This window comes from Cryobacterium shii (genome assembly GCF_004402595.1).
GTDB classification, from domain to species: domain Bacteria; phylum Actinomycetota; class Actinomycetes; order Actinomycetales; family Microbacteriaceae; genus Cryobacterium; species Cryobacterium shii.
In genome coordinates, this window is the sequence record NZ_SOFY01000071.1 from 1 (window position 1) to 40,826 (window position 40,826).

A 40,826-nucleotide genomic window follows, 5' to 3' on the forward strand; every position below is an offset into this window, starting at 1 on the left:
GCGCCCGCAGAGCCGGCGCCCGCAGACCCGGCGCCCGCAGACCCGGCGCCCGCAGAGCCGGCGCCCGCAGACCCGGCGCCCGCAGAGCCGGCGCCCGCAGACCCGGCGCAGGAGCATACGGTGCACGGCCAGACCGTCGATGACCAGACGCGCTGCGCGCACTACCGCACCGAGCGGGACGTCGTGGCCATCAAGTTCGTCTGCTGCGAGCGTTTCTACCCGTGCTATCAGTGCCACGCGGCCGCCGAGACGCATCCGGCCCGGCAGTGGCCGGCCGATCGCTGGGCGGAACACGCCATCCTCTGCGGCGCCTGCGGCGACACCCTGTCGATCGCCGACTACCGCGAGACCGACCGGTGCCCCCGGTGCGACGCGGCCTTCAACGACGGATGCCGCACCCACGCCCACCTGTACTTCGACGTCCCCGAGGCGCTCGCCTGACGTTCTCGCCAGGATCCGCGCGGGGCTCATCGCCCGGGCTCATCGCAGGCCCCGCGAGCACCGCACTCGCCACGGTCCTCGCGCCGGCCCCCGGCGGAAGCGCGTGACAGCGCGCGGCAGCAAGCTACATCGCGCCGGCGTACTGCATCAGCCAGGCGTACGGGTCGGTGGGGGTGACCCCGTCGAGCAGGATCTCGAAGTGCAGGTGGGGGCCGGTGCTCTGCCCGGTGCTGCCCACATTGCCGAGGTGCTGCCCGACGGTGATGGACTGGCCGGGAGACACCTGCAGCGAGCCGGCCTGGAAGTGCGCGTAGACGCTGCTCACGAGTCGCCCGTCCACCGTGTGGTCGATCACAACGTGAACGCCGAGGCCGCCGTCATCGGAGGCCGAGGCGGACCGAACCACGCCGTCCGCGACCGCGCCGACCGCAGCGCCCTCGCCGGGGAGCATGTCAAGTCCCTTGTGGAAGGTGGAGCATCCGTCGCAGGGCGCTTCCCTCGGGCCGAAGGTGTCGGACAGGCGCACGGCCGAGGGGAACGGCCAGCGGATGGCAGGCTGCACCGGGGCGGGGGCGGCGGGAGCCGGGGCTGCTGCTGCGCTCGCGGCCGGGGCTGCGACGGGGGCCGGAGCGGCGGCCTCCGTGACGGAGAACCCGTCGCGCTGGATTAGATCCGTGGTCGCCGTGCTGGCGGGCAGGCTCTGTGCCGGCCCGATGGCGACGGCGGGCGGCACGCCGTTGGGCAGGCCCGACGCGTGGTCGAGTTCCGAGGCCTGCGCCGGAATGGCGAGGGTCGCGGTGAGGAGTCCGGCCAGGAGCATGGCGACGGCGGCCGCCGGCGGCAGGGCCCGGAACGGCCGCCGCGCTCGGGTGTCCGTCGCTGCAGGGGCGGGGGCGGGCCCCTTCCGCCGGAGGGCGGTGGGCAGGCGGAATGTGCGAATGGGCATGGTAAAACAACTCTCGTCAGCGCGGCTACGCGGGTCAGGTGAGGATGGATCCTCACTCAGACGGAACAGGCGTTCGCGGCGCGGATCGAGGCCCACGGGAACGACGCTCCCCCAGGGGAAGTGTCCAGGGCGCGTCCGGACGTCGGGGGCCGGGCACGCAAGACTTGAGAATACCTCGCTATCCTGAGAATGCAAGGTCTGGCGTCAAATTAAAAAGTGTGCTCCGGGCTGTTTTATTTCGCCCGGACAACGGGTTCAGAGACCGGCGAGTAACCCCGCCAGCGAGTCGAGAGCCCCGGGAACAAGGCGGTAATACGCCCAGGTGCCGCGCTTGTCGCGGGTCAGGATTCCGGCATCCACCAGCACCTTGAGGTGGTGCGACACGGTGGGCTGGCTGAGTCCGAGCGGTTCGGTCAGGTCGCAGACGCAGGCTTCCTCGTCGGCGTGCGCCGCCACGAGCGACACCAGGCGCAGCCGGGCCGGGTCGGCGACGGCCTTTAGCGACCGGGCGAGCTTCTCGGCATCCGCTGCCCCGATCGCCTCACGGCTGGCCGGCGCGCAGCAGGCGGCGGTGTCCGTGTCGACGGGCGTCGAGTCCGGCGCGGGAGGGGCAACGGTGAACGACATGTGAACAGTATCCCCCATAAATTGACATCCATCGATGCGTTGGTCAGACTCCCTATCGACGCACGTCGATTTTATGCCACGGATGCTGATGGAGCCAGATGCCTTCCCCCGAACCACCCGCCGTTTCCGCACGGCCCTCCCTTCAGCACGACGCCCAGCCGGGCGCACAGCCCGACGCCCCGGCGCAGCTCGGCGCCACCGACCGGCTCCTGCCGGTCTGGATCCTCGCCGCCATGGCCGCGGGACTGCTCCTGGCGGTGTTCGCGCCGGGTGTCGGCGACCTGCTCAGCGCGTTCACGATCGGCTCGGTCAGCGTGCCGATCGCTGTCGGCTTGCTCGTGATGATGTATCCGGTGCTGGCGAAGGTGCGCTACTCGGATGCCCGCGCCGTCGCCGGCGACCGGCGGCTCCTGATCTCGTCGCTGGTGCTGAACTGGCTCGTCGGCCCGGCGCTGATGTTCGCCCTCGCCTGGATCTTCCTGCCGGACCTGCCCGAATACCGCACCGGCCTGATCGTCGTGGGCCTCGCCCGCTGCATCGCCATGGTGCTGATCTGGAACGACCTGGCCTGCGGCGACCGAGAGGCGGCCGCGTTCCTGGTGGCGCTCAACTCCGTCTTCCAGGTGCTGGCCTTCGCCGCCCTGGGCTGGTTCTACCTCCAGGTGCTCCCGGCCTGGCTCGGCCTGTCGACCACGAGCGCGGACTTCTCGATCGGGGCGATCACGGTCAGCGTGCTCGTTTTCCTCGGCATCCCGCTGCTGGCCGGCTATCTGTCCCGCCGGGTCGGCGAGGCCACCCGCGGGCGCGCCTGGTACGAGTCCCGGTTCCTGCCGAAGGTGGGCCCGTTCGCCCTCTACGGCCTGCTGTTCACGATCGTGCTCCTGTTCGCACTGCAGGGCAGCCAGGTGATCGAGCGGCCCTTCGACGTGGCCCGCATCGCCTTGCCGCTGCTGGCCTACTTCGCCATCATGTTCGCCGCCGGATTCGTGACCGGAAAAATCGCCGGCCTCGCCTACGCGCGCACCACGACCCTCGCATTCACGGCGGCCGGCAACAACTTCGAACTGGCGATCGCCGTTGCCATCGGCACCTTCGGCGCCACCAGCGGCCAGGCCCTGGCCGGCATCGTCGGCCCGCTGATCGAGGTCCCGGCCCTGGTCGCCCTCGTCTACGTGGCCCTCTGGCTGCGGCCCCGCCTGTTCCCCAGTGACACCCGGCATCCGTCTGGCGACACCGGACACCCCTCCCCCACAACCGAATTGGAACCGCGATCATGACCGACAAGCCCACCGTTCTCTTCGTCTGCGTGCACAACGCGGGCCGCTCCCAGATGGCCGCCGGCTACATGACGGCTCTCTCCGCGGGCCGCGTCGAGGTGCTCTCCGCCGGCTCGGCGCCCAAGGACCAGATCAACCCGGTCGCGATCGAGGCCATGGCCGAGGAGGGCATCGACATCGCCCACAACGTGCCGAAGATCCTCACCACCGAGGCCGTCAAGGAATCGGATGTCGTGATCACCATGGGCTGCGGCGACACCTGCCCGATCTTCCNGACCCCCACGCCACAGTGTGGGCCCCGGCGAAGAAGCCGCTCTACTTGAGCACCAGCTTCGTCACGGTGAAGCCGCCAGCGAGAACGGTCACGGCACCCGTCTTCGACGCCTTCTTGTCGGCCTTCATGTCGGCGCGGGTGGGCGCGATCGGCTTGCCGGTGTTGTCGAAGGCCTGCTGCTCCAGCCGGTGTCCGCGCGGCACGAGCACCGTGCGCACGGTCGGCGCGTTCGCCGCGCTGACGTAGACGGTGGAGTCCCCAGCCGGCCCGGTCACCGAGATCGACGAGATGAGCGGCTGAATCAGCAGCGCGTCAACGGATGCCGCCCCGTCGGCAGCCCCGACGACCGCGGTGTCCGCGGCCGGGAGCGCCTGCTGCAGCGAGAGCGGGAACAGGCGTCCCGGGGCATCCGTGATGCCCTGTGCCCCCGCGCCGCCGTTATCCGTGCTGCCCAGTGTCGCCGTGGCGGAGGACCAGGCCGTTGCGCCGGAAGCCGCCTCGGTCTGGTTCACGATCGGGTACACATTGCGGGTCTGGTCGGCGGCAGGGACGGGGATGCGGAGCGAGTCCCCCGCGGCCAGGGCCACGTAGGCGCCGCCGGAGATGTTGGCCTCGCCGGTCCAGGAGGACGGCGGCCGCACCACGGTTCCGCTGCCGGAGATGGTGCCGGACTCGGCCTCGACGACGCTCAGCCCGACGGTCGCGACGGTCTTGTCGATGCCGAGGGCCTTCGCCTTCAGCACCGGGTTCGCGTCCAGGGTGAGCATGGTCATCAGGGCGTGGATGGTGGATTCAGCGCCCGAGTTGGGGTTGAGACGGCCGTCCTGCTCGATGCCGTCGATGGAGGTTCCCGTGGCCGGGTTGTAGGCCGGGGCGCCGTTGGGGTTGGCGCCGAAGAACCAGCCGGCGGTCACGGCCGCCAGGTCGATCAGACCGGGGGCGTTCGCGGCCTTCGCGGTCGCGACGAGTCCCTGCACGCGGGAGTCCACGCCGTAGGCGATCTGCGCTTCGCCGGGAGTGGGGCTCCAGGCGTTGTCCGGTCCACCCGCGGCGAGCAGCTGCGGGGTGAACTGGGCGGTGTCCTTGACGGCGGCGGCGAGCAGGTCGGAGCGGCCGAGCACGGTAGAGGCGGTGGCGACGGATGCCGGGGTGAGCCCACCCCACGCGTGCCAGAGGGTCTGCGACTTGTTCCAGGGCATGATCGCGCCGAAGGGCCACTGGCTGGCGGAGCCGGAGGACATCGCGGCGACACCTTCCGTGAGCTGGGTGAGGGCGGTGCGCGCGGATTCGTCGGCCGGGGCGGCCACGACGTAGGCGGAGAGGCCGAGGGCGGCCTCGGCGGAGGCATCCGCCCCGCCCGCGATCAGCCAGGCCGGCACCTTCACGCCGTCGGCGATGTCAAAGGTGTCGTGCTTGCCGAGCGACTGGCGCTCGAGGGAGTCGAGTGAGAGGTGCAGCCGCTCCTGCAGGAACGCGGCGAACTCGGGGTCGGCGTCCTTGAACGCCGCGTAGCCCTCGCCGAGGGCCCAGACGGTGCGGGCCACCCAGTAGGACTCGGCCGAGTCGCTCGGGTCGGGCAGTTCCACCGGGGTGGCGCTGGGCGTCAGGGTGCCGTCGGCCTGCTGCCAGAGCACGACGTTGCCGGCGTTCGGCCCGCTCGCGGTCTGCAGGTAGGTCAGGGAGCGCAGCGTCTGCAGCGCGTGTTCCCGGCTGGCGGCGTCGCCGGTCAGCTGCCAGTGGCGCAGGTAGACGACCGCCGTGCGGGCGATGTCGTCGGCGTTGAACGCACCCTGGCTCCAGTGCCCGGTCGCGGGGTCGAGCGACCCGCCGCCGACCCGGTCGTAGGTTCCGTCCGCCAACTTGTTCGAGTAGGTCCACGGCGCCTGCGCGGTAGGCTGCTCGGCGAGACGGTAGGTCGTGTGCTCCGGCAGGGCGGTCAACGGCACGGTGTCGAGCAAGAAGTCGAGGTGGGACAGGTTGGTCAGCGGCGGGGTCGACGGTTGGGGCGACGGCTGGGTCGACGGCTGGGTCGACGGCGCGGAGGCCGCCGGGGCGGAACGGATGCTGCCGGGCGGCGATGCGGCCGCGGCGGCGGTCCCGGCTCCCATCAGGATCATCGAAACCGCGGCGGCGAGGGCCACGGTCTTCCTGGTCGATCGAGATCGTGTCGTGTGTGAGCGAACAGCGTTGTACGTCATGTCTTCTCTCCTGGTTCGAGCGTTGAACCGGTTCAGTAGTCCCAACTAAACCGGTTAAGGTGCGGCCTGTCAAGAGAATCGGTCGATTACGTCCCCCATTCGGGGTCCGACCGGACGCGACCGTGAAAGTGCCCGTTCCGGTCGAGAGTGACTCGCACAGCGGGCACTCTCGACCGGAACGGGCACTGTCGGGCGGGTTCCAGGGGAGAACCTGCGGAACAGATCCGCTCCGCTCAACCCGACCGGACGCATCCGTGTGGCTCAGCTTCGGATGACCGGAACCTTTTTGCTCGACTCCGCCTGCTCGGGCACCGGCACTCGCACCTCGAGCATGCCGTCCCGATAGGAGGCCGTCACTTCCTCTTCCTTGCACCCCCGCGGCAGCGCGATGTCCCGCAGGAACGACCCGTACCGGAATTCGGACCGGTAGCCGTCCTTGCCCTTGTACTCGGATTTTTCCTCCCGCTGCGCCTGGATGTGCAGCACTCCCTCGCTCACGGAGATGTCGACATCCTTCTCCGGGTCGATGCCGGGCATTTCCGCCTTGATCACGAGACTGTTGCCGTCGCGGAACTCCTCCACCCGCATGGTCGGGGTGTCCCAGTCCCCCTCGAAGAAGCGCCGGACGGGCTCCGGCATTTCGAAACGTTCTCGTTTTGCAATGGCAGCCATGATGATGTCTCCTCCATGTTCCTGTGTTGCTCCGGATGCCGCATACAGTACCCCGCGGCACGGCGGCGCGCTCGGCCGTGCCGGTGCGCCTCAGCGCACGATCTTGAAGTTCAGCAAGGGGGTGCCGAGGGCTCCCCACAGCCTCAGCCAGATCGGCAGCAACATTTCCGAGGTCCGCGCGGTCGTGATGTCGCCGAGGTCGATCACATCCGTGTGCCCCAGATCGGTCAGCAGAGCGGTCACCGTCTTCTTCGCCTCGGCGTCGTTGCCCGACACGAAGACGCTGTGCTCGCCCCCGGCCACCAGGCCCGGGTTCATCATCAGAGCGGCGCTCATCGTGTTGAGCGACTTGACCACCTTCGCCGCGGGATAGGCCCGATGGATCTGCTCGCCCAGTGAATCCCGGTTGCAGACCGTGAGCGACGGCGGCATCCCGTGCGAGAAGTCCAGCGGATTGGCGATGTCCAGCAGCACCTTGCCGGCCAGGTTGCCGGTCCCGGTGCGGGCCGGCACGGTGAGCGAGGCCGCGCCGTTGGTGGCGTTCACCACCAGTTCGGTGGCTTCGGCCGCGCGGGCGAAGCGGGCCAGGCCGATCCCGGGATGCGCCGTGAACCACTCCGAGATCGGCGGGCTCTCCATCGCGTCCGCGCCCACCCAGGCCAGTGGGCCGGCCGGGTCCCGGGTGCCGAGCGTGACCTCGTGGCCCTGCCCGGCCAGCGCCGCTCCCAGCATCCGCCCCACGGTTCCCGTACCCAGAAGGGCAATCTTCATGATCGGTACTCCTTCATGTCGTGCAGGTGAGGTTGGGCCGGCTCAGTCCGAGTGATTCTCTCGTGCATTATGACCGCGTTCGCGCCACTGGGGCGAGATGACGCCAACGGATGTGACGCAGCCGGTTCACAGGCACCCGACCTAGCCTGAACGCATGTCCGACACCCTCCAGCGCGAGATCGACCAAGGCAGCGGTTCGCACCATCCCATCCGGCGGTTGCTGCGCCGGTGCCGGGCCTGGGTGGAGCGGTATCCGCGCATCCGCTGGCTGTACCGGCTGGCCGTCGGCCTGCTCGGCGCGTTCGTGGTCACCCTCGGTCTCCTGCTTGTGCCCCTGCCCGGGCCCGGCTGGCTGGTCGTGTTCCTCGGGATCGCCATCCTGGGCACGGAGTTCCCCGCCGCGCACCGCGTCGGCGTGCTGCTCCGGCGCATCCTCACCAGCGTCTGGGGCTGGTGGAAGACCCGGCGAGCCGCGGCCAGGGCCCGGCGCGCCGACCGCTCACCGCGCGCCTACGGAATCGAATCCGCCTAGGCCCGGCACGCCGGGCTCTCTCCGTCGGCGACGAGCGCCACGGCCGAAGCGGGCGCCCCGCTATGCCCGGCCCGGCCCCGCTCCCCTAACGAATTCGACGGAGATTTTGACCAGAACCGGCCGAAACGGGCCCGACACTCCGGCGACAGAGCCCTTTTCCGAAAAATCTCCGTCGAATTGGTTCAGCGCCTCGACGCGTCAGTGCCTCGACGCGTCAGCGCCCCGACGCCCCGACGACAGAGGTGCCGATGGGCGGAACTACGGTCAGCTGGTCGGACGCACGACCAGCACGGGGCACTTCGCGTGCCGCACGCACTGCTCACTGACCGAGCCGAGCAGCATGCCGGCCAGGCCGCCGCGACCTCGGGGGCCCACCACGAGCATCCGTGCACCCTTGGCGATCTCGGTCAGGCACTTCACCGGGCTCGCGTAGACGGCGCGGTAGTCGACCTCGACATCCGGATGCTTCGCCACCTCGGCGCGCACATCGCGGGCAAGTTCGTCGCGCACCGCCTCGGCATACTCCTCGAGGGAGGAGACGTAGCCGAATTCCCAGTTGGCCGGCCGCGAGGCCGTGTCAATGGACCAGGCGCGCACCACCACGACGGGCGCGTGCAACTGCCCGGCGATCTCGAGGGCGGCGCTCAGGGCATGGGTGGCGTAGTCCGACCCATCGTGGCCGACCACGATGCTGTTCGGAGGGAGCGGGGGCTGTTCTGGCTGTAGGTCCGACATGACCCCACGCTACTCCTGGCCGGGCCTTCCCAGCACTCTCCCGCCGCGTGGCGGTAAGGTCTCCCCCATGACGTACCTGCGGACGCCACGTCGCAAACTGCTCGCGCTGGTCACGCTCGTCACGCTGGTCGTGGTGGGCGTGGGGCTGTTCTGGGGCGGAACCGTGCGCAAGATCGAGACCCTCGCCGGCCCCGCGGTCTTCGACCCGGGCGCCATCATCAGCGACTACAACTTCTTCAACCCCGACGCGATGACCGCGAACGAGATCCAGGACTTCCTGGAGGAGCGGCACTGCACCGCATCCGACGGAGTCCCCTGCCTGTGGGAGTACCGCGAGAGCACCGTGACCCAGCCCGCTCAGGGCGCCGGGCACTGCGCCGCCTACCCGGGCGCCGCCGCGGAACCGGCCAGCCGCATCATCGCGAAGGTCGCGGAGGCCTGCACCATCAGCCCGCGCGTGCTGCTGGCGCTGCTGCAGAAGGAGCAGTCCCTGCTGACCCGGCCCACGGCATCCGGTTATCTGCGCGCCACCGGCTACGGCTGCCCCGACACCGCCGACTGCGACGCGCAGTACTTCGGGTTCTTCAACCAGGTCTACCGCGCGGCCTGGCAGTTCCGGCAGTACACCCAGGAGCCCGACCGCACCTACCAGGTGGGCAGCGTCGACGTGAGCTACAACCCGGATGCCGCCTGCGGGGCGTCACCGGTCGAGATCCGCAACCAGGCCACCGCGAACCTCTACAACTACACGCCATACCAGCCGAACCCCGCGGCGCTCGCCCAGCCGGGCTCCGACGGTGACGGATGCTCCACGCACGGCAACCTGAACTTCTGGGTGTTCTACAACAAGTGGTTCGGGTCGTCGGATGCGCTCGGGTACCCGGCGGCGTTCGCGTCCTGCCTCAACCTGGTCGGCGGCCAGCCCTGCCGCGAACAGGGACTGCTGCCCGGGTCCTGAGCGTCGCGCGTTCTCCGCGCAGAGCTTAATCGCCCTGAGCGCCTCGGCTCCACAGGACCCGGGCGCCCGGCCCGGCAAGATCCGGGCCGCGACGAGCTCGATCCCCGGTCAGGTTGCATTTTCTTCAGAGACGCCCTCACACCGGCCAGCACAACTTGCGGTGACACGCCCGCCGGGCGGCGGAGGCCATCCGCCCGGATTCCCAGCCGGCACGGACCGGCCGCCCACTCCGCCTGCCTAGACTCCTGGCGATGACTACGAGCGGTCGATCGGGTTTTTCGCCGACCGGCTGCCGCAATCGAAAGGAATCACCTTGAACAAGCACACGATCAACCCGGCATCCGCCACCTCCCGCACCAAGCGCATCGCCCTCGGGGCAGCCTCCGTGCTGACCGCCGGCGCTCTCCTCGGGGTCGGCGCCCAGGGCGCCACCGCCGCTCCCCGCAGCCCCGGCGCCGAGCACAGCGCGAGCACCAGCGGGGACGCCGCCGCCACATCGAATGGCGCATTCCTCGCGTCACTCGCGATGGAGCTCCGCGGCGACCTCTCCCACGGGCAGAGCGGGAACGTTAAGGCCCAGAAGGTGGCTGCCACCATTTCCACGCACGCCGAGCTCTTCGACAGCCTGCCGGCGAACCTGCAGACCGACCTGACCACCCTCAAGGACGCCTCCGGCGCAACCGACCGGGCGGCCGCCGTGGACACCGTGCGCACCACCGCCCTGGCGGGAGGATACGGCGAGGAGATCACGAAGATCGCCGAGGCCGTGCGGGACAACCCGAAGCACCCGCTGACCGCCGCCCTGCGCGCCGCCCTGAGCGGTGACCTCGGGACCAGGTCGGGCACCGCGACGGGCACAACGTCGGCCACCGCATCGGGCACCACGTCGGGCACCGCATCGGGCACCGATCAGGAGGCGGCCGAGGCTGCCGGCCCCTCGGCGACGGAGCTGGCCCTCAAGCTCGCCGACAACCCGGCGCTGCTCTCGAAGTTGCCGGCTGACCTGCAGGCCGACCTGGCCGCGTTGAAGAACGCGCCCGCCGACCAGCAGGAGGCCGCCGCGCAGGCGATCGAAACCGCCGCCCGGAACGGCGACTACGGCACCGTGATCCAGAAGATCGTCGAGCGGGTCCAGGCGCACGCCGCAGCCGGGCCTGACACCGACACCGGTGCCGACGCCGACGCCGACGTTCACGCCGGAAACTAACACCGCAGAACAACGGATGGCCGGAAGCGCACCGCGCTTCCGGCCATCCGTTTCTCCGTGTACTGACCGCCGCCCTACTGCCCGGGGGCCCGGTAGGACGGCCTCTTCTTCGCAGCCTGGTCGAGATCCTCCGGCGTCATGAGCGGCTTCAGCTTCACGGTCACGTTGCCGGTGCCGTTGATCATGAGAGAGAGTGCGGCGACGCTGGCATCGTCCGGCACGTCCAGGACGTCCAGCACATCGGTGTCACCGAAGGCGTAGTAGAAGCATTCCAACGAGCCGCCCACCGATTTGAGGGCGTCGACGAGGGCCTCCCGGCGCTTCGTTCCGCCTTCGCGCATGAGGCCCTTGATGCCCCTGGCCCACGTAGTTCGCTTCGAAAAGAAATTTGGCCATGATCTTTCCTGTCCCGTGACGTTGAGGAGGCGGGCGTGCGACTGTGCCCGACCCCGATGGAGGGAAGGTCCCTGAGGCGGCCCCGGAACGGGACCGCCTCACATCGTAGGTCTGGCCCCACGCTCTGACATCGGTGAGAAGGCCGGGAACCCCTCGGGGTTCCCGGCCTTCTTGTGGGCCGGCTGCTGGTGTGGCTTGTGCTTAGAAGTCCCAGTCCGCGTCTTCGGTGTTGACGGCCTTGCCGATGACGTACGAGGAGCCCGACCCGGAGAAGAAGTCGTGGTTCTCGTCCGCGTTCGGCGAGAGCGCCGACAGGATGGCCGGGTTCACGTCGGTGACGCTCTTGGGGAACATGGCCTCGTAGCCGAGGTTCATCAGCGCCTTGTTGGCGTTGTAGTGCAGGAACTTCTTGACGTCTTCGGTCAGACCGACCTCATCGTAGAGGTCCTGCGTGTACTGCACCTCGTTTTCGTAGAGCTCGTAGACGAGGTTGAAGGTGTAGTCCTTCATCTCGTCGCGACGCTCCTGCGAGGCGGTCTCGAGCCCCTTCTGGTACTTGTAGCCGATGTAATAGCCGTGCACGGCTTCATCCCGGATGATCAGACGGATGAGGTCGGCCGTGTTGGTGAGCTTGGCGCGGCTGGACCAGTACATCGGCAGGTAGAAGCCCGAGTAGAAGAGGAACGACTCAAGCAGGGTCGAGGCGACCTTGCGCTTGAGCGGGTCGTCGCCCTGGTAGTAGTCCATGACGATCGCGGCCTTCTTCTGAAGGTTCACGTTCTCGGTCGACCAGCGGAACGCCTCGTCGATCTCCTTCGTCGAGCACAGGGTCGAGAAGATCGACGAGTAGCTCTTGGCGTGCACGGACTCCATGAACGCGATGTTCGTGTAGACGGCCTCTTCGTGGGGCGTGATCGCATCCGGGATCAGCGAGACGGCGCCGACGGTGCCCTGAATCGTGTCGAGCAGGGTGAGGCCCGTGAACACGCGCATGGTGAGCTGCTGCTCGACCGGAGTGAGCGTGGCCCAGGACTGCACGTCGTTCGAGAGCGGGATCTTCTCGGGCAGCCAGAAGTTGTTGACGAGGCGGTTCCACACCTCGACGTCTTTTTCGTCTTCGATCTTGTTCCAGTTGATCGCGTCAACGTGGGAGACGAGCTTGAGCTTGTCAATCATTGGTTGTTCCTTAGGTGGCAGTTCAGAGTCGATTCAGCAGTCAGGACGCTCACAGCAAACTCACTCAAAGCATGCATGAAACGCAGCCATCAACCTCGGTACCTTCGAGGGCGAGCTGGCGCAGACGGATGTAGTAAATCGTCTTGATACCCTTGCGCCACGCGTAGATCTGCGCCTTGTTGATGTCGCGGGTGGTGGCGGTGTCCTTGAAGAACAGCGTCAGCGAGAGGCCCTGGTCGACGTGCTGGGTGGCCGCCGCGTAGGTGTCGATGATCTTCTCGGCGCCGATTTCGTAGGCGTCCTGGTAGAAGTCCAGGTTGTCGTTGGTCAGGAACGGCGCCGGGTAGTACACGCGGCCGAGCTTGCCTTCCTTGCGGATCTCGATCTTCGAGGCGATCGGGTGGATCGACGAGGTCGAGTTGTTGATGTACGAGATCGACCCGGTCGGCGGCACGGCCTGCAGGTTCTGGTTGTAGATGCCGTGCGCCATGACGGATGCCCTCAGCTCGGCCCAGTCCGCCTGGGTCGGGATGCTGACACTCGAGGCCTCGAACAGCTCGACGACCCGGGTCGTCGCCGGCGCCCACACCTGGTCGGTGTACTTGTCGAAGAAGGCACCGGAGGCGTAGGTCGAGTCTTCGAATCCGTCGAAGGCGTGGCCGCGTTCGACGGCCAGCTTGTTCGAGGCGCGGAGGGCGTGGAACAGCACCGTGTAGAAGTAGATGTTGGTGAAGTCGATCCCCTCTTCGCTGCCGTAGTACACCCGCTCGCGGGCAAGGTAGCCGTGCAGGTTCATCTGGCCCAGGCCGATGGCGTGCGACTTGTCGTTGCCGTCTTCGATCGACCGCACCGAGGAGATGTGGCTCTGCTCGGAGACCGCGTTGAGGCCACGGATGGCGGTCTCGACGGTCTTACCGAAGTCGGGCGAGTCCATCGACAGGGCGATGTTCATCGACCCGAGGTTGCAGGAGATGTCCTTGCCGATCTTGTCGTACGACAGGTCCTCGTTGTACGTGGTTGGGGTGTTGACCTGGAGGATCTCCGAGCACAGGTTCGACATGTTGATGCGACCCTTGATCGGGTTCGCCGCGTTGACGGTGTCCTCGAACATGATGTACGGGTAGCCGGACTCGAACTGGATCTCGGCGAGCGTCTGGAAGAAGTCGCGGGCCTTCATCTTCGACTTCTTGATGCGCGGGTCGTCGACCATCTCGTGGTACTTCTCGCTGACGGAGATGTCGGCGAACGGCACCCCGTAGACGCGCTCGACGTCGTAGGGCGAGAACAGGTACATGTCCTCGTCCTTCTTCGCCAGCTCGAACGTGATGTCGGGCACGACGACGCCGAGGGACAGCGTCTTGATCCGCACCTTCTCGTCCGCGTTCTCGCGCTTGGTGTCGAGGAAGCGCATGATGTCGGGGTGGTGCGCGTGCAGGTACACGGCGCCGGCTCCCTGGCGTGCGCCGAGCTGATTGGCGTAGCTGAAGGAGTCTTCGAGCAGCTTCATCACGGGGATGATGCCGCTGGACTGGTTCTCGATCTGCTTGATCGGAGCCCCGGACTCACGGATGTTGCTGAGCAGCAACGCGACGCCGCCGCCACGCTTCGACAACTGCAGCGACGAGTTGATGCCGCGCGAGATCGACTCCATGTTGTCTTCGATCCGGAGCAGGAAGCAGGAGACGAGCTCGCCGCGCTGCGCCTTGCCGGAGTTCAGGAAGGTGGGGGTGGCCGGCTGGAAGCGGCCGGCGATGATCTCCTCGACGAGGGAGATCGCGAGCTGCTCGTCGCCCTGGGCCAGGCCCAGCGCGGTCATCACGACGCGGTCTTCGAAACGCTCGAGGTAACGCTTCCCATCGAAGGTCTTCAGCGTGTAGGAGGTGTAGTACTTGAACGCGCCGAGGAAGGTCTGGAAACGGAACTTCTTCGAGTACGCCAGCTGGTTGAGGCTGGTGATGAAGTCGAACGAGTACTGGTCGAGCACGGCCTGCTCGTAGTACTCCTTCTCGACCAGGTAGTCGAGACGCTCACGCAGGGTGTGGAAGAACACCGTGTTCTGGTTGACGTGCTGCAGGAAGAACTCGCGGGCGGCCTCACGGTCCTTCTCGAACTGGATCTCCCCGTTCGGGCCGTACAGGTTGAGCATGGCGTTGAGCGAGTGGTAATCCATCGCCAGGCCGGCTGCCGGGTGAGTCATCGTCTTCACGGCTGTTGCTTCCAAAATTCTTCCAATCCGTCGTGGACGATGCGCACATCATCCGGAGTTCCGAGTACTTCAAATCGATACATGTGCGGGACCTTGCACTTCGCGGCGATGATGTCGCCCGCGACGCAGAAGGCCTCGCCGAAATTCGTGTTGCCCGCGCCGATGACGCCGCGGATGAGCGAGCGGTTGTGCTCGTCGTTGAGGAACCGGATCACCTGCTTGGGCACGGCTCCCTTGGTCTCACCGCCGCCATACGTCGGCACGACCAGGACATAGGGCTCGTCGACCACCAGCGGTTCGTCTCGCGCGTACAGCGGGATGCGCGCGGCGGGGCGCCCGAGCTTCTCGACGAAGCGTTGCGTATTTCCCGATGTGCTCGAGAAGTAGACGATATCGGTCATAGAACACCCCCTGTGTGTGAATCTGAGAAGCTGGCGCGCACACCACCCGGTGCGGAAATCCCTGCGAAAACGACGAGTGGGCCGGCGGCCGGGGCGGTGCTGCTACGCGAGGCGCTGCGCGAGTTCGTTGATCTTGTCGGGGCGGAAGCCCGACCAGTGGTCCTCGTCGGTGATGACGACGGGGGCCTGCAGGTAGCCGAGGGCCTTGACGGCTTCCAGGGCGTTTTCGTCGACCGAGAGGTCGAGGATTTCGTATTCAATTCCCTTGTTGTCCAGAGCGCGATAGGTCGCGGTGCACTGCACGCAGGAGGGCTTGGTGTAGACCGTGATAGCCATGGGAGTGCCTTTCTCGTCGTTCAGGGATCAGTATTCAAACTCAGTATCAAACTCAGTGTCGAACTCAGTGCTTAAAATCGGTTTTCATTGTGAAATCTGAACTTCAAGGCGTGCTGTGTTGAAGTTCAATACTACATCTAGTGATGCGAAATGGGAACGGCCACTACATGCAGTAGTTACAAGTATGTAGTTATCCACCGACATTCCACCGGTTGTACACAGCCCGACGGATGCGAGTGGCCCCACATTACGCGGAGAACGCCGAAGTTATCCACAGGCGGCGGGCCCCCCGAACTGGAGCCTGTGGAAACTCCGGCGGCGTGTCGGAGCGCGTCGGCCGAAGGCCCCGGCCCGCGCGTCGGGGCCCGCGCGGCGGACCGAGCCTCGCGGCGCACCCTGTGGCCGCCGGAGCAGGTTCGAACCTGCGCCGGCGAACCGAACCTGCGCCGCGAGCGGGACGGCTGCCGCAAACGTCAGGCTCTCGGCATCCCCCGCTCCGTGAGGAACCGGTGGAAGCGTTGCGGCGACAGCACCGTCGCCCAGTCCCAGCGGTCGAAACTCCGCACGTGGAAGCGCAGCGCATCCTCACGGCGTTTCTCGGCCCATACGACGTGGCCGGGGTCCCGATCCCCCAGGACCGCGCCGCGCGTATATTTCAGCTTGCCGTCGAACTCGCCGATTTTGCGGATGCGCCGCCAGTAGAAGTCGACCCAGTAGTCGTGTCCCTGCACGTTGGCGAAGCAGGCCTGAAGTTCAGGGACCTCGAACCCCAGCTGGAACATCCGCACCCGGCTGAGCGATTCTCCGGCGTTGGCCGCGAGGCCGTTGCCGAATCTGATGGCCTGCCCCGCCTGGCGGGCCCCGCACCGCGGGTTCACCGCGGCCAGCTCGTCGAACAGGTCCGTCTTGTTCAGGGCGGGCTGCCCACGGATGCCGCGGAGCGCCTCATCCGCGACCCGCTCCTGCTCCACCCGCAGCGCGTGGTCGATCATCGTGACACCCGCCAGGAAGCTCGTGCCGGCCGCGACGTCGACCAGAGTGCGCGCCAGCGAGGTCACCGCGATGCCGTCCCTCACCACCGTGTCCGGGATCGGGGCACCGCGGTGGCTGGTGGTGAACCGGGCCGTGCTGCCTCCCGTGGCGCCCGGATCCATCGTGTGCACCGTGCGGGGCCACGCTCCGATGATCGGCAGCCCGTGCACGACCGCCGCGGACAGGTGGGAGAGCACGAGCGGCCGTTCCGCGGTCGCGGCCGCCGAGAGCACGAACAGGCGGTACCGCTGGTCGGGATCCGCCGTTCGCCACACCTCACCGCGCACATAGATGCCGCGGCGCGTGCGCACCAACTCCCCCGCGCGGGTGAGCGCACCCACCGCACGTGAGGTGAAGCCGGCTTCCCGGAGGGCGGAGTAGGGGATGAGCTCGGCGTGGCCGGCGGTGACGATGTCCAGAAGTCGGGTCATGCCTCACTCTGGGAGCCGCCGGCTGCCGCGCAGGGTCACGGCGCAGCATCCGTGGATAACCCACGGGAATGGCGCCTGTGGATGAATGACCCCCTGGCGGTGCCGGTGCCCGCGCCCGTGGACGGCGGCGCAACCTGTGCTCGCCGGCGCAGGTTCGAACGTGCGCCGGCGACCCGAACCTGCGCCGCGGGATCTTGCGCGCCGCTCGCACCCGGCCACGGACGGCGAAAGGGCCGGCCCCCTGCATGGGAGCCGGCCCTTCCGGGTCTGACTGTTCGTGCTCGCGGTATTGCGGGTGGGTCAGCGACCGCCGGAGCGGCGCTTGTTGTAGACGTCGAATGCGACTGCGGCCAGGAGCACCAGGCCCTTGATCAGCTGCTGGTACTCGGTTCCCACGCCGAGGATGGACATGCCGTTGTTCAGGAGCCCGATGATCAGACCACCGATGATGGCCCCCGTCACGGTGCCGATGCCTCCCGTGACCGCGGCGCCGCCGATGAAGACGGCCGCGATGGCGTCGAGCTCGAAACCGTCACCGGCCTTCGGGTTGGCGAGGTTGAGCTGAGCGGTGAAGATGAGTCCGGCGAGGGCCGCGATCATGCCCATGTTGACGAACAGCAGGAACGTGACCCGCTTGGTCTTGACGCCCGACAACGCGGCGGCGTTGAGGTTGCCGCCGATGGCGTAGACGTGGCGGCCGAAGACGCTGTTCGCCATGACTGCCGCATACACGACGGTCAGGATGCCCAGCACGACGAGCACGATCGGGGTGCCCCGGTAGCTGGCCAGCAGGTACGTGATGTAAAGGATGATCGCGGCGGTGAAGACCAGCTTGACCAGGAACCAGGCGAACGGCTCGTCCTCGACGTCGTACTTCTTGCGGGCGATGCGCGAGCGCACGCCCTGGAGCACGAGCAGCGCCGTCGCCAGCACGCCGATGGCGACCGTCAGCGGTTCGAGCACGCTCGTTCCGCCGCCCAGGTCGGGCAGAAACCCGCTGCCGAGCGCACGGAACTCATCCGGGAAGGGCGAGATCTGCTGGTTCTGCAGTGCGATCTGGGTCAGACCGCGGAACGTGAGCATGCCGGCCAGGGTGACGATGAAGGCCGGTATGCCGAAGTACGCGATCCAGAATCCCTGCCACATGCCGACCGCCGCTCCCAGCACGAGGCACAGGATGATGGCGGCCCACCACGGCACGTTCCACTGGGTGATCATCACTCCCGCCATGGCCCCGGTGAAGGCAACCACGGATCCGACCGACAGGTCGATGTGGCCGGCGATGATGATCATCACCATGCCGACGGCCAGGATCAGGATGTAGCTGTTCTGGACGATCAGGTTGGAGACGTTGATGGGCTTGAGAGTGATGCCGCTGGTCGCCACCTGGAAGAAGATGGTGATCGCGATCAGCGCAATGATCAAGCCAATTTGCCGTAGCTGGCCGCCGAGGTAGTTTAGTGCGGTTTTGAACGCGCTCATCGGTTGTCCTTCGCCCTTTCCTGAGTCATGTGTTGCATAAGGTATTCGGCCGTGGCCTGGCCACGAGGAACGTCGGCCGTGATGCGGCCCTCGAAGATCGTGTAGATGCGATCGCAGATCCCGATCAGTTCGGGCAACTCGGACGAGATGACGATCACGCCCTTGCCTTCATCGGCGAGTTTGTTGATGATGCCGTAGATCTCGTACTTGGCTCCCACGTCGATGCCGCGGGTGGGCTCGTCGAGGATGAGGACATCCGGGTCGGAGAACATCCACTTGGACAGCACGACCTTCTGCTGGTTGCCGCCGGAGAGTTTTCCGGTCAGGGCTTCCACGTTGGGGGCCTTGATGTTCATGCTCTTGCGGTAGCCCTCGGCGATGACCGCCTCCTTGTTGGAGTCCACCCAGCCGTTACGGGCGATCTTCTTCAGGGAGACGAGGGAGATATTGCGCTTGATGTCCTCGATCAGGTTGAGGCCGTAGCGTTTGCGGTCTTCGGTCGCGTAGGCGAGACCGTTGTCGATCGCGGCCGTCACCGTGCTGGTGTTGACCTCGACGCCGTTCTTGAAGACCCTGCCCGAGATGTTGTGACCGTAGCTGTGGCCGAAAACGCTCATCGCCAGTTCGGTGCGCCCGGCGCCCATCAGCCCGGCGATTCCGACGATTTCGCCGGCCCTGACCGTGATGTTGGCACTCTTGACGACCTGGCGCTGGTGGTCGAGGGGGTGGTAGACGTTCCAGTCCGCGACTCGCAGCAGTTCTTCGCCGATGCGGGGCACGTGGTCCGGGTAGCGGCTGCCGAGGTCGCGGCCGACCATGCCCTTGATGATCCGCTCTTCCGAAATGTCATCGGTGTGCATGTCGAGGGTTTCGATCAGCTTGCCGTCACGGATGATCGTGACCTCGTCTGCGACCGCCTTGATCTCGTTCAGCTTGTGGCTGATCATGATCGAGGTGATGCCCTGGCCCTTGAGGTGCTTCATCAGGTCGAGCAGGTTGGCCGAGTCCTCGTCGTTGAGGGCGGCGGTGGGCTCGTCCAGAATGAGGAGCTTGACCTCCTTCGACAGCGCCTTGGCGATTTCCACGAGTTGCTGCTTGCCGACGCCGATGTCGCGCACCTTGGTGATGGGATTGTCCTTGAGACCGACCCGGGCCAGCAGCTTCGCCGCCTCGAGGTTGGTCTTGTTCCAGTCGATCCAGCCGTTGGTCTGCTGCTCATTGCCGAGAAAGATGTTCTCGGCGATGGACAGGTACGGGCTGAGCGCGAGTTCCTGGTGGATGATGACGACTCCGGTGGCTTCGGATTCGTTGATGGATTTGAAGGCGACCGTCTCGTTTTCGAAGACGATCTCGCCGTCGTAGGTGCCGGCCGGGTAGACACCCGACAGCACCTTCATCAGGGTGGATTTTCCTGCGCCATTCTCACCGCAGATTGCGTGAATGTGTCCTCGCTGCACCTCGAGCGACACATCCTGGAGGGCTTTGACTCCGGGGAAGGTCTTCGTGATGCTGCGCATCTCAAGAATATTTGTGGTCACCGTTACTTCTTCTTCCGTGCGGTGAGGAGGAAAGAGGGGGGAGGCAGTGGCGGCGTCTCCGCCGCCACTGCCGGGAGAGAGACCTGCTTACTTGAGGTCTGCCTCGGTGTAGTAACCCGTGTCGACGAGGAGTTCCTTGTAGTTGTCCTTCGTGACGACCTGCGGCGCGAAGAGGAAGGTCGGGACGACCTTCACCTTGTTGTCGTAGCTCGTGGTGTCGTTGACCTCGGGGGTGCGACCGTTGAGCAGGTCGTCAGCCATCTTCACGGCCTCGTCGCCCAGCTGGCGCGTGTCCTTGTAGATGGTGGAGTACTGCTGGCCGGCGATCATGGACTTGACCGATGCAGCCTCGGCGTCCTGACCGGTGACGATCGGCAGGGCGTCGGTGGCGTATCCCGAGCTGGTCAGAGCCGAGATGATGCCGATGGAGAGCCCGTCGTACGGGGACAGGACAGCGTCAACCTTGCTGCCGTCGGAGTACGTGCTGGCGATGAGGTTCTGCATCCGCTTCTGGGCCGTCGCCGGGTCCCAACGCAGCGTGGCAACCTGGGTGAAGCCGACCTGGCCGCTCTTGACCACGAGCACGCCCTTGTCGATGTACGGCTGCAGGGTGTCCATCGCGCCATTGAAGAAGAAGGTCGCGTTGTTGTCGTCGGGGCTTCCGCCGAACAGCTCGACGTTGAACGGGCCGGTCGCGCCGGTTTCCTTGCCGTCCTTGTCCAGAACGCCCAGGCCGGTCAGAAGGCTCGTGGCCTGCTGCACACCGACCTCGTTGTTGTCGAAGGTCGTGTAGTAGTCGACGTTCTTGTTGCCGTTGATCAGGCGGTCGTACGCGATGACCTTGACGCCGGCCTTGCCGGCCTCGTCGAGCTGGTCACTGAGCGCCGTGCCGTCGATCGACGCGATGATGAGAACCTTGGCGCCCTTGGTCAGCATGTTGCTGATCTGCTGCACCTGCTGCGGGATCTTGTCGTCTGCATATTCCAGGTCGACCTTGTAGCCGAGCTTCTCGAGCGAGGCCTTGACGGCGTCGCCGTCCTTGATCCAGCGCTCGCTGGTCTTGGTCGGCATGGCAACGCCGACGAGGGCGCCTTTGCTGGAACCGGCCGAGTCATCCGCGGTGGTTCCGCCGCGGGTTCCGCCGGAGCAGGCGGCGAGGGAGAGTGCGAGTCCGATGGCTGCGATGCCAACGAGGACCTTCTTTGTCTTCACGTAAGTACCTTTCGTGTTTCTGTTATCAGCTTTGATTGCAGGTGAATCCGGAGGGGGACTTCTGGTGGTGCGATGGTGCGTAGTGGTGCTGTGGTGCGGTGGTGCTGTGACTACAGGCCCTGTGCCAGTCGGTAGTAGGCCTGGTTCCAACGCACCTCGCGCGTGAAATCACGCAGGGTGGTGGTCTTATCGATCACGAGAAGCTCGGTGCGAGCGATCTCGGCGAAATCCTGGAACACCTCGATGCCGACGGCTGTCGACATCACGGTGTGGTGGGCGGCGCCGGCCGTGAGCCAGGCCGCAGCGGAGGTGGCGAAGTCCGGTTCCGGGCGCCACACCGCGCGGCCGACCGGAAGCTTCGGCAGCGCCTGGGGCGGCTCGACCACCTCGACCACGTTCGCGGTCAGGCGGAACCGGTCGCGCATATCGCTCATGGCGACCACCACGGCCGGGCCGGGGGCCGCGTTGAAGACGAGGCGCACGGGGTCTTCGCGGCCGCCGATGCCGAGCGGGTGGATCTCCAGCGTCGGCTTCGCGGCGGAGAGTGCGGGGTTGACCTCGAGCATGTGGGCTCCGAGGATGAGCTCCGCGCCGGGAGTGAGATCGTAGGTGTAGTCCTCCATCAGGCTCGCGCCGCCGGGAAGGCCGGACCCCATCACGTTGGCGACGCGCACCAGGACGGCCGTTTTCCAGTCGCCCTCGGCACCGAAACCGTATCCCTGGGCCATCAGGCGCTGCACGGCCAGGCCGGGCAGCTGCTTGAGTGCGCCGAGGTCTTCGAAGTTCGTGGTGAAGGCGCTGAAGCCGCCGGCTTCCAGGAATCCCTTGAGGCCGAGCTCGATCGCCGCGCCGTACCGGAGGGACTCGTGGCGGTCGCCGCCGGCGCGCAGTTCGGGGACCACGTCGTAGAGGTCCTCGTATTCGGCGACGAGGGTGTCGATCGCGGCATCCGTCACCGCGTGCACGGCCTCGGCGAGTTCGTTCACCGGCCAGGTGTTCACCTGCACCCCGAAGCGCAGTTCGGCCTCGGTCTTGTCGCCCTCGGTCACTGCGACGTAGCGCATGTTGTCGCCGAAGCGGGCCAGTTTCATGGTGCGGCTCGCGGCCCAGCCGGCGGCGGCACGGGTCCAGGTGCCGATGCTCCCGGTGACGACCGGGTTGGACACGTGGCCCACGACGGTCTTGCGCGACACGCCGAGCCGGGTCTGGATGTAACCGAACTCCCGGTCGCCGTGCGCGGCCTGGTTCAGGTTCATGAAGTCGAAGTCGATCTCGCTCCAGGGCAGTTCCACGTTCGCCTGGGTGTGCAGGTGCAGCAGCGGCTTGGCCAGTGCGTCCAGGCCCGCGATCCACATCTTCGCCGGCGAGAACGTGTGCATCCACGCGATCAGGCCGATCACGCTGTCGTCCGAGTTCGCGTCCAGGGCGGCGCGGCGGATGGAGTCGGAGTCTTTCAGGACCGGCTTCCACACGACGCGAACCGGGATGTCGCTCGAGGCGTTCAGGGCGTCGGCGATGGCCCGGGACTGCTCGGCGACCTGCCGCAGGGTCTCCTCGCCGTAGAGGTTCTGACTGCCGGTGAGGAACCAGACCTCGTAGGTGTCGAGGGTGTCGGTGAGAGTAGCCATTACGTGAGTGCTCCTTGCGGTGCTTGACCGTAAACGTTCTGATAGCGGTTGAAGAGGGAATCGATCGCCTCTTGGGGGATGGGGATGAGTTCCCCGCCGAGGCGGGCGAGGTGCACGGTGCGGGCGACGTCTTCGACCATCACGGCGGCTTTGACCGCGTCGCGGGCGTCCTTGCCGATGGTGAACGGCCCGTGATTCTGCATCAACACGGCCCGGGACCGGTGACCGGTCAGCGCCTCGACGATGCCGCGGCCGATGGTGTCGTCGCCGATGATGGCGAAGCGTCCCACCGGGATCGGGCCGCCGAATTCGTCCGCCATGGCCGTGATCACGCAGGGGATCTCCTCGCCGCGCGCCGCCCAGGCCGTGGCGTAGGTGGAATGGGTGTGCACGACGCCGCCGACGTCCGGCATGTTGCGGTACACGTAGGCGTGCGCGGCCGTGTCGCTGGACGGCGCACGGTCAGACCCGGGGGTGTCGGGGATGACGTTGCCGTCGAGGTCGCAGACGATCATGTTCTCCGGTGCGAGATCGGCGTAGTCGACGCCGCTGGGCTTGATCACGAACAGGTCAGCGCCCGGGACACGGCCGGACACGTTTCCGCCCGTCCAGACCACGAGCCCGTTGCTGGTCAGCTCGGTGTGCAGGCGCGCGATCTCGTCGCGGACCCGTGCGATGGCAACCTCGATCCGGGGGCCGAAGGAGCTCATGCGGAGACCGCCGAGGTTTCCAGCGAGGCGCCGGCGTCACGCTTGAGGGCCTTGAGTCGGTGCATGACGTCGTTCGTGCCGCGACCGAAGTAGTCGTGCAGGAGCGAGTACTCGGCGAACAGCTTGTCGTACGCCGCGGCCGACTCTTCGTTGGGCGTGTACACGTTCTTGTTGAGCTTGCCCATGGCCTGGCCGGCCGCGCGCACATCGGGATAGGCGCCCGCGGCGACGGCCGCGTGGATCGCCGAGCCCAGCGCCGGGCCCTGCTCGCTGGCGATCGTGGAGATCGGCAGGCGCAGGATGTCGCTGTAGGTCTGCATCAGGAAAGCGTTCTTGAGCAGGCCTCCCGCGACGATGAACTCGGTGACGGGGACGCCGCTCGAGTTGAACGTCTCGACGATCGTGCGGGTGCCGAAGGCGGTGGACTCGAGCAGTGCCCGGTAGATCTCCTCGGTGCGGGTGGTCAGCGTCATGCCGAGAACCAGGCCGGAGAGTTCGTGGTCGACCAGCACCGAGCGGTTGCCGCTGTGCCAGTCGAGGGCGATCAGTCCGTGGCCGCCGACGGGCTGGTCCTTGATCAGTTCGGTCAGGTACTGGTGCACGCTCAGGCCCGCGGCGGCCGCCTCCGTGAAGTACCGGGCGGGAACCTGGTTGTTCACGTACCAGGCGAAGATGTCGCCGACCCCGGACTGGCCGGCCTCGTAACCGTAGAGCCCGGAGACGATGCCGCCGTCGACGACGCCGCACATACCGGGCACCTCGGCGAGGTGGTCGGAGTTCATCACGTGGCAGGTCGAGGTGCCCATGATGGCCACCATCTGGCCGGGCAGGACGGCTTGGGCGGCCGGACCGGTAACGTGCGCGTCGACGTTGCCGACGGCGACGGCGATGCCCTCCGGCAGGCCGGTCCAGGCTGCGGCCTCGGCGGAGAGGGTGCCGGCGGATGCGCCGAGCTGGCCGATCTCGTGCGCCACCTTGTCGGTGGCGAACCGCGTGAACCCGGGGTTCAGCGCGGCGAGGAAATCCTCGCCGGGGTACGCGTCATCCTGCAGAATGCCCTTGTAACCGGCGGTGCACGCGTTCCGCACGTACTGGCCGGTGAGCTGCCAGACGATCCAGTCGGCGGCTTCGACCCAGTGGTCCATCCGGTCGTACAGCTCGGGGTCTTCCTCCAGCAGTTGCAGGCCCTTGGCGAATTCCCACTCGCTCGAGATCAGCCCGCCGTAGCGCGGCAGCCAGCTCTCGCCGCGTTCGGCGGCGAGCTCGTTGATGCGGTCGGCCTGGCGCTGCGCGGCGTGGTGCTTCCAAAGCTTCACGTAGGCGTGCGGGCGGTCGGCGTATTCCGGCAGCTCGTTGAGGGGGGTGCCGTCGGCGAGGACGGGAACCATGGTGCAGGCCGTGAAGTCGGTGCCGACACCGATGACGCGGGCCGGGTCGATGCCCGCGTTCGCGACGGCGGCGGGGACGGCGCTCTTGAGCACGTCCACGTAGTCCTGCGGAACCTGCAGGGCCCACTCCGGCGGCAGGGCGGCGCCCGTGGCGGCGAGGGTCGTGTCCATCACGGCGTGCGGGTAGTCCAGGACGGCGGAACCGAGCTCGACGCCGTCGGAGACGCGAACGACGACCGCGCGGCCGGAGAGGGTTCCGTAGTCGATCCCGATGACGTATGAATTGACGTCTGCATGCGCATCCGGCTGCTCGGTGATTCCCACGGAATCGACTCCTTCGTCTCGCTGGTGGTGCTCGTGCCGGAGTCGTTCTCCCGGTCATGTGCCGGTCAAATGTGAACGGTCACATTTGCCTGTCTCATGTTAGCTCTCCCCATGGCGCAGTTGTCAAGTCCCAACCTGGGGCCGATATTCAACCGTTTCCGACGGGCGCGGAGAGGGGCGGCCGGGGCGGGCCGGAGTTACGCGGGAGTTACCGGACGGGCGGGGCCGTCGACGCGCGCACGATGAACCGGGGCATGATCGACTGTTCGGCCACGGGTTCGTGGCCCGCCAGGTCTTCGAGCAGGGCGGCGACGCAGCGTCGGCCCAGTTCGGCGAAGTCCTGGCGCACGGTCGTCAGCGGGGGCCAGAAATGAGCCGCTTCGGGGATGTCGTCGAAGCCAACGATGCTGACATCCCGCGGAAGTTCGAGGCCGGCGTCGCGCGCCGCATGCATCAGACCGAGGGCCATCTGGTCGTTCGAGGAGAAGATCGCCGTGAAATCCAGGCGCCCGAACAACTCGCGTCCGGCGTAGTAGCCGAAGTCCGCGGTCCAGTCGCCGAGGATCGGCGCTGTGGTCGGCACATCCATGGCGCCCATCTCATCGAGGAACCCGCGCATCCGCGCTTCGGCCTCGATCCAGTCCTGCGGGCCGGCGAGGTGGTAGATGCGCCGGTGGCCCAGGTCGATCAGGTGCCGGGTCGCCAGCCGCGCGCCCGCAATCTGGTCGACGGACAGGGCGTGGCCGTCTTGACGGCCCCCCGATTGCAGCGACACGTAGGGAACCGTGATCGACAGCTGCTCGAGAACGTCGAAGACCCGCACCTGGGGCGCGATCACGACCAGACCCTCGATCCCCTGGAGCATCAACTGCACCAGGGCCGCTTCGATCGACTCGTGGTCGTCGGCGGCCAGGTTGGCCGTGTTCACGTAGTAGCCGGCCTCCTGCGCCGCCTCCTGGATCGCGGCGATACTGCTGGCCGGACCGTACTCGGAACTCTGGGCGGTCAGGATGCCGATCGTGCGGGAACGGCCGCGGGACAGGGCCCGCGCGGCCCGGTTCGGCTGGTACTGCAGGTCTTCCATGACCTGCAGCACCTTCGCCCGGGTCGAGTCACGGAGACTGGGGTGGTTGTTGAGCACGCGTGACACAGTCTGGTGGGACACCCCGGCGAGACGTGCGACGTCTCTGATGCTGGGGGCGCGCACTTTGGGTGGCTTGCCTGTCACGTAACGACCTTGTTCACATGTGCACGGTCACAATTGTGATCGCACATCCAGTATGCACGTCCGGCGGGGTTTCAAGTGACTCCGATGTGACAGTCACATGGACCGCCGAGACGGGCCTGGCCCGCGGCAGCACAGGCAAAGCGGGTCAATGCCATCAGCGGCATGCAAGGCGATCAGGGATTCAGCAGCGAGCATGCAGACTCAAGAACAGACGGCCGCCAACGTTGCCGGCGGCCGCCAACAGCTGCCGGATCAGAGTGCGGCGAGGGCCCCGTCGATGTCGTCGATGAGGTCGGCGACGTCTTCGATACCGACGGAGAGACGGATGATGTTGTCCGCCACCTCCAGCTCGGTGCCGCGGACGGATGCGTGCGTCATCTCCGAGGGGTAGTTGACCAGCGACTCGACCCCGCCGAGGGATTCGGCCAGCTGGAAGAGGTGGGTGGACTCGGCGAACGTTCGGGCCGCGGCCGCGCCGCCCGCGAACGCGATCGACAGCATCCCGCCGAAGCCGCTCATCTGCTTCTTCGCCAGCTCGTGGCCGGGGTGGCCGGGCAGGCCCGGGTAGTAGACCCGGTCGATCGCCGGGTGAGCCTGCAGGTGTTCGGCGATGGCCTGGGCGTTGCTGCAGTGGCGGTCCATCCGCACCGAGAGGGTCTTGATTCCGCGCACGGTGAGCCAGGCATCCATCGGGGCCGACACCGGGCCGGCGGCGAACTGCAGGAACTGCGCTTTCTCGGCGAGCTCGTCGTCGTTGATGATCAGGGCGCCGCCGAGCACGTCGGAGTGGCCGCCGAGGTACTTGGTGGTCGAGTGCACGACGACGTCGGCGCCGAAGGCCAACGGATGCTGCAGCGCGGGCGAGGCGAACGTGTTGTCCACGATCACGGTCACGCCGTAGCGGTGCCCGATCTCGGCCAGCGCGGTGATGTCGCTGATCTTCATCAGCGGGTTGCTGGGCGTCTCCACCCAGAGGATCTTCGTCTCGCCCGGAATGATGGCCTCTTCGACGGCGGCGAGGTCGCTCATCTCCACGGTCGAATGGAGGATGCCCCAGGCGCCGTGCACCCGGTTGATCAGGCGGTGGGTGCCGCCGTAGACGTCGTTGCCGAGCACGATGTGGTCGCCCGGAGCCAGGAGCGCGCGCAGGATGGTGTCCTCCGCGGCGAGCCCGCTGGCGAAGGACAGTCCGTGCTTGCCGCCCTCGAGCGCGGCCAGCAGGGTCTCCAGCACGGTACGGGTCGGGTTGCCGCCGCGGCTGTATTCGTAGCCGCCCCGAAGGTGCCCGATGCTCTCCTGCACATACGTGGAGGTCTGGTAGATGGGCGGGATCACGGCGCCGGTCGTCGGGTCGAATTCCTGCCCGGCATGGATGGCGATGGTGTCGAAGTTGGGGGTGCGAGCCATTGGGTCTTCCTTGTTCATGCTGTTCGTTTGTCTGACTGTCATGTGTCTGACGGTTGTGTGCCTGTTTACACGCTCAGGTAGGTGAGCAGGTCGTGGCGGGTGATGACGCCCAGGGGCTTGCCGCCGTCGGTGACGAGCAGCGCATCGTGTCCGGTGAAGGCGGCCCGCGCGGTGGCGACCGGCTCGTTCACGCCGATCAGAGGCAGGGAGTCGGCCACGAACTCGCCCACGCGATCGGCCAGCTGCGCCTCGCCGGAGAAGACCAGCTCCATCAGGCGGCGTTCGTCGATCGCGCCGACGACCTCCCCCATCACGACGGGCGGTTTGGCGGTGAGGACCAGTACCCGGGACACACTGGACTCGGTCATCACGCCGATGGCGTCGCGCACGGTCGCGCTCGGGTGCACGTACACGAAGGGCGGCAGCGTGCCGGTCTTGGATTCGAGCAGGTCGGCGACCGTGTTCCCGGCCGGGGCGTTGGTGAAACCGTAGCTGCGCATCCAGCCGTCGTTGAAGATCTTGCCGAGGTAGCCGCGGCCGCCGTCGGGCAGAAGCACCACGATCGTGTCGTCCGCGCTGAGGGTCGTCGCCGCGCGGAGGGCGGCGACGACGGCCATGCCGCTCGATCCGCCGACCAGGATGCCCTCCTCGAGGGCAAGCCGGCGGGTCATCGCGAACGACTCGGCGTCGGAGACGGCGATCACCTCGTGCACCACGGACGGGTCGTAGGCGGCGGGCCAGAAGTCCTCGCCCACACCCTCGACCAGGTACGGCCGGCCGGTGCCGCCGGAGTAGACCGAGCCCTCGGGGTCCGCGCCGATGATGCGCACGGTGTCGCCCGACACCTCGCGCAGGTAGCGGCCGGTGCCGGTGATGGTGCCGCCGGTTCCGACGCCCGCGACGAAGTGGGTCACCCGGCCGTCGGTGTCGCGCCAGATCTCTGGCCCGGTCGTCTCGTAGTGGCTGAGCGGCCCGTTCGGGTTCGCGTACTGGTTGGGCTTGAATGCGCCCGGGATCTCACGGGCCAGACGGTCCGAGACGCTGTAATAGGAGTCGGGGTGATCAGGGGCGACGGATGTCGGGGTCACCACGATCTCGGCGCCGTACGCCGTGAGCACGTTGCGCTTGTCCTCGCCTACCTTGTCGGGCAGCACGAACACGCACCGGTAGCCGCGCTGCTGGGCGACGAGCGCCAGCCCCACGCCGGTGTTGCCCGAGGTCGGCTCGACGATGGTGCCGCCGGGCAACAGGTGCCCCTCGCGCTCGGCGGCGTCGATGATGCGCGTCGCGATGCGGTCCTTCGACGAGCCGCCCGGGTTGAGGTACTCGAGCTTGACGAGCACGGTGGCGCTGACGCCGTCGGTCACCTTGTGCAGTTTGACCAGGGGGGTGTCGCCGATGAGGTCGAGGATGGTGTCGGCAATTTTCATGGAGTGTCCTTCGTCATGGTGTCGCGCCGTTTCTCACTCGCCGCGCGGCCAAGGCTGCACGCGCCGGCTGTGCGCAAATCTACGGAAACGCGAGGTCGTGTGGGATTACCGGGGTCGGCCAGCGACGATCACACCGCGGACACGACATCAAAACGAGCACGATCCCAACTCTAGCGAAGCGTGCTCGGGGTCACCAGATGCGGCCGCCGCGTGCCCGGCGCAGGCCGGACGCAGGACGGGCGCAGGCCAGGCGCCTCCGGGCACCAGGCCCACGCGGGCTGCGTAGAATCGCGATCATGATGAAAGCCTCCCGTGCCCGTTGATGATAGTTCGCCGGGCGACGTCGGTGCGCCCATCGTCGATGCGACGGATGCCCCGCGCTCGCCCCACGAACGGAGGCGCCTGGCCTGGAACCGTCGGTTCGGACTCGCCCTGGGCGTGCTCGGCGCCGTGGGCGTGAGCGCCCTGCTCGTCTCGTCGGTGCTCGCCCCCGCGAGCGCGCCGGGAGAGCCGGCCGGCACCACCGGAGCCGGAGCCACCGGAGTCGGTGGCACCGAGACGCCGGGCGCACCCTCGGGCGGCCCTTCCGGTGCCACGACCGAGGCGACCCCGATCGTCGGGCTGGAGACGTACTTCAATGAACCGAGCCACGTCACGACCTCCGTCACCTACCCGCAATCCCCGCCGACCGGCGGCCCGCACAGTCCCGTCTGGCTGGACTGCGGGGCCCACGACCGGGCCGTGCCGAAAGAGAACGCGGTGCACTCCCTCGAGCACGGCGCGGTCTGGGCCACCTACGACCCGGCCCTCGCCCCGGTCGACGTCGCGGCGCTTCGCGCCGCCCTGCCCGGCGACCACGTCATTGTGTCGCCCTACCCCGGGCTGGGCTCACCGATCGTGCTGACCACCTGGAATGTGCAGCTGCGGCTGGAATCGGCCGCCGACCCGCGCATCCCGGCCTTCGCCGCCGCCTACCTGAACGGTCCGACCGCCCCGGAGCCGGGCGAGTCCTGCTCCGGCGCCCTCGCCGCCCCCGGAAAGGTCGGCTAGCCGGCCGCGCTCTCCGCGGGGCGTCCTCCGCAAGATGTACCTCTCCGCGGGGCGTCCTCCCTGCGGGGCGCACCTCTCCGCGGGGCGTATCTCTCCGCGGGGCGCACCTCTCCGCGGGGCGTATCTCTCCGCGGGGCGCACCTCTCCGCGGGGCGTATCTCTCCGCGGGGCGTATCTCTCCGCGGGGCGCACCTCTCCGCGGGGCGTATCTCTCCGCGGGAGGCCGACCCCTCCAAGCGCGGCGACACTCGCGGCGCACCTTCGGCACGCGGGCGCACGCTAGAACATGCGCCCGCGGCTCAAGGGTGCGCCGCGAGAACTGGAGAGGGGCGAGTGGCGAGGCGGGAGAGGCGAGAGGGGCGAGTGGCGAGGCGAGAGAGGCGAGAGAGGCGAGAGAGGCGAGGGGCGAGGCGGGCGACGGATGCCGCGGGCCACCCCGCGAGCGCGCCGGGAGAGCCGGCCGGCACCTACTCGGCGAGGAGCGGCGACGACGACGTGCTCTGCTCCGAGTACAGCCGGGCGTAGACGCCGTTCGCCGCAAGCAGCTCGGAGTGGGTGCCGCTCTCCACGATCCGGCCGGCGTCGACGACGAAGATCACGTCCGCGGCCACGATGGTCGAGAGCCGGTGCGCGATGGCGATGGTCGTGCGCCCGCGGGACGCGGTGTCGAGGGCCGCCTGCACGACCCGCTCCGAGATGGCGTCGAGGGCGCTGGTGGCCTCGTCGAGGATGAGCACTTCCGGGTTCTTGAGCAGCACGCGGGCGATCGCGATCCGCTGCTTCTCGCCGCCGGAGAGACGATAACCGCGCTCCCCCACGACGGTGGCGTACCCCTCGGGGAAGGACGCGATCGTGCCGTGGATGCTCGCGGACCGGGCCGCGGCCTCGAGTTCGGCATCCGTGGCATCCGGTTTCGCGTACCGCAGGTTCTCGGCGATGGTCGCGTGAAAGAGGTAGGTCTCCTGGCTGACGATGCCGATGTGGGAGACCAGGGACTCCTGGCGCAGGGCGCGTACGTCGACGCCGGAGAAGAGCACGCGGCCGGCCGACGCCTCGTAGAACCGGGGGATCAGGTAAGAGACGGTGGTCTTGCCGGCCCCGGACGGACCGACGAAGGCCGCGAACTGTCCCGGCTCGATCGCGAAGGATACGTGGTCGAGGGTGGGCCGCGAGTCCGGGGAAGAGTCCGGGTAGGCGAACGTGACGTTGTCGAATTCGACCCGGCCGACATCCGTGCCGCTCGTGGGCACCTCGGCGGCCTCCGCGGCGTCACTGATCGCCGGCTTCAGGTCGAGGTACTGGAAGATGCGGGCGAACAGGGCGCTCGAGGTCTGCAGGTCGAGGGTGACCCGCATCAGCCCCAGCAGCGGGAACAACAGCCGGGACTGCACGGTCGTGAACGCGACGATCGTGCCCGGGGTGATGTCGGTCGTGCCGCCGGCCATCAGCAGGCCCGCGAACAGGTAGACGATCGCGGGGATGCTGGAGAGGAAGATGCTGACCATCGCGAAGAACCACTGGCCGCTCATCTGCTGGCTGACCTGCAGCCTGACCTGGTTGTCGTTCTCGTCGGAGTACCGGCGGATCTCGGTCGGCTGACGGGTGAAGCTCTTGGAGAGCAGGATTCCGGACACGCTCAGCGTCTCCTGGGTGATGGCCGTCATGTCGGACAGCGATTCCTGCGTCTTCGCCGCGATCCGGGCGCGCACCTGGCCGACCCGGCGCTGCGCGATCACCAGGATGGGCATCAGGACGACGGCGACGATGGCCAGCTGCCAGCTCAGCAGGAGCATGGCCACCAGGGACGCGATCACGGTCACGACGTTGCCGAGCAGGCTCGAGATGGTGTTGGTGAGCACGCTCGCGACGCCGCCCACGTCATTCTGCAGCCGGGACTGGATGACGCCCGTCTTCGTCCGGGTGAAGAAGCTCAGCTCCATCGCCTGGAGGTGGGTGAACAGGCGCACCCGGAGCGAACCCATCACGGAGTTGCCGACGGTGGCGGTCAGCCAGGTCTGCCAGACACCGAGCAGCTGCGACCCCAGGTAGATGGCGATCATCAGGCCCACGAGCACGGCGAGCCGCCGCACATCGGGCGCGCCGCCGGGCGGGAAGAGCCCCTCGTCGAAGGCCCTCTGCACCAGCAGGGGCGGCACGACCGAGAGTCCGGCACTGATGAACACCAGCACCACGGTCACGATCAGCGCGGTGCGGTGCGGGGCGAACAGTCCGGCGATCCGGCCGAGCAGGTTCGGGATGCGCGGGGCCTCGGCATTCTCGGCCCGCTGTGCCACGGCGTCCCCACCGCTGACCCGGCCTCGTCGCCCGCCACCACCGCCGTGCATTCCACTCATGGCTTCACTCTAAACTCCCGGCGATCCCCGGCCGCCCCCGGTCGGCGGCTTCACAGTCCCGCCACACGACTGTGCCCGTTCCGGTCGACCGCGGCCGGCAGAACGGGCACAGTCGACCGGAACGGGCACGGTCGGTGATCAGGTGGGGCAGTCGGGCTACCCCTTGGTCGAGCCGGCCAGCAGGCCGCGCACGAAGTAACGCTGCAGGGAGAAGAAGACGAGCAGCGGAACCAGGATGGAGATGAACGCGCCGGCCGTGAGCAGGTGCCAGTCCTGACCCCGGGTGCCGGTGATCTCGGCCAGCAGCTTGGTCATCGGGGCGACCGCGCCGTCCGCGAAGATCAGCGCCACCAGCAGGTCGTTCCAGACCCAGAGGAACTGGAAGATGGCGAAGGATGCGATCGCCGGCATGGTCAGCGGCAGCACGATCCGGAAGAAGATCTGCCCGTGCCCCGCGCCGTCGACCCGCGCCGCTTCGATCACGTCGGCGGGGATCTCCGACACGAAGTTGTGCAGCAGGTAGATGGCCAGCGGCAGGGCGAACATGGTGTGCGCGATCCAGACCTGGGAATAGCCGCCGGCGTCGCTGATCGACGTGACCACGGGGATTCCGAAGATCGAGCCCTGCGAGAAGAACTTCAGCAGCGGCACGAGGGCCATCTGCAGCGGCACGATCTGCAGTGCGAACACGGCGATGAAGAGCACGTTCTTGCCGCGGAAGTCGATCCAGGCGAACGCGTAGGCCGCGAGGCTCGCGATGATCAGCGGCAGCAGCGTGGCCGGGAGGGTGATCGCGATCGAGTTGATGAACGCGCCCGCGAGGTTCAGCTGGCTGTTTCCGGCCTGGAGCACCTGAGAGTAGTTGTCGAGGGTGAGGCCCCAGTTCTGGAAGAGGGTCCACCAGCCGGTGGTGCGCACCTCCTGGGCCGGGCGGAACGACGAGACGAACAGCCCGAAGGTGGGGACGGTCCAGAGCACGGCGATCAGCAGGGCCGCGACCGTCGCACCGCGACTGGTCAGGCGCTTCTTGGTTCGCTTGGCCGGTGCCTCCAGGCGTTTCTCGCCCTGGCGGAGGTGGTTCCTGGTGGTCGGGTCCGGAACTTCAACAGGCAGTACGGCGCTCATCGGATTTCCCTCTGCTTCTGGATCTGGCGGGCGTTGTAGATGACGATCGGCAGCACCAGCAGGAACAGGATCACGGCGAAGGCGGCGGAGCGGCCCTGCTCGAAGTTCTTGAACTGCGTGTACATCTCGTTCGCGATGACGCTGGTGTCGTTGGCGCCTGCCGTCATGGTCCGCACGATGTCGAAGACCTTGAGGGAGGCGATGGAGATCGTGGTCAGCACCACGATCAGGGCGCTACGGATGCCGGGCACGGTGACGTTGGTGAACTTCTGCCACGGGTTGGTGCCGTCGAGTTCCGCGGCCTCCAGCTGCTCGGCCGGCACGCCCTTGATGGCGGCGGAGAGCACGACCATGGCGAATCCGGTCTGCACCCAGATCAGAACGATGATCAGGAAGACCGTGTTCCACGGTTCGTTGGCGAGGAAGTCGACCGGCTGGCCGCCGAACCAGACCACGACCTGGTTGAGCAGGCCGATCTGGTTCTGGCTGGCCGGGCGGGCCGTGTAGACGAAGCGCCAGATGATCGACGCCCCGACGAAGGAGATGGCCATGGGCATGAAGACCATGATCTTGAAGTACTTCTCACCGCGGCTCTTATCGATGAAGACCGCGTAGGCCAGTCCGGCGATCGTCGACACGAGCGGGGCTATGAGCACCCAGACGATCGTGTTGAGCACCGTGCGGATCGCCTCGGGCTGGGTGAACACCCAGATGAAGTTGTCGAATCCGATGAACGCTGTTCCGCGGGAGTTCATGAACGCCTGCACCGTGGTCTGGATGGTCGGGATGACCAGGCCGATCATGAGCAGCAGGATGGCGGGCGAGAGGAAGCCGAAGAGCTGGAAGAGATAGCCGGCGCCGACCCGTGACCGGTAGTCGACGATGAAGAACACCCCGCCGAGGACGGCGGCGGCGGCGGCGGCCCACCAGTACGAACCGGCGGCCAGCAGGATGAGCATCGGTGCCAGCACACAGACGGCCAGCCGGATGACGGTGTACAGGGTGCCCTTGCGCGGGGCGATTTCGACGAAGAACAGGATCGCCCCCACCAGCGCGACGAACGCGAAGATGATGATCGGGACTTGCGCGAGGGCGGGCAAGCCAGCGAGCCAGGAAAGAAATGCTGACATAGGAAACCTCTCGAGTACGACTGTGGACTCACAGTGTTCGCTGGTGGCGCTGCGAAAACTTAACGCAACGGTACACCGGCACCCGAGCGCGGCCGCCCTTCTGTTGTGAAGGGCGGCCCGCCCTGTTCTGGTTGTTGGTGCGACTGCTGTAGTGCGACTGCTGTGGTGCGGGTGGTGCTAGCGAACGGCCGAGATTAGCTCGACGGCCAGCCGGCTTCGATGCTCGTGAGCACCTCGTCGGTCGGGGTTCCGTTGATCCAGTTGACCATGCCCTTCCAGAACGTTCCCGAGCCGACCGAGCCGGGCATCAGGTCCGAACCGTCGAAGCGGAAAGTGGTCTTCGGGTCCTGAAGGATCTTGATGGCTTCCTGCAGGATCGGGCTCTTCGCGTTGGCCGGGTCAAGACCCGAGTTGGCGCTGATGACCCCACCGAGGCTGACGCGGCTGTTCGCCCAGTCGGCGCTGGAGAGGTACTCCTGCACCTTCTGGGTGTCGGCGTCGTCCGCGAACGCGGCGACGATCTCGCCACCACCGGTCACGGCCTGGCTGCCGGCTTCTTCACCCGGGGTGATGAAGGCCCAGACGTCGCCGTCGGGTCCGACCTTGCCGCCGGCATCCGTGATGAAACCGTCGAAGAAGGATGCCTGGTGGTGCAGGGCGCAGGTTCCGTCGGCGAGCGGGGCTGCCACGTCACCGAACGGAGTGCTGTTGATGGAGCGGACGTCGCCGAATCCGGCGTTGACGTAGGCCGGGTTCTGCAGGATCTCGCCCACGGAGTCGAACGCCTTCTTGATGGCGGGATCCGTGAACGGGATCTCGTTCTTAATCCACTTGTCGTAGGTCTCCGGTCCGGCCTGGCGCAGGACCAGGTCCTCGACCCAGTCCGTTCCCGGCCAGCCGGTGGCGTCGCCGGAGCCGAAGCCCGCACACCACGGGGCGGCGCCGGTCTTCTCCTGGATCGTCTTCGTCACGGCGAGGAGGTCAGCCCAGGTCTTGGGAACCTCGACACCCCACTCCTTGAACTTGGCCGGCGAGTACCAGATGAAGCCCTTGACGCTGGCCATCAGCGGCGCGCCGTACAGGGTGTTTCCGACCGTGCCGTAAGCCTTCCAGTCCGCGGACCAGTACTTGTCGACGTTGGCCTCGACGGCCTTCGGGGCCGGCTTGAGGTAGTCACGGCTGGCGAGGTCCGCCATCAGGCCGGGCTGCGGGAAGATGGCGATGTCGGGAGCGTTGCCGCCCTGGGCCCGGATCGCGATCTGGGTTTCGAACTCTTTCGACGCTTCGTACTGAATGTCGATCTTGTTCTCTTTTTCCCAGCCGGCCCAGGACTCTTCGAGCAGTTTTGCCTCGGTGTCGCCGATGGTCCCGTAGACCGTGACGGTTCCGTCACCGGCTGCGCCCGCATCGGTCGTCGTGCTGCCGGGTCCGCCGGAACAGCCGGCCAGGGTCAGACCGGCGATCGCCGCAATGGCGATTGGTGCTGTGAAACGGCGGTGCAGGGATGACCGCATATTTCCTCCTCATTGAGTGTTGGCGGTGTTCGCGTGGTCTTGCCCAGGGACACCGGGGTGCTGCAGGTGCTGGAAACGGTCAGATAGGGAACCGGTTCCACACCATAAGTTACGGCACCGTTCGGAGAATCGCAAGAGCATTGGGGTTACGAAATGGCAAAGATCGGTCCGATGGGCCACGAAATAGCCCCGAACAGGCCAACAAGCACCCAAACCCATTCAGCTCAGTTCGATCCCGAATGGAACCGGTTCCATACTGCCCGGGGAGGCGCTAGTCTGAAATCCGGGTCCAAGGACGGAGGCTGGAATGAGATCGATTGCGGATGTCGCGCGTCTCGCCGGCGTCGCCAAAGCCACCGCTTCCCGCGCCCTCAGCGGTCGCGGGTACGTGTCCGAGGAGACCCGGTCGAAGGTCGTCGCCGCGGCCAAGGAGATCGGCTACGTCGCCTCCCCCAACGCGGCCAGCCTGGTCACCGGGCGTACGAAGAGCATCGGCGTGATCATCCCCTTCATCAGTCGCTGGTTCTTCTCCGAGGTGCTCGAGAGCCTGGAACAGGCCCTCCTCGAAGAGGGCTACGACATGACCCTCTACAACCTGCCGGCCGCGTCGAAAGAACGCGACAGCGTCTTCGAGTACTTCCTCGCCCGCAAGCGATTCGACGGGGTGATCTCTGTCGGAGTCGCCCTCAGCGACGCCGAAGTCGACCTCCTGCACCGCCTCGGCCGCCCGCTGGTGGGCATCGGGGGCCCGATCCGTGGCGTGCACACCATCGCGATCGACGACGTGGCCTCGGCCCGGCTCGCCACCGAGCACCTGCTCAGCCTCGGCCACAAGGACATCCTCCACATCGGCGGCAGCGAGGCCGACGAGATGGACTTCAAGGTGCACAGCAACCGCCGCACCGGCTTCGCCTCGGCGATGAACGAGGCGGGTCTGTCCACCGAGGGCAGTTTCTACGCCTGCGAATTCACGCTGCCCGGCGGCTACGGCGTGGGGCTGGCCGTGCTCGGCGACCCCCGCACCCGGCCGACGGCGGTGTTCGCCGCCTCCGACGAGATCGCCATCGGCGTGATCGTCGCCGCCCGGGAACTGGGGATCCAGGTGCCCGCCGACCTGTCCGTGATCGGGATCGACGGGCATCCGTACGCCCAGATGTTCCGGCTGACCACCCTAGAACAGCATCCGCGGCGCCAGGCCCGGCTCGCCGTGGTGTCGCTCCTGGCCGAGCTGGAGAGCCCGACGGACACGGATGAGGCGAATCACCTGACCGTGCTGCCCGTGAACCTGGTCGTCCGTTCGAGCACCAGCGGGCCCCGGCAGCCGCTCGGCGCCTGAGCCGCACCGCACCCGAGCCGCACCGCGCTCAGCTGTCGCCGGCGCCGATGGCCTCGGCTTCCTCCAGCCGGTCGACGACCCCGTTCGCCCGGTGCAGCTGCGCGCGCCCCAGCAGCAGGATGGCCACGGCCACCAGTACGGCGGCCGCGGCCGCGAAGAACGGCGCCGCCGGCCCGAACGCGGCGGCGAGCAGCGTCGCGGCGGGCGGCGCGAGGGCCCCGCCGAGGAACCGCACGCCGGAATAGGCGGACGACGCGACCGCTCGCATCAGGTCCGTGGCCTCCATCACGCACTCGGTCAGCACCGTGTTCAGCACGCCGAGCAGCAGCCCGCCGACGATGACGCAGACGACCAGGCCGGCCGCCGAGCCGCTCACCAGGGCCGCGGCGACCAGGTCGAGCGCCAGCAGCGGCAGCACGGCCGCCAGCACATGGGTGCGCTTCATCCGTCTGGTCAGCAGCGGCGCCACCCAGACGGAGGTGACCGCGAGGGAGACCCCCCAGCCGAAGAAGACCAGGCCGAGGGTGATCGCGCTGCCGAGGCCCAGCGGCACGAGCGCGAACGGGGTGTACGCCAGCAGCACGAAGAAGCCGATGTTGTAGAAGAACGCGGCCGCGGCGAGGACACCCAGTGCGGGCCGGGCCAGCGCCCGGAACGGAGCCGAGAGCCGGATCGGGACCGGTGCGGGGGCATCCGTCTTCAACATCACCACGATCGCCGCGAAGCCGACGGCCATCAGCGAGGCGCTGCCGAAGAACGGCCCGCGCCAGCTGAGGCTGCCGAGCAGGCCGCCGATCAGCGGGCCGATCGCGATGCCGAGCCCGAGCGCGGCCTCGTAGAGGATGATGGCCGAGGACGTCCCGCCCGAGGCTGCGCCGACGATCGTGGCCAGCGCGGTGGAGATGAAGAGGGCGTTGCCGAGACCCCAGCCCGCCCGGAAGCCGATCACCGCCTCGACGCTCTGGGACATCCCGGAGGCCAGCGCGAACGCGACGATCAGGGCCAGGCCGATCAGCAGGGTGCGTTTGGCGCCGATCCGGCTCGAGATCCAGCTGGTGAAGAACATGGCGACGCCGGTGACCACGAGGTAGCTGGTGAAGAGCATCTCGGTCTCGGTCGGGGTGGCCTCGAGGTCGCGGGTGATGGCCGGCAGGATCGGGTCGACCAGGCCGATGCCCATGAAGGCGATCACGCAGGCGAAGGCCACCGCCCAGACCGCGGTCGGCTGGTGCAGGATGCTGGCGGCCGGTGACCGCGTGGACTGCTGGGACTGCGGCGCGGTGCTCGCGGCCCGGCTCACAGCGCGACCGCCGCGTCGCCCGGTTCGGCCGGTGGGGCCGGTTCGCCGGCATCCACGCGTTCCCGCAGGATGGCGATCGCGCGTTCGAGGACCTCGACGTCGGCGGCGGGCAGGTCGCTGAACAGCGGCAGCAGGGCGGTGGCCAGCTCGGTACGCCAGGCCGCGAGGGCGGCCTCGCCGGAGGCGGTGACCCGGGTGCGGGCCGCCCGGGCGTCGAGCGGATCGGCCAGGCGCTCGGCCCAGCCGCGCTCGGCCAGGTGGCTGACGAGCTTCGTGGCGGTGGGCTGGGAGACGCGGCTGCGCACGGCCAGCTCGCCGAGGCGGATCGGTCCGGTCTGGCGCAGCACGCTCAGCGTCCGCCAGACGGCCGGGGATTCGGTGCCGTTCGCGGCCTGGGCGGCCAGGCGGGTGACCCGGTGGTTGACCGTGATCAGGTCGCCGAGCAGATCGAGGAGTGTCGTGGACATCCGTCAACTATACATAGCTTGGCTATATATAAATCGCGGCTGCGGGGTTAACGACGAACGGGCGCCGCATCCAGTGGATGCGACGCCCGTCAGAGCGCAATCGGCTCGCGCCGATCATTCCTCCGCGTGAGCGAAGAGCGAGAGCCCCGTGAGGGGTGCCTGCTACTTGAGGACTGCGGTGGCGCCGGCAGCTTCGAGAGCAGCCTTGCCCTTTTCAGCGGCCTCCTTGGAGACGCCTTCGAGGACGGCCTTCGGCGCGCCATCGACGACGGCCTTGGCCTCGCCGAGGCCCAGGCTGGTGAGCTCGCGCACAACCTTGATGACCTGGATCTTCTTGTCGCCGACAGCCTCGAGGATGACGTCGAAAGCGGACTGCTCTTCGACCTCTTCAGCGGGTGCAGCAGGACCAGCAGCGCCGGCAACGGCGACCGGAGCAGCAGCGGTGACCTCGAAGGTCTCCTCGAACGCCTTGACGAACTCGGAGAGCTCGATGAGGGTCAGGCCCTTGAACTGTTCGAGCAATTCTTCGGTGGAAAGCTTTGCCATGATTTTTCTCCCTATAGTTTCTTAGTTACTCACCGCGATGCCAGGCCGATGCCTAGTTCGCGGACTCCTGCTTCTCACGCAGCGCCTCGATGGTGCGAACAGCCTTCGACAGCGGTGCGTTGAACAGATATGCGGCTCCGAACAGCGAGGCCTTGAATGCGCCGGCCAGCTTGGCCAGCAGCACTTCGCGGGACTCGAGGTCGGCGAGCTTGCCTACCTCTGCGGCGGTGAGCGGGTTACCGTCGAAGTAACCACCCTTCACTACCAGGAGAGGGTTTGCCTTGGTAAAGGCACGCAGGGTCTTCGCAACGGCGACAGGGTCTCCGTGAACGAATGCGATTGCGGACGGACCGACAAGCTCGTCGTCAAACGACGTGATGCCGGCGTTGTTGGCCGCAATCTTGGTCAGCGTGTTCTTCACCACGGCGTACGTGGCGTCCGCACTGATGGAAACGCGCAGCGTCTTGAGCTGCGCAACAGTGAGACCGCGGTACTCGGTGAGCAGAACGGCGGTCGAGCTCTGGAATTTCTCCGTAAGCTCGGCGACCGTTGCTTCCTTGTTCGCCATGGCGCTCCTCTTGGTTTCATGTGCCGGTAGCCCGGGGAGCAGACATGAAAAAAGCTCCGACGCAGGCGCCGGAGCTGGGAACGCATTCTCGAGGAATGCAGTCTGACTTCGAATCCTGCGCGGGCCGTTCACGTGAATGAACCTTCGATTGCCTGTGCATTTCTGCACAGAGCAATAACCGGCGGTCTTTGGCTTTTCCCTACGTTACGGGATGCCGCGGGCCGGCGCAAATCCGGATCCGTCTGGTTGCTGCGTGGCTGGGGCGCCCGGTCACCCGCTCTGAACCAATTCGACGGAGATTTTGCCCGAAACTGCCGGTTTCGGGCTCAAACCCGCTTTCTAGAGCAAAATCTCCGTCGAATTAGTTCGGGCGGGGGTGGTCGGGGCGGTTTGCGGGCGGCGCGGGATGCGGAGGCTGCGGGCGGGCGCGGGCTGCGGGCGGGCGCGGGCTGCGGGCGGGCGCGGACTGCGGG

36 protein-coding genes and 1 pseudogene are annotated in these 40,826 nt (G+C 67.3%); 8 read left to right on the forward strand and 29 right to left on the reverse strand.

All coding sequences use genetic code 11. The features are described from left to right. The coding region (locus E3O49_RS13285) for a CHY zinc finger protein (RefSeq protein WP_338145001.1) at positions 1–441 on the forward strand (441 nt) is incomplete at its 5' end. A gap of 124 nt (positions 442–565) precedes the next feature. On the opposite strand, the gene E3O49_RS13290 is transcribed toward E3O49_RS13285, so the two are convergent. Then, the gene (locus tag E3O49_RS13290; protein WP_134451754.1) at positions 566–1,387 is read right to left on the reverse strand and encodes a M23 family metallopeptidase; all 822 of its coding nucleotides are present in this window, start codon (positions 1,385–1,387) and stop codon (positions 566–568) included. A gap of 255 nt (positions 1,388–1,642) precedes the next feature. Further along, entirely contained in the window at positions 1,643–2,014 is a 372-nt protein-coding gene (locus tag E3O49_RS13295) for an ArsR/SmtB family transcription factor (protein WP_134365643.1), read from the reverse strand. Positions 2,015–2,247: 233 nt separating this feature from the next. Between E3O49_RS13295 and arsB the strand changes: the two genes are divergently transcribed. Further along, positions 2,248–3,291, forward strand: coding sequence for an ACR3 family arsenite efflux transporter (gene arsB / locus E3O49_RS13300; RefSeq protein ID WP_241978644.1), 1,044 nt, complete (start codon positions 2,248–2,250; stop codon positions 3,289–3,291). Next, a pseudogene (locus E3O49_RS13305) lies at positions 3,288–3,563 on the forward strand (arsenate reductase ArsC); the annotation flags it as partial. The gene arsB and the pseudogene E3O49_RS13305, both read left to right, overlap by 4 nt. 43 nt (positions 3,564–3,606) lie before the next feature. Here E3O49_RS13305 and E3O49_RS13310 read toward each other — a convergent pair. From E3O49_RS13310 to E3O49_RS13320, 3 genes are all read right to left on the reverse strand, one after another. Continuing rightward, a complete protein-coding gene (locus E3O49_RS13310; protein ID WP_134434461.1) occupies positions 3,607–5,763 on the reverse strand; it encodes a hypothetical protein in 2,157 nt (718 codons plus the stop codon). A gap of 261 nt (positions 5,764–6,024) precedes the next feature. Then, positions 6,025–6,435, reverse strand: coding sequence for an Hsp20/alpha crystallin family protein (locus tag E3O49_RS13315; RefSeq protein WP_134365646.1), 411 nt, complete (start codon positions 6,433–6,435; stop codon positions 6,025–6,027). Between the two features lie 90 nt (positions 6,436–6,525). Then, positions 6,526–7,206 carry an NADPH-dependent F420 reductase gene (locus E3O49_RS13320; protein WP_134451758.1) on the reverse strand — a complete coding sequence of 227 codons (681 nt, stop codon included), beginning with the start codon at positions 7,204–7,206 and terminating at the stop codon, positions 6,526–6,528. A gap of 154 nt (positions 7,207–7,360) precedes the next feature. Here E3O49_RS13320 and E3O49_RS13325 point away from each other — a divergent pair, with 154 nt between their 5' ends. After that, positions 7,361–7,738, forward strand: coding sequence for a PGPGW domain-containing protein (locus E3O49_RS13325; RefSeq protein WP_134365648.1), 378 nt, complete (start codon positions 7,361–7,363; stop codon positions 7,736–7,738). 264 nt (positions 7,739–8,002) lie between these two features. On the opposite strand, the gene E3O49_RS13330 is transcribed toward E3O49_RS13325, so the two are convergent. Next, positions 8,003–8,473: a universal stress protein gene (locus E3O49_RS13330; RefSeq protein ID WP_134365649.1), complete on the reverse strand. Its 471-nt coding sequence runs from the start codon at positions 8,471–8,473 to the stop codon at positions 8,003–8,005. 67 nt (positions 8,474–8,540) lie between these two features. Here E3O49_RS13330 and E3O49_RS13335 point away from each other — a divergent pair, with 67 nt between their 5' ends. Together E3O49_RS13335 and E3O49_RS13340 are read left to right on the forward strand one after the other, a co-directional pair. Beyond that, positions 8,541–9,431, forward strand: coding sequence for a hypothetical protein (locus E3O49_RS13335; protein ID WP_134365650.1), 891 nt, complete (start codon positions 8,541–8,543; stop codon positions 9,429–9,431). 313 nt (positions 9,432–9,744) lie between these two features. Then, the gene (locus E3O49_RS13340) at positions 9,745–10,638 is read left to right on the forward strand and encodes a hypothetical protein (protein ID WP_134365651.1); all 894 of its coding nucleotides are present in this window, start codon (positions 9,745–9,747) and stop codon (positions 10,636–10,638) included. 74 nt (positions 10,639–10,712) lie between these two features. Here E3O49_RS13340 and E3O49_RS13345 read toward each other — a convergent pair whose 3' ends face one another. The 15 genes from E3O49_RS13345 to E3O49_RS13415 form a co-directional block, all read right to left on the reverse strand. Next, positions 10,713–10,979 (reverse strand): GYD domain-containing protein, encoded by a 267-nt coding sequence (locus E3O49_RS13345; RefSeq protein WP_241978642.1) that lies wholly within the window; start codon positions 10,977–10,979, stop codon positions 10,713–10,715. A 256-nt stretch (positions 10,980–11,235) separates the two neighbouring features. Next, the gene (nrdF, locus tag E3O49_RS13350) at positions 11,236–12,210 is read right to left on the reverse strand and encodes a class 1b ribonucleoside-diphosphate reductase subunit beta (RefSeq protein WP_134365652.1); all 975 of its coding nucleotides are present in this window, start codon (positions 12,208–12,210) and stop codon (positions 11,236–11,238) included. 64 nt (positions 12,211–12,274) lie between these two features. Then, positions 12,275–14,407, reverse strand: coding sequence for a class 1b ribonucleoside-diphosphate reductase subunit alpha (gene nrdE / locus E3O49_RS13355; protein WP_134405033.1), 2,133 nt, complete (start codon positions 14,405–14,407; stop codon positions 12,275–12,277). Positions 14,408–14,412: 5 nt separating this feature from the next. After that, positions 14,413–14,817 carry a class Ib ribonucleoside-diphosphate reductase assembly flavoprotein NrdI gene (gene nrdI / locus E3O49_RS13360; RefSeq protein ID WP_134365653.1) on the reverse strand — a complete coding sequence of 135 codons (405 nt, stop codon included), beginning with the start codon at positions 14,815–14,817 and terminating at the stop codon, positions 14,413–14,415. A gap of 102 nt (positions 14,818–14,919) precedes the next feature. Continuing rightward, a complete protein-coding gene (gene nrdH / locus E3O49_RS13365) occupies positions 14,920–15,153 on the reverse strand; it encodes a glutaredoxin-like protein NrdH (RefSeq protein ID WP_134363478.1) in 234 nt (77 codons plus the stop codon). A gap of 473 nt (positions 15,154–15,626) precedes the next feature. Further along, positions 15,627–16,616 carry a type IV toxin-antitoxin system AbiEi family antitoxin domain-containing protein gene (locus E3O49_RS13370; RefSeq protein ID WP_134402777.1) on the reverse strand — a complete coding sequence of 330 codons (990 nt, stop codon included), beginning with the start codon at positions 16,614–16,616 and terminating at the stop codon, positions 15,627–15,629. A gap of 300 nt (positions 16,617–16,916) precedes the next feature. Further along, complete coding sequence (mmsB, locus tag E3O49_RS13375) at positions 16,917–18,098, reverse strand: multiple monosaccharide ABC transporter permease (protein WP_134365655.1); 1,182 nt, start codon at positions 18,096–18,098, stop codon at positions 16,917–16,919. Next, positions 18,095–19,636 (reverse strand): multiple monosaccharide ABC transporter ATP-binding protein, encoded by a 1,542-nt coding sequence (mmsA, locus tag E3O49_RS13380; protein WP_134365656.1) that lies wholly within the window; start codon positions 19,634–19,636, stop codon positions 18,095–18,097. The genes mmsB and mmsA overlap by 4 nt, the downstream gene beginning before the upstream one ends. An 87-nt stretch (positions 19,637–19,723) precedes the next feature. Continuing rightward, positions 19,724–20,848 (reverse strand): multiple monosaccharide ABC transporter substrate-binding protein, encoded by a 1,125-nt coding sequence (gene chvE / locus E3O49_RS13385; protein ID WP_134365657.1) that lies wholly within the window; start codon positions 20,846–20,848, stop codon positions 19,724–19,726. Between the two features lie 110 nt (positions 20,849–20,958). Then, complete coding sequence (araA, locus tag E3O49_RS13390; RefSeq protein WP_134451760.1) at positions 20,959–22,476, reverse strand: L-arabinose isomerase; 1,518 nt, start codon at positions 22,474–22,476, stop codon at positions 20,959–20,961. After that, positions 22,476–23,186: an L-ribulose-5-phosphate 4-epimerase gene (locus E3O49_RS13395; protein ID WP_134365659.1), complete on the reverse strand. Its 711-nt coding sequence runs from the start codon at positions 23,184–23,186 to the stop codon at positions 22,476–22,478. The genes araA and E3O49_RS13395 overlap by 1 nt, the downstream gene beginning before the upstream one ends. Continuing rightward, positions 23,183–24,898 carry a ribulokinase gene (araB, locus tag E3O49_RS13400; protein ID WP_134402778.1) on the reverse strand — a complete coding sequence of 572 codons (1,716 nt, stop codon included), beginning with the start codon at positions 24,896–24,898 and terminating at the stop codon, positions 23,183–23,185. Before araB ends, E3O49_RS13395 begins: the two co-directional genes overlap by 4 nt. Before the next feature lie 208 nt (positions 24,899–25,106). Next, complete coding sequence (locus E3O49_RS13405) at positions 25,107–26,126, reverse strand: LacI family DNA-binding transcriptional regulator (RefSeq protein ID WP_134365661.1); 1,020 nt, start codon at positions 26,124–26,126, stop codon at positions 25,107–25,109. 252 nt (positions 26,127–26,378) lie between these two features. Beyond that, complete coding sequence (locus E3O49_RS13410) at positions 26,379–27,533, reverse strand: cystathionine gamma-synthase (RefSeq protein ID WP_134365662.1); 1,155 nt, start codon at positions 27,531–27,533, stop codon at positions 26,379–26,381. Positions 27,534–27,598: 65 nt separating this feature from the next. Continuing rightward, positions 27,599–28,963 (reverse strand): cystathionine beta-synthase, encoded by a 1,365-nt coding sequence (locus E3O49_RS13415; protein ID WP_134365663.1) that lies wholly within the window; start codon positions 28,961–28,963, stop codon positions 27,599–27,601. 312 nt (positions 28,964–29,275) lie between these two features. Between E3O49_RS13415 and E3O49_RS13420 the strand changes: the two genes are divergently transcribed. Beyond that, positions 29,276–30,013 (forward strand): DUF3105 domain-containing protein, encoded by a 738-nt coding sequence (locus E3O49_RS13420; protein WP_134451762.1) that lies wholly within the window; start codon positions 29,276–29,278, stop codon positions 30,011–30,013. 467 nt (positions 30,014–30,480) lie between these two features. On the opposite strand, the gene E3O49_RS13425 is transcribed toward E3O49_RS13420, so the two are convergent. The 4 genes from E3O49_RS13425 to E3O49_RS13440 form a co-directional block, all read right to left on the reverse strand. After that, a complete protein-coding gene (locus E3O49_RS13425) occupies positions 30,481–32,367 on the reverse strand; it encodes an ABC transporter ATP-binding protein (protein ID WP_134365665.1) in 1,887 nt (628 codons plus the stop codon). Positions 32,368–32,523: 156 nt separating this feature from the next. Next, entirely contained in the window at positions 32,524–33,492 is a 969-nt protein-coding gene (locus E3O49_RS13430) for a carbohydrate ABC transporter permease (RefSeq protein WP_134365666.1), read from the reverse strand. After that, positions 33,489–34,622: a carbohydrate ABC transporter permease gene (locus tag E3O49_RS13435; RefSeq protein ID WP_134405023.1), complete on the reverse strand. Its 1,134-nt coding sequence runs from the start codon at positions 34,620–34,622 to the stop codon at positions 33,489–33,491. Before E3O49_RS13435 ends, E3O49_RS13430 begins: the two co-directional genes overlap by 4 nt. A gap of 194 nt (positions 34,623–34,816) precedes the next feature. Then, entirely contained in the window at positions 34,817–36,136 is a 1,320-nt protein-coding gene (locus tag E3O49_RS13440; protein WP_134405025.1) for an ABC transporter substrate-binding protein, read from the reverse strand. A gap of 307 nt (positions 36,137–36,443) precedes the next feature. Between E3O49_RS13440 and E3O49_RS13445 the strand changes: the two genes are divergently transcribed. Continuing rightward, positions 36,444–37,472 carry a LacI family DNA-binding transcriptional regulator gene (locus E3O49_RS13445; RefSeq protein WP_134402781.1) on the forward strand — a complete coding sequence of 343 codons (1,029 nt, stop codon included), beginning with the start codon at positions 36,444–36,446 and terminating at the stop codon, positions 37,470–37,472. A 28-nt stretch (positions 37,473–37,500) separates the two neighbouring features. Here the strand turns inward: E3O49_RS13445 and E3O49_RS13450 are convergent, their stop codons facing one another. From E3O49_RS13450 to rplJ, 4 genes are all read right to left on the reverse strand, one after another. Next, a complete protein-coding gene (locus tag E3O49_RS13450) occupies positions 37,501–38,772 on the reverse strand; it encodes an MFS transporter (RefSeq protein WP_134365670.1) in 1,272 nt (423 codons plus the stop codon). Then, entirely contained in the window at positions 38,769–39,239 is a 471-nt protein-coding gene (locus E3O49_RS13455) for a MarR family winged helix-turn-helix transcriptional regulator (RefSeq protein WP_134365671.1), read from the reverse strand. The genes E3O49_RS13450 and E3O49_RS13455 overlap by 4 nt, the downstream gene beginning before the upstream one ends. Before the next feature lie 162 nt (positions 39,240–39,401). Next, a complete protein-coding gene (gene rplL, locus E3O49_RS13460; RefSeq protein ID WP_134365672.1) occupies positions 39,402–39,785 on the reverse strand; it encodes a 50S ribosomal protein L7/L12 in 384 nt (127 codons plus the stop codon). 52 nt (positions 39,786–39,837) lie between these two features. Then, on the reverse strand, positions 39,838–40,353 hold the full coding sequence (gene rplJ / locus E3O49_RS13465) for a 50S ribosomal protein L10 (RefSeq protein ID WP_134365673.1): 516 nt from the start codon (positions 40,351–40,353) through the stop codon (positions 39,838–39,840). Between the last annotated feature and the right edge of the window lie 473 nt (positions 40,354–40,826).

Excerpts from the sequence above, each read along its gene's own strand:
- E3O49_RS13395 (WP_134365659.1), bottom strand. The coding sequence starts at position 23,186 with ATGAGCTCCTTCGGCCCCCGGATCGAGGTTGCCATCGCACGGGTCCGC.
- E3O49_RS13345 (WP_241978642.1), bottom strand. The coding sequence starts at position 10,979 with ATGCGCGAAGGCGGAACGAAGCGCCGGGAGGCCCTCGTCGACGCCCTC.
- rplJ (WP_134365673.1), bottom strand. The coding sequence starts at position 40,353 with ATGGCGAACAAGGAAGCAACGGTCGCCGAGCTTACGGAGAAATTCCAG.
- E3O49_RS13310 (WP_134434461.1), bottom strand. The coding sequence starts at position 5,763 with ATGACGTACAACGCTGTTCGCTCACACACGACACGATCTCGATCGACC.
- E3O49_RS13290 (WP_134451754.1), bottom strand. The coding sequence starts at position 1,387 with ATGCCCATTCGCACATTCCGCCTGCCCACCGCCCTCCGGCGGAAGGGG.
- E3O49_RS13440 (WP_134405025.1), bottom strand. The coding sequence starts at position 36,136 with ATGCGGTCATCCCTGCACCGCCGTTTCACAGCACCAATCGCCATTGCG.
- nrdE (WP_134405033.1), bottom strand. The coding sequence starts at position 14,407 with ATGACTCACCCGGCAGCCGGCCTGGCGATGGATTACCACTCGCTCAAC.
- E3O49_RS13445 (WP_134402781.1), top strand. The coding sequence starts at position 36,444 with ATGAGATCGATTGCGGATGTCGCGCGTCTCGCCGGCGTCGCCAAAGCC.
- rplL (WP_134365672.1), bottom strand. The coding sequence starts at position 39,785 with ATGGCAAAGCTTTCCACCGAAGAATTGCTCGAACAGTTCAAGGGCCTG.
- E3O49_RS13335 (WP_134365650.1), top strand. The coding sequence starts at position 8,541 with ATGACGTACCTGCGGACGCCACGTCGCAAACTGCTCGCGCTGGTCACG.
- E3O49_RS13455 (WP_134365671.1), bottom strand. The coding sequence starts at position 39,239 with ATGTCCACGACACTCCTCGATCTGCTCGGCGACCTGATCACGGTCAAC.
- E3O49_RS13425 (WP_134365665.1), bottom strand. The coding sequence starts at position 32,367 with ATGAGTGGAATGCACGGCGGTGGTGGCGGGCGACGAGGCCGGGTCAGC.
- araA (WP_134451760.1), bottom strand. The coding sequence starts at position 22,476 with ATGGCTACTCTCACCGACACCCTCGACACCTACGAGGTCTGGTTCCTC.
- E3O49_RS13320 (WP_134451758.1), bottom strand. The coding sequence starts at position 7,206 with ATGAAGATTGCCCTTCTGGGTACGGGAACCGTGGGGCGGATGCTGGGA.
- E3O49_RS13430 (WP_134365666.1), bottom strand. The coding sequence starts at position 33,492 with ATGAGCGCCGTACTGCCTGTTGAAGTTCCGGACCCGACCACCAGGAAC.
- E3O49_RS13435 (WP_134405023.1), bottom strand. The coding sequence starts at position 34,622 with ATGTCAGCATTTCTTTCCTGGCTCGCTGGCTTGCCCGCCCTCGCGCAA.
- E3O49_RS13330 (WP_134365649.1), bottom strand. The coding sequence starts at position 8,473 with ATGTCGGACCTACAGCCAGAACAGCCCCCGCTCCCTCCGAACAGCATC.
- E3O49_RS13410 (WP_134365662.1), bottom strand. The coding sequence starts at position 27,533 with ATGGCTCGCACCCCCAACTTCGACACCATCGCCATCCATGCCGGGCAG.
- E3O49_RS13325 (WP_134365648.1), top strand. The coding sequence starts at position 7,361 with ATGTCCGACACCCTCCAGCGCGAGATCGACCAAGGCAGCGGTTCGCAC.
- E3O49_RS13315 (WP_134365646.1), bottom strand. The coding sequence starts at position 6,435 with ATGGCTGCCATTGCAAAACGAGAACGTTTCGAAATGCCGGAGCCCGTC.
- mmsB (WP_134365655.1), bottom strand. The coding sequence starts at position 18,098 with ATGAGCGCGTTCAAAACCGCACTAAACTACCTCGGCGGCCAGCTACGG.
- E3O49_RS13370 (WP_134402777.1), bottom strand. The coding sequence starts at position 16,616 with ATGACCCGACTTCTGGACATCGTCACCGCCGGCCACGCCGAGCTCATC.
- nrdF (WP_134365652.1), bottom strand. The coding sequence starts at position 12,210 with ATGATTGACAAGCTCAAGCTCGTCTCCCACGTTGACGCGATCAACTGG.
- E3O49_RS13295 (WP_134365643.1), bottom strand. The coding sequence starts at position 2,014 with ATGTCGTTCACCGTTGCCCCTCCCGCGCCGGACTCGACGCCCGTCGAC.
- E3O49_RS13415 (WP_134365663.1), bottom strand. The coding sequence starts at position 28,963 with ATGAAAATTGCCGACACCATCCTCGACCTCATCGGCGACACCCCCCTG.
- arsB (WP_241978644.1), top strand. The coding sequence starts at position 2,248 with ATGGCCGCGGGACTGCTCCTGGCGGTGTTCGCGCCGGGTGTCGGCGAC.
- nrdI (WP_134365653.1), bottom strand. The coding sequence starts at position 14,817 with ATGACCGATATCGTCTACTTCTCGAGCACATCGGGAAATACGCAACGC.
- nrdH (WP_134363478.1), bottom strand. The coding sequence starts at position 15,153 with ATGGCTATCACGGTCTACACCAAGCCCTCCTGCGTGCAGTGCACCGCG.